Source organism: Ancylobacter sp. GW821-FHT10E12, assembly GCF_058809335.1.
In genome coordinates, this window is the sequence record NZ_JBXASN010000007.1 from 109,801 (window position 1) to 166,020 (window position 56,220).

Consider the following 56,220-nt stretch of genomic DNA (forward strand, 5'->3'; position numbering starts at 1 on the left):
CTCGCCGCCGTCGCCTGCGCCCTGGTGTTCCGCATCGGGCGCCCGGCGGAGCCGGTGCGGGTGCACGTTCTCGCTTTGCTGGGTGCGCTTGCGCTGCTGCTGATCGCCGTCGGCACCGAACTCGTCGTGCTGCCGGGGGACCGGCTGGCGGCAAGCCTCATGGGTGGCCATGCGGCCTTCTGCCTTTTCTTCCTCCCGGTTCTGTCGCTCGCGCCGCTGGCGGGGCTGATCTATGTGCTGACCGATTCCGCGCCGGAGAATCCAGGTCGCGCGGGCGCGGCCGCCGGGCTCGCAGCCGGCGCCATCGCCGCCGGCCTCTATGCCTGGCACTGTTCGGACGACAGCCCGCTCTTCGTCGCGGCGTGGTACACGCCGGCGATGCTGATCGTGACGCTGGCCGGCTATCTGGCGGGACGGCGCTGGCTCGCCTGGTGAATCCGGTGGCCGCCTGCGGCCCGAGCGCCTCGCTCTGGGGATGGCATAGGTCCAGCGTCAGCCGGACCCGCTCCAGCACCCATTGCGCGAGGTATCGGCGATGCCGATCTCGCCGACCGCAATGGACGTTCCGACAGCGTCAGAACTCGCCGCGCCGCACCCGGAATTGCTCGGCGGCGAGCTTTTCCATCAGCCGCGGCAGGTCCGACGGATCGCGCAGTTCGACATCGAGCGTCACCGAGCTCTCCTTGGCCCGGCTTGCAGCCGCCAGCCGCTCGTGGCGCAACTCGTAGATGTTGCCGCCTTCGGCGGCCACCACGGCGGTCAGCCGTGCCAAGGCGCCCGGATTGTCCGGCAGCTCGGCGCGGATGCGCACCATGCGCCCGACGCGGGTGAGGTGGCGCTGCAGCACCGCCACCAGCACGCGCGTGTCGATATTGCCGCCGGAGAGGATGACCCCGACCTTGCGCCCGGCGAACAGGTCCGGCCGCGCCAGCAGGGCGGCGATGCCGGCGGCGCCGGCGCCCTCGCACAGCGTCTTCTCGATGCCGAGCACCAGCGCGATCGCCTCTTCGATGGCATCCTCGCTCACCACCGCGATGGCATCGACGCCGGTGCGCACGATAGCCCGGGTGATCTGCCCCGGATCGGTGACGGCGATGCCCTCGGCGACCGAGGAACCCGGCACCGGCTCGCCCTCGAAAAACCCGACCGCCCGCGCCATGCCGGGGAAGATCTCCGACTGCACGCCCACCACCCGCAGCTCCGGCTTCAGCGCCCGGGCGACCACGGCCGACCCGGCGATCAGCCCGCCGCCGCCGATCGGCACGGCGAGCGTATCGAGACCGGGCTGGGCGCGCAGCATTTCCAGCGCCGCCGTGCCCTGCCCGGCGATGATGGCGGGATCGTCGAAGGGATGGACGATGGTCCGCCCCTCCTCGCGGGCGAGCCGCTGCATCTCGGCGGCGGCGGCGCTGAAATCAGCGCCATGCAGCACCACGCGGGCGCCGTGCTCGCGCACGCGCTCCACCTTCAGCACCGGGGTGGTGGTCGGCATGACGATGGTGGCGCCGATGCCGGTGCGGCGGGCGTGATAGGCGACACCCTGGGCGTGGTTGCCGGCGGAGGCGGCGATCACGCCGCGCGCGCGTTCCTCGTCCGATAGCGACAACAGCTTGTTCAGCGCGCCGCGCTCCTTGAAGGAGGCGGTGAATTGCAGGTTCTCGAATTTCAGCCAGACCTCGGCACCGAGCTTCTGCGACAGGGTTTCGGAATGCACGAAGGGCGTCGCCGCCACCGCACCGGCAATGCGTGCCGCCGCCGCCTCGACATCGCCGAGACTCACATTCGGGAAATGCACCGGAAATTTCTCACTCTACGTCGCCGACCACCTGCACCCTAACCCGCCTAGCATGGCCGGGAATATAGGCAAGTGGGAGGCTCTCGGCGTCGAGCCGCGCCGGCATGGCGATCCGTGGCGCGGATCAGGAGGTCGAGAACACCCGGCTCGGTCCAGGCATGGCCGGCGCCTTCGACGATGTGCAACTCGGAGTTCGGCCATGCCCGGTGCAGGGCGAAGGCGCTGCGCGCCGGGCACGGCATGTCGTAGCGGCCATGCACGATAGTGCCGGGAATGCCCGCGAGCCTGTGCGCGTCGCGCAGCAACTGCCCGTCCTCCATCCAGCAATCATGCGTGAAATAGTGGTTCTCCAGCCGCGCGAAGGCGAGCGCGAAATGCCCATCGGAATAGGCGGTCGAGACGGCCGGGTTCGGCAGCAGCGTGATGGTCTCGCCCTCCCAGGCCGTCCACGCTTTCGCCGTCTCCAGCCGCACCGCCTCGTTCTCGCTGGTGAGACGGCGGCGATAAGCGGCGATCAGGTCGCCGCGCTCCTCTTCGGGGATCGGCGCAAGAAAGTCCTCCCATTTGTCAGGGAACATCTCCGAGACGCCGAAGCGGTAATACCAGTCGAGCTCGGCGCGGGTCAGCGTGTAGACGCCGCGCAGGATCAGCTCGCTCACCCGCTTGGGATGCTTTTCGGCATAGGCCAGCGCCAGCGTCGAACCCCAGGAACCGCCGAGGATGAGCCAGCGTTCGACGCCGATCCTCTCGCGCAGACGCTCCATGTCGGCGACCAGATGTCATGTGGTGTTGGCCTCCAGCCCGGCATGCGGCGTCGAGCGACCGCAGCCGCGCTGGTCGAACAGCAACAGGTCGTAGCGGGAAGGGTCGAACAAGCGGCGATGATCAGGCGAGATCCCGCCGCCCGGCCCGCCATGCAGGAACACAGCCGGCTTGCCGCCCGGCGTGCCGACCCGTTCGTAATGGATGCGATGACCGTCACCGACATCCAGCATGCCGGTCTCAAAGGGCTCGATCGTCGGGTAGAGCGTGCGCAAGTCGGTCATGGGAAGCTTCACGAGTTCAGGATACTCGTATACGAGATTCCTGACAGCGGCAACGCGCGCCGGTGTGCTTGCAGCGCGGAGGGGGAGCCATGGCGCAACCGCCTATCCATCTCGACAAGCCGCAGACCGTGGCGGACCAGATCGCCCAGGTGCTGCGCGAGGCCATTGCCGGCGGCGCGATCAGACCGGGCGTGATTCTGCGCCAGGACGAGCTGGCGTCCCGCTTCGGCTTCAGCCGCATGCCGATCCGCGACGCCCTGCGCCAATTGGAAGCCGAAGGGCTGGTGGTCATCCATCCTACCCGCGGCGCGTCGGTGGCGCGGATGGACGAGCGCGAAATCGTCGAGATCTACGCCCTGCGCGAGCTCCTGGAAGTCGAGGCGCTGCGCTTGTCCGCACCGCATCTCGATGCACGGGCCCTTGCCGGCGCCGGCGCATGGCTCGACCGCATCGACAGCGAGCCGGATGTGGCGAAATGGGGGGAGTTGAACCGCGCCTTCCACCTCGCGCTCTACCAGGATTGCGGCAATGCCCGGCTGCTGGCGGCTATTGAGGCGCAGCACCGGGCGGCCGACCGTTACGTGCGCATCCTGCTGTCGGGTCTCGATTACCGTGCCCGCTCGCAGCAGGAGCACCGCGAGGTGCTGGCGGCCGTGGCGCGCCGGGACACGGCCGCCGCCCTCGATGCGTTGCGCCGCCATCTGCGCGACGGCAGCGCCGACCTCGTCGAAGCGGTGCGCGCGCAGGCGTGAGCGGGCCGAAGCCTGGCAGAAATTCCACCTTGGCAGCGATCCGTGTAGAAATGGCCATGTCGCGTGCATGGCGGAAGGATTTCGATGGAGCGGCTGGACTGTGACCGCATGTTCGTCGCGGTGCTCGACCTCGGCAGCTTCGCCGCCGCCGCCCGGCGGCTCGGCACCAGCAGCGGGCAGGCCTCGAAGCTGGTGTCGCGGCTGGAGGCCGAACTCGGCGTCCAGCTCATCAACCGTACCACCCGCGCGCTCGCCGCCACCGAGGTCGGCGCGGCCTATTTCCAGCGCGTCAAGGCGCTGCTCGACGAGTTCGACGCGCTCGACGCCTCGGTGCGCACCGCCTCGGGCACGCCGACCGGCACGCTGCGCATCACCGCGCCGATGTCCTTCGGCACCATCCAGCTCGTGCCGGCGCTCACCGATTTCGCCCGCGCCTATCCCGACATCCGCCTCGATGTCGGCTTCACCGACCGGCGTGTCGATCTCGTCGAGGAAGGCTATGATGCGGCCGTGCGCATCGGCACGCCGGGCGACAGCAGCCTCATCGCCCGCAAGCTGTGCGACGCGCGCGTGGTCCTCGTCGCCGCCCCGGCCTATCTCGCGGCCCGCGGCACCCCGGCGCGCCCGCAGGACCTCGCCGGCCATGACTGCATCCTCGACACCAATTTCCGCGATCCGCTGAACTGGCGGTTCCGCGATGGCGATGGCGGGTCGTTCGACGTCGCCATCGCCGGCCGACTGCGATTTTCCAGCGGCGAGGCTTGCCTCGCCGCCGCGCAGGCCGGGCTCGGCATTGCCAACGTGCCGAGCTTCATCGCCGGCCCATCGATCCGCGCCGGCCTCGTGCGCCGGCTGTTGCCGGAAGCGGAAGCTCTGCCGCACGGGCTCTACGCGCTCTATCCGCCGGGGCGGCATCTGGCGCTGAAAGTGCGGGTGCTGGTCGACTTCCTCGTCGAGCGCTATCGCGGCGAGCCGGCATGGGATCACGGCTGGAACTAGGATGGTAGGTGGATCCGCGCCAGACTGCTTCCATTTTGGAAGAAACCTCCCCCCTTTCGAGTGGATACTCATCCGGGCGCGCCCGGTGCAGGGTGCGTGCAGCTTGCGTTCCCGCGAAAGGACCCCGCCATGATCGATACGCGCACGGCTCCCATTGCCGTCCTCGTCCTGCGCCTTGCCCTCGGCATCCTGTTCCTCGCCCATGCCGGGCTGAAGATCTTCGTGTTCACCCCGGCCGGCACCGCCGGCTTCTTCGGCTCGCTCGGCCTGCCGGGCTGGCTCGCCTATGTCACCATCCTGTGGGAGCTGGTGGGCGCCGTGGCGCTGATCCTCGGCCTGTGGCCGCGCATCGCCGCGCTCGCGCTGATCCCGATCCTGCTCGGCGCCATCGCCACCGTGCACGGCCCGGCCGGCTTCTTCTTCACCAACCCGAATGGCGGCTGGGAATTCCTGGCGCTGTGGATCGTCGGCCTCCTCGCCGTGGCGCTCGCCGGCGACGGCGCCTTCGCGCTCAAGCCGACCACCTCCGCCACCCGCTGACCTGCAGCGGGCCGCCGACAGGCCGGCCGCCGGCGTCCTCCGCCGGCGGCCGGTCCTCGTTTGCGGCCCTGCGCTTTAACGTCCCTCGTCTGCCGCAGGCCGCCCAAGGAACCGAACCATGCTCGTCGATGGAAAATGGATGTCCGATTGGCATCCGGTTCAGGCCAAGGACGAAAAGGGCGGCTTCGTGCGGCAGGTCTCCGGTTTCCGCCACTGGGTGACGCCGGACGGCGCGCCCGGCCCGACCGGCGAGGGCGGCTTTCCGGCCGAACCCGGCCGCTACCACCTCTATGTCGCCCTCATCTGCCCCTGGGCCTCGCGCACCCTCATCGCCCGCAGGCTCAAGCGGCTGGAGGACGTGGTTTCGCTCTCGATCGTCGAGCCGGCGCTTACCGATCAGGGCTGGCGCTTCGGCACCTATCCCGGCGCGACGCCCGACACGGTGAACGGCGCCACCTACATGCACGAGCTCTATACGCGCGCCGACCCGCATTATACCGGCCGCGCCACCGTCCCAGTGCTGTGGGACAAGCAGCGCGGCACCCTCGTCAACAATGAATCCGCCGACATCCTGCGCATGTTCGATTCCGGCTTCGGCGCGCTGGCCTATGACGGCGTGGCGCTGCGCCCGGCCGATCTCGCTGAAGCCATCGACGCGCTGAACGAGCGCATCTACCCGCACCTCAACAACGGGGTCTACCGCGCCGGCTTTGCCACCACGCAGGTCGCCTATGAGGAGGCCTTCGCCGAGGTGTTCGCCATGTTGGCCGAACTGGAGGAACGTCTCGCCGTCGGCGGTCCCTTCCTGTTCGGCGAGCGCTTCACCGAGACCGACATAAGGCTGTTCGTGACGCTGGTGCGCTTCGACGCCGCCTATCACGGCCTGTTCAAATGCAACCTCAGGCGCATCGCCGACCATCCGGCGTTGCAGGCCTATATGATGCGGGTGCTGGACGTGCCGGGCGTGCGCGGGACGGTGAGCATCGACCACATCAAGCGCGGCTACTACTCGGTGAAGGCGCTGAACCCGACCGGCATCGTGCCGGTCGGCCCCGATCTGCCCGGCCTTGCTCCGGTCTCGGTGCCGAAGCTGGCGTAAGCGACGCGACAGCTCCCCTCACGCGGCCGGCCGCACCGGCATCCCGGTGCGCTGGCGGGTCTGCCAGCCTTCCGCCAGCCCGACCGCGGCATTCGATGCCGGCAGCAGGTCGCGCCCGCGGATCATGTCGGCGGCGCGCTCGGCCAACATGATGGTCGGCGCGTTGAGATTGGCGTTGGGCTCGGTCGGGAACACCGAGGAGTCCACGACCCTCAGGCCATCGAGCCCGTGCACCCGCAACTGGCTGTCCACCGCCGCCCGCACGTCCTCGCCCATTCGGCAACTGCCGCAGGGATGGTAGGTGCTCTCCATGGTGCGGCGGACGAAGGCGTCGATCTCGTCGTCGCTGCGCACATCCGAGCCGGGCGCGAGTTCCCCGGCGCGAAACGGATCCATGGCCGGCTGGGCGATGATCTCGCGGGTGAGCCGCACGCAGCGGCGGAAGCCTTCGCGGTCTTCCTCGCGGTCGAGATAGTTGAACAGGATCGCCGGATGCACGCGCGGATCGGCCGAGCGCGCCCGCACATGGCCGCGGCTCTTCGGCTTGTTGGGGCCGGTCAGCACCATGAAGCCGTGCCCCTTCAGCGGCTGCTTGCCGTCATAGCGCATGGCGGCCGGCAGGAAGTGGAACTGGATGTCCGGCCAGGCGACATGGGCGTCGGAGCGGATGAAGCCGCCGGCCTCGAAATGATTGGAGACGCCGAGCCCGCGCTTCAGCAGCAGCCATTCGACGCCGATGCGCAGGCGGCTCATCAGTCCCATCCGCCCGTTCAGGGTGATCGGCTGCTTGCAGGCGTACTGGATATAGATCTCCGAATGGTCCTGAAGGTTTTCGCCGACGCCGGGCAGATCGTGCCGCACCTCGATGCCGGCATCGTTCAGCACCGCCCCCGGCCCGATGCCGGAGCGTTGCAGCAGATGCGGCGAGCCGATCGGGCCGGCACAGACGATCACCTCGCGCCGCGCGCGAGCCACCCGCACCGCACCGCCGACCTCGTAGTCGACCCCCACCGCCCGCTTGCCGTCGAGCAGCAGCCGGCGGGTCATGGCTTGGGTCACGACCTTGAGGTTCGGCCGTCCCATGGCGGGGCGCAGATAGGCATTGGCCGCCGACCAGCGCACCCCGTCCTTCACGGTCATATGCATCGGGCCGAAGCCCTCCTGCATATGGCCGTTGGGATCGTCGGTAGCGACGTAGCCGGCCTCGCGACCCGCCGCGACGAAGGCGCGATAGAGCGGATTGGCCATGCCGTTGCCGTTGTTGACATGCAGCGGCCCATCGGCCCCGCGATAGGCGTCGCCCCCAAAGGCGAAGCTCTCGGCCTTGCGGAAATAGGGCAGGCAATTGCGGTAGCCCCAGCCATCGGCGCCGAGCGCCTCCCACTCGTCGAAATCGTGGGCGTGGCCGCGCATGTAGACCAGCCCGTTGATCGAGGAGGAGCCGCCCAGCACCTTGCCGCGCGGGCAATGGATGCGCCGTCCGTCGAGGCCCGGCTCGGGCTCGGTCTCGTAGCGCCAGTTATATTTGCTGCCGTTCATCGGGATCGAGAAGGCCGAGGGCATCTGGATCAGGACGCTGCGATCGCTGCCGCCGAACTCCAGCACCAGCACCTGCGTGCCGGGATCCTCGGTGAGTCGCGCGGCGAGCACGCAGCCGGCCGAGCCGGCACCGACGATGATGTAGTCGAATTCCTCGCTCATGACGCCTCCCGAGCCTCTCCGCAGACCCGAGGCAAGCTAGCTGCGCCATACGCATCGAAAAATGGACTTGATGGAACATTCACATTGAGCATTCTCAATGTATGGAACGTCGCCCTTCCCTCCTCGACATCGATCTCCGCCTGCTGCGCATCTTCCAGATGGTGGTCCGCCATAACGGCTTTTCCGCCGCGCAGGAGGCGCTCGGCATGAGCCAGGCGACCATCTCATCGCATATGAAGCTGCTGGAACAGCGCCTCGGCCTGCGCCTGTGCGAGCGCGGGCGATCCGGCTTCCTCCTCACCGAGGCCGGCAAGCAGGTGCATGCGGCGATGCTGGATCTGTTCGGCTCCATCGAGGGTTTCCAGGGCGCGGTGGCGGCGCAGCGCGGCGAACTGGCCGGCGTGCTGCATTTCGGCACCGTCGACGCGCTTGAGACCAATCCGTCGCTCGACCTTGCCGGCGCGCTCGCCGCCTTCGCCCGCGCGGCGCCGCGGGTGCGGCTGGAGATCGACATCGCCTCGCCGCAGGAACTCGCGCGCGGCTTGCTCGGCGGGCGCTATCACGTCGTGCTCGGCCCGGCGCAGGTCTTCCCCGGCCACATCGTCACCGCCGACCTCATCGATGAGGCGCAGGGGCTCTATTGCGGCCGCGACCACCCGCTATTCGGCGTGCCGGACGCGGAGATCACGCCGCAACGCCTCGCCGCCCACCCGTTTGCGGGGCGCTCCTATATGCGCGAGGAGCCGATCTGCGGCGTATCCTTCAGCTGGGCGGCAGTGACGGCGCATATGGAGGGCACGGCGCTGCTGGTCTGCGGCGGCGCCCATCTCGCCTTCCTGCCCACCCACTACGCCGCCGGATGGGTGCGCGAAGGACGGATGCGCCGTCTGGCAGCCGAGCGCTATCGCTTCGACGACCGCTTCCAGCTTGCCCATCGCCGCAAAGAATTGCTGCCGGCGGCAGAGCTGCTGGTGAAGCAGCTCACCGCCTGCGTCCGCGGTGCGGGAGAAAGCTGAGCCCACGACGTCGCCGGCTTTGCTCGACACGCCGGCGCCCAAATATGCGACAGCTCCATGACATCCGGGGCGGATATGGTACGTTCCGCCTCGACTGCACGGCCCATACGGGGCGCTGCCGTCGACGCTTGGCGTGAGGTGCGCAATGCCGGTTCGGTTTCCGATCCTCCAGGGCTTTGCGGGCTACAAGGCGCAGTGGCTAGGTCGAGATGCCATGGCCGGCCTCGCCATTGCCGCCGTCGCCATTCCAAGCGCCGTCGCCTATCCGGCGATCGCCGGCCTGCCAGCCGAGGTCGGCGTCTATGCCAGCATCTTCCCGCTGATCGGGTATGCGCTTTTCGGCCCGTCGCACCGGCTGGTCGTCGGCCCCGATGCCGCGACCATGACGGTGCTCGCCGCGGTGCTGGCTGGAATCGTGGCGCAGAATCCGACCGCGGATCGCGTGGCGATGGCCGCCCTGCTGGCATTGGGGGTCGGCCTGCTCTGCCTCGTCGCCAGCATGCTGCGGCTCGGGGCGATCGCCGCCTTCCTCTCCCGCCCAATCCTCATCGGCTTCATCAGCGGCATCTCGATCTCCATCATGGTCGGCCAGATCGGCCGGCTGACCGGGCTCAAGATCGAGGCGGACGGCCTGATGGCACCGCTCATCGAGCTCGCGCGCAATTCGGGCGCGATCCATTGGCCGTCGCTGGCACTGGGGCTGGCGCTGCTGGCCCTTGCACTGGTTCTCCAGCGCCTGCGCTCCCCCATCCCCGGACCGCTGGTGGTGGTCGTGGCCGGCATCGTCGGCTCCGTCCTGTTCGACTTCGAGGGAATGGGCATCAAGGTCGTCGGCCGACTGCCAGACGAGCTGCCCTCGCTGTCGCTGCCTCTGACCGGCGATCTACCGCTGCAGAGCCTGCTGCTCGGCGCCGGCGCCCTGTGGCTGGTGAGCTTCAGCTCCGGCATCGTGGCGGCGCGCAGCTTCGGCACCCGCGGCGGCTTTCCGGTGGATGCCAATGCCGAGCTGCTCGGCTTCGGCGCCGCCAACGTCGCCTCCGGCCTGTTCAGCGGCTTTCCGGTGACGGTGTCGGACTCGCGCACGGCCATCAACATGTCGGTCGGCGGCCGCAGCCAGATGGCCGGCCTCGCCGCCGCGCTGACGCTGACCGGGATGCTGCTGTTCCTCAACGACGCACTACGGCTGCTGCCAGCACCGGCGCTCGGCGCCATCCTCATCGCCGCCTCGCTCGACCTCATCGATCCGGCGAGCCTGCGCGAGCTGTGGCGGATCAGCCGCATGGAATTCGCCTTCGCGCTGATCGGCATGTGGGGCGCCGTCAGCCTCGGGGTGCTGAACGGCGTCATGGTTGCGGTGGCGGCGACCCTGCTCTATGTCCTCATGAAGGAGATGCGGCCGCGCGACGCGATGCTCGGCCGGATTCCCCACCACGCCGGCTTCTACAAGCTGCATCGCTCCAAGGCGGCACGGCCGGTGCCCGGGCTGACGCTCTGCCTGATCCAGGGCAGCCTGCTGTTCTTCAATGTCGACTATGTCCGCGAGCGGCTGCAGGAGATGATGGACGCCCTGCCGGACGGCGCGCGCTGGTTCGTGCTCGACGCCAGCGCCGTGGTGCAGATCGATTCCACCGCCGCGGCGATGCTGGACGAGGTGCGTGCCGCCCTTGAGGCGAAGGGCATTGCGTTCGGCATCGCCGAACTGAACACGGAACCGATGGAGTTGCTGGAGCGAGCGGGCGTGCTCGCGCGCATCGGCAAGACCATGGTCTTCGACGACCTGGAGGAAGCGGCGACCGCCTTTGCGGCAACCGATGCCGGCCGTTCCGTCACGTAATGTAATAACGTATTTCATGTATCTTCGACAATCGACTTTCGAATTATTCGAGATACGGCGAAGACCGAATGGTGCCTTTGGAATCGTTTAGCTATGGTGTCCGGCATTGTGCGCGAGTAATTGCGTAGGGGCGATCCGGTCATGTCGATAAAATCGTCAGTAATACTGCCATATTTTTTCCGATTTATTTTGGGAATCGCTCTCGGCATAGCCATGGCGGTGGGCCTGCCGCAAGGGTCGGCATGGGCCGCCGATCCGGCGGCGGTGCGTGTCGGCACCGTCGCCGTCCAGCGGGTGCCGGTGGACCGGCAGATCGATTTCGTCGGCCGGCTGGAGGCGCGCGAGCGGGTCGACATCCGCGCCCGCGTCAAGGGATTCCTCGACGCCGTGCTGTTCAAGGAGGGCGAGGTCGTCGCCGAGGGCGCGCCGCTCTACCGCATCGAGAAGGACCAGTTCGCCGCCGAGCTTCAGCAGGCGCAAGGCGCGCTTGCCCGCGCCAATGCAGCGCTCGATCTCAGCAAGATTCAGCTGGAGCGCGCCACGGAGCTGCTCGCCAAGAATGTCGGCTCCGTCGTCGCCCGCGACCAGGCCGCCGCAGCCGAAGCGGAAGCCCGGGGCGGGGTGCTGTCGGCCGAGGCCAATCTGAAGACCGCGCAGATCAATCTCGGCTATACCGACATCACCGCCCCCATAGCCGGCCGCATCGGCCGCACGACGGTGACCAAGGGCAACATCGTCGGGCCCGACAGCGGGGTGCTGACCGTCATCGTCAGCCAGGACCCGATATACGTCACCTTCCCGATCAGCCAGCGGGACTATCTCGCGGCGCAGAAGGCGGGGCGCTCGGACGACCTGTCGAACGTCAAGGTTCAAGTGCGCTTCTCCGACGGCAGCGTCTATGGCGCGGTGGGCCGGATCGATTTCGTCGACGTCAGCGTCAACCGCGCCACCGATACCGTCGTCGTGCGGGCGGTGATGCCGAATCCGAAAGGCGAGCTCACCGACGGCCAGCTGGTGCGCGTCCTGCTCCAGCTCGGCGAGCCGCAGACCCGGATCGTGGTGCCGCAGGCGGCGCTGATCGCCGACCAGAAGGGCCTCTACGTCTTCGTGGTCGAAGACGGCAAGGCGGCGGTCCGGCGCCTCACCACAGGCGGCGATCACGGCACCGACGTCACGGTCGAGAGCGGGCTCAACGAGGGCGATCTCGTGGTGGTCGATGGGTTGCAGGCGCTGCGCCCCGGCACGCCGGTGGTAGCCCAGCCCTCGACCGACCTGCGCGCGGAGTAGCGGCGATGTTCTCCGCCATCTTCGTCGACCGCCCCCGCCTCGCCATCGTCATCGCGCTGGTTACGGTCATTGCCGGCGCGCTGTCGCTGCTGGCGATCCCGATCTCGCAATATCCCGACATCGTGCCGCCGCAGGTCTCGGTGACGACCAACTATCCCGGCGCCTCCGCCGAGGTGGTGGATTCGACCGTCGCCCAGCCGATCGAGGCGCAGGTCGTCGGCGTCGACAAGCTGATGTACATGAAGAGCGTCAGCGGCAATGACGGCTCCTATTCGCTGGTCGGCTCCTTCGAGCTCGGCACCGATCCCGACATCAACACCGTCAACATGAACAACCGCGTCCAGGTGGCGCTGTCCAAGCTGCCGGAGGACGTGAAGCGCCAGGGCGTCACCGTCAAGAAGAAGTCCTCCGCCCTGCTCGGCGTGTTGTCGGTCTATTCCCCGAAGGGCGCGCACGACCCGCTGTTCATCTCCAACTACGTCACCATCAACCTGCTCGACGATCTCAAGGCGACGCCGGGGGTCGGCGACGTCTCGCTCTGGGGTCCGCAGGACTACGCGATGCGCGCCTGGGTGCGCACCGACCGCCTCACCGGGCTCGGGCTCACCACCGGTGACGTCATCAAGGCGATCCAGGCGCAGAACGTGCAGGCGGCGGTCGGGCGCATCGGCGCGCGGCCGGTATCGAACGACCAGCAGCTCCAGCTCAATCTCCAGACCAAGGGCCGGCTAAGCTCGGTCGCCGACTTCGAGAAGATCGTGCTGCGCACCAATTCCGACGGCTCGGTGCTGCGGCTCGGCGACGTGGCGCGGCTCGAACTCGGCGCTGCCAATCTCGATCGCGAGACCCGCTTCAACGGCGGGGCCGCCTCGGTGCTGGCGCTCTACCAGTCGCCCGGTGCCAATGCCATCTCCACCCTCGCGGAGGTGCGCGCCCGCATGGCTGAGTTCGCCAAGAGCTTTCCCGAAGACCTCGAATGGAAGGTCACCTACGACCCGACCACCTTCGTGTCGGAGACCATCCACGAGGTGCAGAAGACGCTGGTCGAGGCGTTCATCCTCGTCGTCATCGTCGTCTACCTGTTCCTCGGCAGCGCGCGGGCGACGCTGATCCCGCTGCTCGCCGTGCCGGTCAGCCTCATCGGCACCTTCATCGTGCTGAACGCCATCGGCTATTCCGCCAATACCGTCTCGCTGCTCGCCCTGGTGCTGTCGATCGGCATCGTGGTCGACGACGCCATCGTCGTGGTCGAGAATGTCGAGCGGGTGATGGAGGAGCATCCCGACCTCACCCCGGCCGAGGCGACCAAGAAGGCGATGGCGGAGATCACCGCGCCGATCATCGCCATCACGCTGGTGCTGCTCTCGGTGTTCGTGCCGGTCGCGTTCATTCCCGGCATTTCCGGCGAATTGTTCCGGCAATTCGCGGTGACGGTGGCGGTCGGCATGTTCCTGTCCGCCATCAATGCGCTCACGCTGTCGCCGGCCCTGTGCGGCGTGCTGCTCAAGCACCGCGCCCCCGGCCCGCGCGGCGGCCCGATCGGCTATGTGATGCGCGGCATCGACCGCGTGCGCGACGCCTATGGCGCGGCGGTCGCCCGGCTGGTGCGGTTCTCGATCATCGGCCTCGCCATGGTGGCGGTGGCCGGCGCCGGCATCTTCGCGCTCGGCAAGGCGACGCCGACCGGCTTCCTGCCGGAGGACGACCAGGGCGCCTTCTTCGTGGTGGTGCAGCTCCCCGGCGGCGCCTCGGTCGGCCGCACCTCGGAGGTGATCCGCCAGGCCGAGGCGGTGCTGCGCGAGGAAGAGGCGGTCGCGGACTTCACCTCGGTCATCGGCCTCAACTTCATCGACAATTACTCCCAGCCCGACGCCGCCTTCATCGTCGTCACCATGAAGCCGTTCGAGGAGCGCAAGGACGCCGCGCTCGGCGCCCCGGCGGTGCTGGCGCGGGTGGGTGCCAAATTCCGCGACATACGCGGCGGCTCGGTGGTGCCGCTGGCGCCGCCGCCCATCGTCGGGCTCGGCACCGGCGGCGGCTTCGCCTATGTGCTGCAGGACCTGCGCGCCGGCGACCCGAAGGTGCTGGCGCAGGTGCTGCGCGGCCTAGTGATCGCCGCCAACCAGGATCCGCGCCTGTCGCGCGTGTTCAGCACCTATTCGGCCACCAACCCGTCGATCTACCTCGATATCGACCGCGACAAGGTGCAGGTGCTCGGGGTGGCGCTCAACGACGTGTTCCAGGCACTCCAGGCCTCGCTCGGCAGCTTCTATGTCAACGACATGAACCTGTTCGGCCGCACCTGGCAGGTGCAGGTGCAGGCGGAGGCCGACGACCGCCGCAGCATCGACGACATCTACCGCATCCATGTGCGCAGCGCTCAGGGCGACATGATTCCGCTGCGTTCGATCGTCGAGGCGCGGGTCGTCGTCGGTCCGCCGGCGCTGATCCGCTACAACAACAAGCGCGCGGTCACGGTGCAGGGCGCGCCGGCGGCCGGCGTCTCCTCCGGCCAGTCGCTGGCGGCGATGGAAGAGGTGGCGGCTAAGACGCTGCCCGCCGGCTTCAGCGGCGCCTGGACCGATACCTCCTTCCAGGAGAAGCGGGCCGAGGGCAAGACCTCGATCATCCTCGCCTTCGCGGTGCTGTTCGCCTTCCTGTTCCTGGTCGGGCTCTACGAGAGCTGGACCATCCCGGTGCCGGTGCTGCTGTCGGTCAGCGTCGGCATGCTCGGCGCCTTCGCCGCCATCGTGATCGCCGGCCTCACGCTCGATCTCTACGCCCAGATCGGCATGATCGTGCTTATCGGCCTCGCGGCGAAGAACGGCATCCTCATCGTCGAGTTCGCCAAGGAGCAGCGCGAGCGCGGCGTGCCTCTCCAGGAAGCGGCGGCCGAAGGCGCGCGGCTGCGTTTCCGGCCGGTGATGATGACCTCGCTGGCCTTCATCCTCGGCCTCTATCCGCTCGTGGTCGCGCAGGGCGCCTCGCAGATCGCCCGGCAGAATGTCGGCACGCCGGTTTTCGGCGGGATGATCCTCGCCTCCTTCCTCGGCATTTTCGCGATACCTCCGCTCTACGTGCTGTTCCAGGCGCTGCGCGAGCGACTGCGGCCCAGTACCCGGCCGACGAAAGGCGCCGCGCTAACCCACAGGGAGTGACGTGACATGGACGCCGTCATCGACAAGGACACCGAAAAACAGATCAAGGAAGCCGGGAGCGACAGGCTCTCCCGCAAAACCTACGAGCGCGAGCTCCGGCATGTGCATGTCGAGCTGGTGAAGCTGCAGGAATGGGTGCGGGAGAGCCGTGCCAAGGTCTGCGTCGTCTTCGAGGGACGCGACGGCGCCGGCAAGGGCGGCGTCATCAAGGCGATCACCGAGCGGGTGAGCCCGCGCGTGTTCCGCGTCGTCGCCCTGCCCCCGCCCGGCGAGCGCGAGAAATCGCAGATGTACGCCCAGCGCTACGTGCCGCACTTTCCGGCGGGGGGCGAGATCGTGATCTTCGACCGCAGCTGGTACAATCGTGCCGGCGTCGAGCGGGTCATGGGCTATTGCAGCGAGAAGCAGGCCCGCAAGTTCCTCGAAACCGTCGGCATGATCGAGAAGGCGATGGTCGATTCAGGCATCATCCTGATCAAATACTGGCTGGAAGTCAGCGAGGAGGAACAGACACGACGGATCACGCAGCGCATCACCGACGAGCGCAAGATATGGAAGCTCTCGCCGATGGACCTGAAATCCTACAGCCGCTGGTATGACTACTCCCGTGCGCGCGACGAGATGTTCGCCGCCTCCGACACCGAATGGGCGCCCTGGCACGTAGTCCAGTCCGACGACAAGAAGCGCACAAGGCTCAACATCATCACCCATCTTCTGTCGCAGGTGCCCTACGAACCGGTGAAGCGGGAGTCCGTGAAACTGCCGAAACGCCAGAAGCCGAAAGGCTATACCGAGCCGGCCTATGCCCGTCACCGGGTACCCGAGACCTTCTGACACGGCGCGGCCCCGACGCCGGCCCACAGCTGGAGCACATGATGAGCGATACCAACAAGGCACCTGTCGAAGCGCACGACAAGCTGGGCGACGAGAGCTTCATGTCGGCCGCCGACCTGCGCAACTATATGGACAAGATCGCCCTCGCACGGGCGAATGAGGAAGTCGAGGCGATGGATCGCGCCCGGCACGCCAAGGAAGAACTCGCCAAGACGCTGATGGCGCCGATCGAGCTGACGCCGCAGAAGCTGGAGGAGATCGCGCAAAGCCTCCGGCTCAAGCTCACCGCGGCGGCCGAGCGCGGCGAGACCGAGATCATGGTGATGCGTTTTCCCAACACGCTGTGTACCGACCACGGCCGCGCGATCAACAACACCGAGGAAGGCTGGCCCGACAGCCTCACCGGCCGCCCGCACCAGGCCTACGAGCTGTGGCGCGAGAAGCTCCGGCCGGCCGGATTCAAGCTCAAGGCGATGATCGTCGATTGGCCGAATGGCATGCCCGGCGATGTCGGGCTGTTCCTCGCCTGGGGTGGCAAATAGGCAGAGGCGCCCTCCGCCGCCAAGGCGGTGCGGTTTCAAGGTGATGGCCGTACCGCCGCAATTCCGGCAGCAGAAGGGTCCCGGATCGGATCCGCGGCCATTCGGGATGACGCCGCTGTTACGTCCGTCCGCCCCCCTTGGCTCGGCAACGTCTCAGCCGAGCATCCGGGCCATGGACGGATCGTAAGGCGCTTCGATCTGCAGCGTGCAGGGTACCCGCACGGTCGCGACCTCCAGCTCGTATTGGCCGGCGACGACCCACGCCTCGTCGAGCCCGGCCTGCTTCTGCCTGACATAGCCGAGGCCGACCGGCTTGCCGATCGTATGGCCGAAGCCGCCGCTGCTCAGCCAGCCGACCCGCTCGCCGTCGCGATAGATGGTCTCGCGGCCGAGCAGGATCACCTCCGGGTCGTCGACGGTGAAGGTGCACAGCATCTTCTTCAGCCGCTCGCCGCGCTGCGCCTCCAGCGCCGCCTGGCCGAGGAAGTCGGCAGCGCCGGCCGGCCGTACCGCCCAGCCGAGCCCGGCCTCGAACGGCGTATGGTCCGGCCCGATATCCGAACCCCAGGCGCGGAACGCCTTTTCCAGCCGCAGGCTTTCGATGGCCCGGTAGCCGGCATTGACCATGCCGAGCTCGGCACCGGCCGCGCTCAGCGCATCATGGACGGGAATCGCGAACTCGGTCGGGATGTGCAGCTCCCAACCCAGTTCGCCGACATAGCTGACGCGCAGCGCCATCACCGGCGCCCCGGCAATGGTGATCGAGCGCATCTGCCCGAACGGGAAACCGGCGTTCGAGACATCTTCCCGCGCGACCTTCTCGATCACCGCCCGTGCTTTCGGCCCCTGCAGGCTCAGCACCGCATAGCCGGAGGTGAGGTCGACCAGATGGGCATCGAGCCCGGCGGGAATGTTGCGGCTGATCCAGTCGAAATCATGGGTGGCAAGCGCGGTGCCGGAGACGATGTAGTAGCGGTCCGCCGCCAGCCGCGCCGCCATCACCTCGGCTTCCATGCCGCCACGCGCGTTCAGCATCGGCGCATAGATCAGGCTGCCGACCGTTTTTGTTACCTCGGCGGCGGATAGCCAGCCCATCGCCGCCTCGGCGTCGCGGCCGACGAGCAAGAACTTGGCGAACGAGCTCTGGTCGAACAGCGCCACGCCTTCGCGCACCGCCTTGTGCTCGCGCCCCACCGCGGCAAACCAGTTCGGCCGGCCGAACGTGTGGATGTCCTGCGCGGTCTCGCCCTGTGCTGCGAACCAGTTCGGCCGTTCCCAGCCGAGCTTCTCGCCGAACACCGCTCCCTGGGCCTTCAGCCGGTCATAGAGCGGCGAACGGCGCAGCGGACGGCCGCTCGCGTGCTCCTCATGCGGCCAGGCGATGGTGTAGTGCTTGCCATAGGCCTCCAGCGTGCGGGTGCGCACCCAGTCGACGTCCTGGTGGTTGCGGCCGAAGCGGCGGATGTCGACCGGCCACAGGTCGTAGGGCGGCTCGCCGCCGATCACCCATTCCGCCAGCACTTTGCCGGCACCGCCGCCCGAGGCGATGCCGAAGGCGTTGAAGCCGGCGCCGACGAAGAAGCCGGGCAGCTCCGGCGCCTCGCCGAGGATGAAATTGCCGTCCGGCGTGAAGCTCTCCGGCCCGTTGATCAGCTGGCGCACGCCGGCCGTCTCCAGCGCCGGCACCCGGCCGAGCGCCAGTTCCATGATCGGCTCGAAATGATCGAAATTGGAGGGCAGCAGCTGGAAGTCGAACGGCTTGGGGAAGCCGTCGACCGCCCAGGGAATAGGGTTCGCTTCATAACCACCCATCACCAGCCCGCCGACCTCCTCCTTGTAGTAGGTGAGCCGGTCGGGATCGCGCAGCGTCGGCAGGTCAGGCGTCACGCCGGGGATCGGCTCGGTGACCATGTACTGGTGCTCCACCGAGACCAGCGGCACGTTGACACCGGCGAGCCTGCCGACCTCGCGCGCCCATTGCCCGGCGCAGTTCACCACGTACTCGCAGGCGATGCGCCCCTGCGTGGTCTCCACCGCCGCAACGCGCCCGTGGGCCACCGCGATGCCAGTGACCTCGACATTCTCGATCAGCCGGGCGCCGTGGTTGCGCGCGCCCTTGGCGAGCGACTGGGTGATGTCGGTCGGGTTGGCCTGCCCATCGGTGGGCAGGAAGGCGGCGCCGACGACGTCGGACACGTCCATCAGCGGCCAAAGGTCCTGTGCCTCCCTCGCGGTGAGTAGGTGCATCTCCAGCCCGAAGGAACGGGCGGTGGTCGCCTGCCGCTTCACCTCGGTCCAGCGCTCTTCATTGCAGGCGAGCCGCAGGCCGCCATTCATCTTCCAGCCGGTGGCGAGGCCGGTCTCGGCCTCCAGCGTGCGGTAGAGCTTCACCGATTCGCCGAGCAGCTGGGTGATGTTGGCGGAGGAGCGCAATTGCCCGACCAGGCCGGCCGCATGCCAGGTGCTGCCGGAGGTGAGCTTGCTGCGCTCCAGAAGCACCACGTCGCGCCAACCCATCTTGGCGAGATGATACGCCGTCGACGCGCCGATGATGCCGCCGCCGATGATCACCACGCGCGCCTGCGTCGGAAAGCCTGCCATGCCTCGTCCCCTCTTCCGGCCGCGCATGCCCGAGGCGCTGCAACGCCCCGGCATCCCGATCATTTCTGGCGGGCACCACATTGCAAGTCAACACGACTCCACATTTTTGGAGGGAATGATGAGTCTTTCGGTGGTTTTGCGTTGATTGGCGAGGCGACGAGCCGCGCAGGCGCGTTGCACATCCGCCCGCTCCAACGCGTCGGCCATCGCCATGCGGAGCGAAAAGACGCCGCCGCCCGCCGCGCCGACACTGGCGCCCGTTGCGCAGATTCCGCATTCTTCAGGAGGAAGCGATGGAAGATCTGTCCCGCCGCAGCCTGCTCGCCATCGGCGCCGGCAGCGCCGTGCTGGCCGCCGGTGCCGCCCATGCCGCGAGCTTCGGCAATCCCGATCAGCCGCCGCAGGGGGCGATCAATTCGACCCTCGGCGCGCTGTCCAGTCCCGGGCCGCAGAACCCGGCTCTCGAGAGCCAGATGCCCTCGTTCCAGAACCCACCGGCAACCGATATCGGCAACATGCCGATGAACTGGTCGTCCTTCAACATCATGCCCAAGCGCGTGCAGGGCGGCGGCTGGGCGCGACAGATCACCGCCACGGAATTCCCCGCCTCCAAGGACGTGTCGGGCGTGAACATGCGCCTCGGACCGGGCGACATCCGCGAGATGCACTGGCATTTGGCCGGGGAATGGGCGCTGATGACCAATGGTCGCTGTCGCATCACCGTTCTGGACAAGGAAGGTCATGCCTATGTGCAGGACGTCGGCGCGGGCGACCTCTGGTTCTTCCCGGCGGGTTACCCGCATTCGCTGCAGGGCCTCGGCCCGAACGGCTGCGAATTCCTGATCGTCTTCGACGACGCCTACCAGTCCGAGTACAACACGCTGCTGCTGACCGACTGGATCGCCCACACGCCGCCGGACGTTCTGGCGCAGAATTTCGGTGTGCCGCCGGACGTGTTCAGGAACATCCCGCTGCACGACCTGTGGATCTTCCAGGGCACGGAGCCCGGCCCGCTCGCCGCCGACCAGGCCGCCGTCGCCTCCGGCGGCACCCCGCCCCAGCCCTTCACCTTCTCACTGACCGGCACCAAGCCGGTGAAGGAAAACGCCTCCGGCCGCGTCCAGCTTGCCGATAGCCGCACCTTCAAGGCGTCCACCACCATCGCCGCCGCCATCGAGACCATCAAGCCCGGCGCAATGCGCCGCATGCACTGGCACCCCAATGCCGACGAATGGCAGTACTGGATCAAGGGCCAGGGCCGCATGACGGTGTTCAACGCCGGCCCGCGCGCCCAGACCATCGACTTCAAGCCCGGCGATGTCGGCGTGGTGCCGAAGAGCCAGGGCCACTACATCCAGAACACCGGCGACGAGGAGATCCAGATGCTGATCATCTTCAAGGCGCCGGAATATCAGGAGGTCGACCTCGCGGACTGGCTGACCCATGCCCCGCCCGAACTGGTCGCACAGCACCTCAATATCGATCCGGCGGTCATCGCGCGCTTCCCCAAGGACCAGCTCGGGTTGCAGCCGGGCTGAACGCCTGCTCGACACGGCTTTCTCGCCTCGCCGGACGGCGCTACAAGGTCGGCATCGTCATCGGCCTGTGCCGCCGCTCCGGGAGAAACGTCGTGCTTGAACTGAAGGATGCCAGCCTGCTGCGCAGCGAATGCCTCGTGGGTGGAAGCTGGATCGGCGCCGACGACGTGATCGAGGTGCGCAACCCCGCCACCGGCGAGCTCGTCGGCACGGTGCCGAACTTCGGTGCTGGCGAGGCCCGCGCCGCCATCGCCGCCGCCGATGCCGCCTGGCCGGAATGGCGGGCCCGCACCGCCAAGGAGCGCGCTGCCGTGCTGCGCCGCTGGTTCGAGCTCATCATGGCCAACCAGGACGACCTCGGCGCCATCATGACCGCCGAGCAGGGCAAGCCGCTTCCCGAGGCGCGTGGCGAAATCGCCTATGCCGCCTCCTTCATCGAGTGGTTCGGCGAGGAGGGCAAGCGCGTCTATGGCGACACCATTCCCGCCCCGGTGAAGGGCCAGCGAATCGTCGTCACCAAGGAGCCGATCGGTGTCTGCGCGGCGATCACGCCGTGGAACTTCCCGGCGGCGATGATCACCCGCAAGGCCGGCCCGGCGCTGGCCGCCGGCTGCACCATGGTGGTGAAGCCGGCCTCGCAGACCCCGCTCACCGCGCTGGCGCTGGCCGTGCTCGCCGAGCGGGCCGGGGTGCCGGCCGGCGTGCTCTCGGTGATCACCGGCTCCTCCCGCGCCATCGGCGGCGAGCTCAGCACCAACCCGACCGTGCGCAAGCTCACCTTCACCGGCTCCACCGAGGTCGGCCGGGTGCTGATGCAACAGACCGCCGCCACCATCAAGAAAGTGTCGATGGAACTCGGCGGCAATGCCCCCTTCATCGTGTTCGACGACGCCGATCTCGACGCGGCGGTGGAAGGCGCCATCCTCTCCAAATACCGCAATGCCGGCCAGACCTGCGTCTGCGCCAACCGCCTCTATGTCCATGCCAAGGTCTATGACGCCTTCGCCGAGAAGCTGGTGACGGCGGTCGCGGCGCTGAAGGTCGGCGACGGCACGGGGGAAGGCGTGCGCATCGGGCCGCTGATCGACGGCAAGGCGGTCGCCAAGGTCGAGGAGCATATCGCCGATGCCGTCTCGAAGGGCGCCAGGGTCGTGCTCGGCGGCCAGCGCCACGCCCTCGGCCATTCCTTCTTCGAGCCCACCGTGCTCGTCGACGTGACCCCCGACATGGCGGTGTCGCGCGAGGAGACCTTCGGCCCGCTCGCCCCGCTCTATCGCTTCGAGACCGAGGACGAGGTCGTGGCGCTGGCCAACGACACCGAATTCGGCCTTGCCAGCTATTTCTACGCCCGCGATCTCGGCCGGGTGTGGCGGGTGGCCGATCGGCTCGAATATGGCATGGTCGGCGTCAATACCGGGCTGATCTCCAACGAGGTGGCGCCGTTCGGCGGCGTCAAGCAGTCCGGCATCGGCCGCGAGGGCTCGCATTACGGCATCGAGGACTACCTGGTGGTGAAATACATCTGCATGGGCGGCATCTGATCCGCCTCGCACTGGCGGCCGGGCGCATCGCGCCCGGCAAGCCCCCTCGCCGCCGCTCAGTCCTTCGACGCCGCGGGCGCCGGCTTTACCAACACATGCTTCTCGATGGCATCGAGCGCGTGGCCGATCTCTTCGAACCAGCCCTGCCCGATGAGGTAGGTCCGCCCGCATTCATTGATCCCGCCCTTGGTCTCGTGATGCACCGGGTCGACCATCTCGCCGTGGCGATGGGCGTCGAGGCCGATTTCGGCGAGGCCGGCGAAGAACGAGCGCACATAGAGCGAGGCGGCCGCCGGGGCGAGGCCGCGCGATTCCAGCCAGCCGATCACCCTGTTCTGCAATTCGTAGTGCGAGGACATCATCGCGCTGGCGTGGGCGATAGAGACGAGGTCGCTCTCGCGCTCGGCGACGATCAGATCGCCGAGACCGCCGAACAGTTCCTCGGCAATTGCATTGGCGGGATAGAGCACGATCGGCCCCTTGCGGAAGCGGATCGGCGGCAGCGGGATCGCCCGCACCACCGTCTGCGCCGGCGCCACGCTCGACCGGACGACGTCGGTGCCGACGCCGGCGGCAAGGCTCACGATCGTCTGCTCGGCACGGAACGGCAGCCCGGCCGTCACTTCGGCGAACTGGCTCGGCAGCATGGCGAGCACCACCACGTCGCTGCCGGCCACCACCTCCTCGTTGCTCTCGCAACGCGCGACCTCGGCATGGGTCGCGGCCAGACGGCGCGACACCGCCTCCGAGCGCGGCGACAGGAGAATGCGGCAACGCCCGGCATGGGTCTGCACAAGGCCGGTGACCACGGCCTCGGTGAGCGTGCCGGTGCCGACGAATCCGATGGTGAGCATGATGCGTTCCGAATGATGCGGGTCCGCTGATATAGGCCGGCCCGGCGCGGCTGGAAACGCCGTCGCGCGTGGGGCCTCGCCTCAGCGACGACGTGCCGCCATGACGTTGCGGATCGAGAAGCTGGAATGGATGCGCAGCACGCCGGGCAGCGTGGAGAGGATCTCGGTATGCACGCGCTCGAATTCGGCGGCGTTCTCCACTTCGACCCGCAGCAGATAGTCCGAGCCGCCAGTCATCAGGTAGCACTCGCGGATCTCGGGGTGCCGGCGCACCGCGGTCTCGAAACGGGTGAGATAATCCTCGGTCTGCCGTTCCAGCGTGATGTTGATGATCACCGCCATGCCGGCCTCGCGCGCGGAATGGTCGACGATCGCCGTGTAGCCGCGGATCACTCCGCTATGCTCCATCAGCTTGATGCGCCTGAGGCAGGTCGAGGGCGACAGGCCAACCTCCTCGGCCAGGCTGGCCGTGCTCGTGCGGGCATTGAGGCGCAGCAGGCGCAGGATGTTGCGGTCGATGGCATCGAGGGCGGACATGGCGGATTCGTCGAATTCCTGATGGTTTCGCGCATTGAATATCATTCGGTCGAATTTCCAAGCACGAATTGACCGGCAATTGCGCGATTGCCGCGCTACGCTTTGCCATTCTCCCGCAAGAGGTGGTGCATGTTCGCAGATATTGCCGAGCGGCCGGTCGTCGATGCCGCCTCGGGGATCCTCACCATCGATCTCGCCGCGCTGATGGCGAACTACCAAGGCTTGCAGGCGCGGGTCGCGCCGGCCCGCGCCGCCGGCGTGGTGAAGGCCGACGCCTATGGCCTCGGCGCCGCGCGCGTCACCCCGGCGCTGTACAAGGCCGGCTGCCGCGACTTCTTCGTCGCTCATCTCGGCGAGGCGCTGGCGCTGCGCCCGCTGCTCGCCGCCGACGCCCGGCTCGTCGTGCTCAACGGTCTGCTGCCCGGCGCCGAGGCCACCTGCGCCGAGGCCGGCATCGTCCCGGTGCTGAACTCGCTCGACCAGCTCGACAACTGGACCGCCGAGGCGCGCCGGCGCGGCACCACGCTTCCCGCCCTCCTCCAGCTCGACAGCGGCATGTCGCGGCTCGGCCTGGAGCCGGAGGAGGCCGAAGCGCTCGCCGCCGATCCGGCGCGGCTCGCCGGGGTGAATCTCCTCTATGTGATGAGCCACCTTGCCTGCGCCGACGAGCCGGAGAACGTCCAGAACGCCGACCAGCTGGCCGCCTTCCGTCGCCTCGCCGCCGCCTTCCCCGACGCGGCGCGCTGCTTCGCCAATTCCGGCGGCGTGTTCCTCGGCGCCGACTATCAGGGCGCCGACCGCCAAGACGTCGATCGTGAAGACGCACTTGTCCGCCCCGGCATCGCGCTCTATGGCGGCGCGCCCACACCCGGCCGGCCCAATCCGATGGCGCCTGTGGTGCGGCTCGACGTGCCGGTGATCCAGACCCGAATTGTGCCGGCCGGCGCCCGCATCGGCTATGGCGGGCGCGCTGTCGCCCAGCGCGACATGCGCCTCGCCACCCTCGCCGCCGGCTATGCCGACGGCCTGCCCCGGCATCTGAGCGACTGCGGTGCGGCGTATGTCGGCGACATTCGCCTGCCCATCGTCGGGCGGGTGTCGATGGACAGCATCATCCTCGACATCAGCGCCCTGCCGCCCGGCACGCTGGGCCTCGGCAGCCTGGTCGAAATCCTCGGGCCGCACCAGACGCTCGAGGATGTCGCCGAGGCCGCCGGCACCATCGCCTACGAGATTCTCACCCGGCTCGGCGCGCGCTACCATCGCACCTATCTCCGATGATCCCGCGCTGACCGATCCGGCAAAAACAAGAGGCCTTCCATGAAGATCGTGGTTCTCGGCGCCGGCGTCATCGGCGTAACTTCCGCCTGGTACCTGGCCAAATCCGGCCATCAGGTGACGGTGATCGACCGCCAGCCCGGCCCAGCGCTAGAAACCAGCTATGCCAATGCCGGCGAAGTCTCGCCCGGCTATGCCTCGCCCTGGGCGGCGCCCGGCATCCCGATGAAGGCGCTGAAATGGCTGTTCATGAAGCACGCGCCGCTGATCGTCCGCCCGATGGCGGATGCGGCGACCCTGCGCTGGATCGTCGCCATGCTGGCCAACTGCACCAGCGCGCGCTACGCGGTGAACAAGGGCCGCATGGTGCGCCTCGCGGAATATAGCCGCGACTGCCTCGCCGAGCTGCGTACGGAAACCGGCATCGCCTATGACGAGCGCATGCAGGGCACGCTGCAGGTGTTCCGCACCCAGAAGCAGTTCGACGGCATCGGCAAGGACATCGAGGTGCTGAAGGCCGACGGCGTGCCGTTCAACGTGCTCGACCCCGCCGGCTGCGTCGCCGCCGAGCCCGGCCTCGGGCCGGTGCGGGAGAAGATCGTCGGCGGCCTGCAACTGCCGCATGACGAGACCGGCGACTGCTTCAAGTTCACCAACGCCCTCGCCACGCTGTGCGAAGGGCTCGGCGTCGCGTTCCGCTTCGGAGTCGACATCCGTCGCCTGAAATATGAGGGCAACCGCATCGTCGCGGTGGAAACCGACCTCGGCGACATCGAGGCCGATCTCTACGTGCTGGCGCTCGGCAGCTACGCCCCGGCGCTGGCAAAGCCGCTCGGCCTCGACCTGCCGGTCTATCCGGTGAAGGGTTATTCGATCACCGTGCCGATCGTGAACGAGGCGCGCGCGCCGATCTCCACGGTGATGGACGAAACCTACAAGGTCGCGATCACCCGCCTCGGCGACCGCATCCGCGTCGGCGGCATGGCGGAGATCGCCGGCTTCAATCTCGACCTGCCGCCGGCCCGCCGCGCCACGCTGGAGCATTCGGTCGAGGACCTGTTCGGCGGCGCCGGCGACCAGAAGCAGGCGAGCTTCTGGACCGGCCTGCGCCCGATGACGCCGGACGGCACCCCGGTGATCGGACCGACCCGCTACGGCAACCTTTACCTGAATGGCGGCCACGGCACGCTGGGATGGACCATGTCCTGCGGCTCCGGCCGGGTGCTGGCCGACCTCGTCAACCGCACCAGGCCCGCCATCGAGAGCGCCGACCTCGCGTTGTCGCGGTACCAGTAGGCCTCGCTTGCGCCTTCCTCCTCCCCTCATCGTCAACCCTGCATGGCAGGGTCAACCATGCCGGGGGTTGCGACCGGAGCGAAATTCCGCGATGCCGAGTGAAGGAGGCGGTTCACCGCCCCACGGCCTTGTGCAAGAGCATCCATGTCGACCTCCACCATGGCGCCGCCCTCTATGCCCGGATGCCGGGCATTCGGGCGGACCCGCTTTCCCCGCGCTCTCGCGGGGCGCGCCTCATGAACGCCCCCGCCCTCGCGACGGTCGAGCGCCCGGCACCCGACATCGATGAGCCGGCCGCAGCCGGTGCCGACCCGACCGCCAGCCCCGACAGGCCCCGCCCGCGGGTCAACCTGATGCTGATGGCCGTCACCACTGCGGTGGCGACCTTCAGCATGCACGTCTTCGTGCCGGCCCTGCCGGCCGCCGCGGCGGCACTGTCGGTGAGCCCGTCGCAGATCCAGCTCACGTTAACGCTCTATCTCGTCGGCCTCGCGCTCGGGCAGATCGTGCACGGGCCGATTTCCGACCGCTTCGGCCGCCGGCCGGTGATCCTCGGTGGCCTCGCGATCTATCTAGTCGGTACGGTGGGGGCCCTGCTGGCACCCGGCCTGTGGACGCTGCTGGTGGCACGGGGGCTGCAATCGGTCGGCAGTTGCGCCGGGCTGGTGATCGGCCGCGCCACCATCCGCGAGACCTCGACCAGACAGGGCGCGGTGGCGGCGCTCGCCGTGCTCGCCTCCGCCATCACGCTGTCCTCGGCGGTGGCGCCGCTGGTCGGGTCCTATCTCGCCCTCCTGCTTGGCTGGCGCATGTTGTTCGCGGTGCTGCTGGCGGCGGCGAGCGTGATCCTGCTGCTGCTCTATCGCCACTTCCCGGAGACCAATAGCGACCGTAGCGCCCCGCTCAGCGTCGCCGGCATGGCGCGCGGCTACGGCCGGCTCCTCGCCATGCCGACCTTCGTCGGCTATTCGCTGTGCGGCGCCGCCTGCACCGTCACCGCCTATGCGTTCTACGCCGCGCTGCCGTTCCTCGTCGGCGAGGAACTGCCGCATGCGACGCTCGGCATCGGCTTCATCTATCTGGCGGTGGTCGCCGGCTCGATCCTGGGCGCGCTCACCGCCCGGCATGCCGCCCGCTCGATGACGCTGGACGCCATTGCCCTCATCGGCACGGCCGGCGCCGTGGCAGCGGCAGTGGCCTTCCTCGTCGGGCGCGCACTGGTGCCGGACAGCGTCGCCACGGTGATCGTGCCGCTGTTCCTGATGACCTATGCCGGCGGCTTCGCCAATCCGGGTGCGGCGACGCTGGCGATGAGCGCCGACCGTCACGCCGTCGGCACCGCCTCCAGCCTTTACGGCTTCATCCAGATGGCGATCGGCGCGCTGGTGACGCTGCTGGTCGGCCTTCTCGGCCACGACTCCTTCTCGGTGGGGTGGATCGTGGTCGGCTCGATGTCCATGGGCCTTGCCGGCCTGTGCATGGCGCGCCGAGCCTCCCGCCGCGCCGTGGTCTAGGACGCGCGCTCGGCGAGCCGTCTTGCCGCCCACATGCCGGCGAGCATGGCGGGCACGAAGACGAGCGTACCCGCCGCACCAAGCCCGAGCGCGGTGAAGGCCGGACCGGGGCAGAACCCGCCGAGCCCCCAGCCGATGCCGAACAGCGCCGGCCCGACGATCAGCCGCCTGTCGATGTCTCGACGGGTCGGCAGCGAAAAGCGCGGCGCCAGCAGCGGCGCCTGCATCCCGCCGGCAAGGCGGAAGCCGACGAAGGCGACCAGCACCGCCCCACCCATGACGAAGGCGAGCGACGGGTCGAAGCTGCCGAACAGATCGAGGAAGTTCAGCACCTTGGCCGGATCGCTCATGCCGGAGACGACGAGGCCGAGGCCGAACAGCAGGCCGAGGCCGAAATTCACCAGGACCGGCATCGTTCAGCCTCCGATCACATGACGGATGACGAAGACGGTGACGAAACCCGCCGCCATGAACACGCCGGTGGCCACCAGCGAGCGCGGCGACAGCCGGGCGATGCCGCACACGCCGTGGCCGGAGGTGCAACCACCTCCCCAGACCGAGCCGAAGCCGACCAACAGGCCGGCGGCAACCATCAGCGCGAGTTCCGGCGGCACGCTCTGGCGCACCGGCTGCCCGGTGACCGCCATGACGAGGAACGGTGCGGCCACCAATCCGGCGACGAAGGCCGCGCGCGACGCGGTTCCTCCGTCGCGCCAGGGCGGCAGCAGCCGGCTCGCAATGCCGCTGATGCCGGCGATGCGGCCCTCCAGCAGCACCAGCAGCGCCGCCGACAGCCCGATCAGCATGCCGCCGGCAAGGGAGGCGAACGGCGTGAAGTCGGTGGTCACGACGTGGCTCATGGTTCCCGATCCGTCTCGACCGCCGCAGCCGCCGGCGCGCAGAACAGCGCGTGCATGGTGGAGATGAAGCTCTGCACGCGCGGGTCGGCGAGGCGATAGAACACCTGCTTGCCCTCCTTGCGCCCGGCGACCAGCCCGGCCTGCCGCAGGCCGGCGATTTGCTGCGACAGGCCGGGCTGGCGAATGCCGAGCAGGCGTTCAAGCTCGCGCACGGAGCGCTCCCCGTCGACCAGGGCGCAGGCGACCAGCAACCGGTCGGGGTTCGACAGCGTCTTGAGAAAGGTGGACGCCTCGCCCACGCGCTGCTTCATGCGCGTGGCGTCGGCAGAGAGGGTTCCGGTCATCGGTCAGTCCCAGGACGCGCCGGCCAGAAGGTCGAGCGGGATCTTCAGATAGCGCGTCCCGTTCGATTCCGGTTCCGGCAGCCGCCCGCCATTGGTGTTGATCTGCAACGCCTGCAGGATCAACTTCGGCATGGCGAGAGTGCGGTCGCGCGCCTCGCGCAGGGCGACGAACGCCGCTTCGCTTTGGCAGCGCGCCAGGTGGATGTTGCATGCCTTCTGCTCGGCGACGGTGGATTCCCAGGCCGGCGGCCGCCCACCCGGCTGGTAGTCGTGGCCGACGAAGAGGCGGGTATCGTCGGGCAACGCCAGGATCGCCTGGATCGAGCGCCACAGCGCCTCGGCGCTGGCGCCGGGAAAGTCGGCCCGCGCCGTGCCGCCATCGGGCATGAACAGAGTGTCATGGATGAAGGCGGCGTCGCCGATCACATAGGTGACGGAAGCGAGCGTGTGGCCCGGCGAGAACATCACCCGTCCCTCGATGCCGCCGACCTTGAAAGTATCGCCATCGGCGAACAGCCGGTTCCATTGCGAGCCGTCGGTAGGGAAATCGGACCAGTTATAATAGCCCTTCCACAGGCTCTGCACGTCCTTCACCCGCTCGCCGATCGCCGTCGGGGCGCCGGTCTGCTGCTGGAGATAGTGCGCCGCCGAGAAATGGTCGGCATGCGGATGGGTGTCGAGGATCCAGTCGACCGCATAGCCCTTCTCGCGCACGAAGGCGAGCAGCCGGTCGGCGCTGACGGTAGCGGTCTGGGCGGATTTCTCGTCGAAATCCTGGACCGGATCGATAATCGCGCAGCGCCCGGCCTGCGGGTCGGCAACCACATACTGGATCGACCAGCTGCGCGGATCGAAGAAACCGGTCACCTCCGGCCGGGGCATGGCGGGGTCGGCGGCGGATGGCGTGACTTCGTGCATGTGGGCGTGGGTCATTGGCGACATCCCCCCGATACAGGCGCCGTGGCGCCAGAAGCAGCAAGCCATTCAGCGCCCGACCGATGGTGAATTTCAATCAATATATTTCGATTGCAAAAATTTGCAATCAATAGAGCGCAATGGACACGCGCCGGAAATCATCCGCTCCGATACGATCCCTGCCGGGGAGAAGGGCGTCAGATGTCGCGGTGCCGGCGCGCCTCGGGGCGTACGGTCACGCGGACGGGGGCCGGCCGCAAGCGATGACCGCCGCTCATGCCGGACTCCTCGCCGAGCAGCATCACGGCAAAGCCCATCTGCAGGCTGGCAAAGGTGAAGCCGAGCGCGGCGGTCAGCACCGCCACCGCCATGACGCCGGAGCTCGAGCCGCGCACCAGCGAACCGAACCCGGCAATATCGAGCGCCAACAAGGCCGCGACAAACGGCACGGCGAGACCGAAGCCGATCAGGGCATGCCGCATGAGGAACCGAACGAGTTCAGGCATGGCACATGTCCTTATCGTCGACCGCCGCCCCGCACACGGGAACGACTACCTGCCACGTTAATGAATTCTAAACCCGAATGCCTTGGATGCGAAGGTCGATTCGACGCCGCCCGACAGGCGTCAGACAGGATTGATCGGCCGCGGCCGGCGATCCTTGTCGATCGCCACGAAGGTGAAGGTCGCCTCGGTGACCTTGATCACCGCCTCCTCCTCGCGCTTGCGGCGCCAGGCTTCGATGCGGATCTTCAGCGAGGTGCGGCCGGTGGCGATCACGGTGCCGTAGAAGCTCACCTCGTCGCCGACCAGCACCGGGCTGAGAAAGGCCATGGCTTCCACCGCCACCGTGGCGGCGCGGCCCTGGACCCGGCGGGTGGCGACGTTGCCCGCCGCGAGGTCCATATGCGCCATCAGCCAACCGCCGAAAATGTCGCCGGCGGGGTTGGTGTCGGCTGGCATCGCGATGGTGCGGATGACCGGGCTGTCGGTCGGCGGCTGCGACGTGTCGTCCGTCATGGTCGGAGGCTTTCTTCAGGCGAACATGTTCCGGGAATGCCGGCGCTGCGAGCGCTTACCCGGCGACGCGCACGGAACGGCGAAGCCGCCAATCTGGAAATAGTATAATAGTATGAGAGCGCCCACGCGCCGGACATATCCCGCCTCGGCGACACCCTGCATGGGAAGCATCGGCTGCCGAATCCGGCGGCATGCCAAGCGCGACGCTTGATGCTCAATTCCTATAGCTTTAGCCGAAAGCTGCCCCTATAGTATCCACATAATTCCGCTGCTATTCGTCGATCGGTCGCATCTCCTATGCATAAGCCATTGATATGTAGCATTTATTTCGACGGCGCCTCGCAGAGCGTCCGTGTCGGGGTCGACCCGTGAGCGCCCCGACCTCATCGCCGTCGGGTCGCGCCGTGGTCGTCGGCGGCGGTGCCAACGGCACCTTCATGAGCGTGCATCTCGCCCGCCTCCCGCATATCGACGAGATCGTGCTGATCGACCGCGAGGGTGCCTTCGGGCGCGGTCTCGCCTATTCGGCGACCGCCGACTGGCACCGGCTGAACGTACCGGCCGAACGCATGGGCGGGGACTGCGATGCCGACGCCGGTGGATTCGCGCGCTGGCTCGCCGCCAACGGGCATCCGACCGGGCCGGCCTACGAGACCGCCTTCGTCGCCCGCCGGCTCTATGGCGACTATCTCTGCCATCTGCTCGACGGGATCGCGGCTGGCGGCCGCCTCACTCCGCGCCGCGACAGCGCCGTCGCGGTGGAGAAGACCCAGGATGGTTTCCGCGTACGCACCGCGTCGGGCGCTGTCATCGAGGCGGCGACGGTGGCGCTCTGCCTTGGCAACCCGCCACCGGCCGTGCTGCCGGGGCTCCAGCCCGGCACGGGCTTCATCGCCGATATCTGGCAGCCGGGCGCACTGGATGCCATCGGCGCGGGAGCCGACGTGCTCGTCATCGGCACCGGTGCCACCGCGGTCGACGCGGTGGTCGAGCTCGCCCGACGCGGGGTGAAGCGGCTGCGCATGGTGTCGCGCAACGGCCTGCTGCCGCTCGTCGATGTGCCGCCGACCTCGCCCTGCCCGCCGGTCGAGGGCCTCGCGCTCGACACCGCGCGCGGACTCGTCGGCGGCCTGCGCGCGGCGGTACGGCACCGTGCCGAGGCCGGCATCCTCTGGCAGGCGGTGATCGACAGCTTCCGCACCCGCGTCAGCGCCATCTGGCTCGGTCTGCCGGATGACGAGAAGCGGCGCTTCCAGCGGCATTGCCGCTCGGTCTGGTTCATCCATCGCCATCGCCTGGCGCCGGACGTCGCCGCCTTGCTCGAAGCGCTGCAGGCAGAGGGGCGGCTTGAAGTGGTGAAGGCGCGGGTGCTCGGCGGCGCGCCGACACCGCAGGGCTACCGGCTGGACGTGCATCGCCGCGGCGCTCCTCCCGACGACGTCGAAGAACTTGCCGCCGAGTGGGTTTTGAACTGCACGGGGCCGGACGAGAACTATGCCCGCAGCCGCGACCCGCTGGTGCGTCAATTGCTGGAATCGGGCCTCGCCCGCCCCGGCCCCTACCGGCTCGGACTCGATTGCGATCTCGCGCACCGGCTCGTCGATCGCGACGGCCGGTCGCAGCCGGGCCTGTTCGTGGTCGGCCCACCGACACGCGGGCGCTTCTGGGAAGTTACCTCCGCCAGCAGCGGACGAGACCAGTGCGTCGCGGTGGCGCGGCATCTTGCCGAGGCGGACTCGCCGGTGCTCACCTTCTGAGGCCGGAAACGCGCCGGGATTTCCGCCTAAAAAATAATCATATCGCCCGGATCGCGGGCACATAACGAAAGAGAGCCGGAACGCTAGCGTGCCGGCTCTCTCTGGGGCGTCGATCGTACCGCATACGGACAGCTATCGGGCATCCATCCCACTCGCGTCACGAGCGCTTATTGGTCGGATCGTCCTGCTTGATCGCCTCTTCATGGTACCAACTGCCACCGAAAGCCACGGGAGCGGCGCGAAAAGCGGCGAGATCGGCACTGAGACGGTCGGATTCGCGACGACTGACCTGACCGGCCCGCCCCCCGCGAGGGAACTCGTAAATCTTGGCGGAACCGCCAATGGGAGTGACATTCATTGGTTTCTTCTCCTATTTACGCCGCGCCCGCTGGCAGCGACGGTCAACATCATATAGCACACGTTGCTGCGATATCGAGCATGTTGCGCAAAATAAAATCAGCACTTGCATATAATTTAATCATACATCGGGATGCTCCCGCCTTCGGCATACCCGCGCCCGGTCGCCGGCAACCTGCGACTTTCAACGCATGTCGCTGCGATAGGTTCGGCGGCACCTCTCCCCGCCTGCGCGCCCGCCCGGCAGGTCCCGCCGGCCGCCCGGCACCGCTGACCCACGAAGGCTTTGCCTCGCCCCGCGCGGTGCTGCGAAACACCCGCATGGTCCTGACGATATGGTGCCGCCACGCCGCCGCCGCCACACCCCGCGGCCATGTTCGACACGCACTGCGCGCGAATTGGCACGGAAGATGCTTCAAATTTCGCTGGCCGTTGGCGGCAGGACCTGAATGGTCGACTGGCCGCAACTTCGTTCGCGACGCCAGCTTACGAGAGACCCGATATGACAAAGTTCAAGCTCGAATATATTTGGCTGGACGGCTACAAGCCGGTCCCCAATCTGCGTGGCAAGACGCAGATCAAGGAATACGACACCTTCCCGTCGCTCGAAGAGCTTCCGCTGTGGGGTTTTGACGGCAGTTCCACCATGCAGGCCGAAGGCCGCAGCTCTGACTGCGTGCTCAAGCCCGTCGCGGTCTATCCCGATCCGGCCCGCACCAACGGCGCCCTGGTGATGTGCGAAGTGATGATGCCGGACGGCGTCACCCCGCACTCCACCAACGCCCGCGCCACCATCCTGGACGACGAAGGCACCTGGTTCGGCTTCGAGCAGGAATACTTCTTCTACAAGGACGGCCGCCCGCTCGGCTTCCCCTCGGCCGGCTACCCGGCTCCGCAGGGCCCGTACTATACCGGCGTCGGCTACAGCAATGTCGGCGACGTCGCTCGCGAGATCGTCGAGGAGCATCTCGACCTCTGCCTCGCGGCCGGCATCAACCACGAAGGCATCAATGCCGAAGTGGCGAAGGGCCAGTGGGAATTCCAGATTTTCGGCAAGGGCTCCAAGAAGGCCGCTGACGAGATCTGGATGGCCCGTTACCTGCTCCAGCGCCTGACCGAGCAGTACGGCATTGATATCGAGTATCACTGCAAGCCGCTCGGCGACACCGACTGGAACGGCTCGGGCATGCACTGCAACTTCTCCACGAAGTACATGCGTGAAGTCGGCGGCAAGGACTATTTCGAGGCCCTGATGGCGGCCTTCGAGAAGAACCTGATGGACCACATCGCCGTCTACGGGCCGGACAACGACAAGCGTCTGACCGGCAAGCACGAAACCGCGCCGTGGAACAAGTTCAGCTACGGCGTTGCCGATCGCGGCGCCTCGATCCGCGTGCCGCACTCGTTCATCAAGAACGACTACAAGGGCTATCTCGAGGACCGTCGCCCGAATTCCCAGGGCGACCCCTACCAGATCGCTTCCCAGGTCCTGAAGACGATCTCGGAAGTCCCCCTCAAGGCGTCCGCTGCGGCGTGATGTTCGTCGGCGGCGCGGCATGGCCCGCGCTGCCGGCCTTTATCGAGAACCCGGCCCGCCGAAAGGCGCGGCCGGGTTTTTGCTGTCCGCCGCTTACGCCTCCGGCGGTGCCCAGCGCGTGGTCAGCGCCTCGACATCCGGGCGCGGGCGTTCGGGGGGCAGGCTCGTCGCGCTGCCGAGATGGATGATGCCGGCGATCCGCTCGCCGGCGCCGGCGCCGATCAGCGCGGCAGCCTCGGGATGGGTCGCCGCCCAGCCGGTCACCCACATCGCCCCATAGCCGAGCGCATGGGCACCGTGCAGCAGGTTCATGCATACCGCCCCGGCCGAGAGTTCCTGCTCGAATACCGGGATCGCGCAGGCGCGGTCGGGCCGGCTGATCACCACCACCACCGTCGGGGCGGCGAGCAGCAGACGCTCCATGATGCCGGCGAATTTCTCGCGCTTCGCCTCTTCCATCTGCGAATTCGCGGCGCGGTAGATCGGGGCGAGCCGGCGGCCGATCTCGGCCCGCGCCGGTCCCTCGATCACCACGAATCGCCAGGGCTCGCGTATCCCGTGATCCGGCACGCGCAGCGCCAGGGTAAGCAGTTCGTGCAGTTGCTGGGGCGACGGGCCGGGCGCGGCGAGCGCGGCCGGCGGCACCGAGCGACGGCGCGTCATCGCCTCCAGCAGGGCGGGAGCGGACGGGAGAATGGCGGCGGCGACGGATTCCGGCATGGCGGACCTCCTTGAGGCAGTGGATACCGCGGGAACCCCGGCCGTCCGCGCAGGTTGACGGGATAGCCCCATAGCCGAGCCCCGACGCCCGGTCAAAGCCGGGCCTCCTGACGCGACCGGCAAAGATTTTCCCGGCCTCGCCCGGCAAGGGGGGCGACGCGGCGACGGTTTTGGTCGACAATATCCCATCCCTGCACCGTCGCCGGCGCGGGGCAAATCCCGAAAACGGGCGAAGCCTCCAAGGAGCATCCGATGAGCATGAACGGCGAAATCCCGGTCCGCGACAACCGCGCCAAGGACCGTTTCGAGATCGAGGTCGACGGGCATCTCGCCATTGCCCAATATCTCCTGGCGCCCGATCACATCATCTTCATGCACACCGAAGTACCGCCGGAACTCGGCGGTCGCGGCCTTGCCACCAAGCTGGTCGAGGCCGGCCTCGCCAGCGCACGCGAGCGGCATCTGTCGGTCATCCCGCGCTGCTCGGTCTTCGGCCGCTACATGATGAAGCACCCGGAAACCCACGACCTGATGGCGCCTGAAATCCGCGCGACGCTCGGCCTGCCGGCCTGATCCCGCCCGGCCGCGAGCCGCGATGCGCCAGCGTTGCACCGATGCATCACCCTTGTGGAAAGCCCAGCCGCCAAACGCTTCATTAACGCTGATCTTCTAGCGTGGAGACCGTTCACAGACGGGTCGCGGCAGGCGGCCCGTAGCGGTTTCAGCGGCACAGGTTTGGCGGCTCATGCGTTTCCCGGCTCGTCCTTCCGATCAGAGTGATTCCCCGTCGGCCAGCGCGTCGGACGACGCCGCACGCGCCACGCGCCTGGTCTCGCGTGCCAATCACAAGCCGGTCGCTCCGCCGGCGCCCCCGCCCGCCCCGATCAAGGGACCCATGCGGGCCCCCGCCTCCAAGCTGCCGCCGCCCTCGCTTTATGCCGGTGCGCCGCTCGCGGAGCCGCCGGGCCGACCGGTCGTGCCCGCCAGGCCGGCCGCCGCCGGCATTTCGGCCATGGGCCAGCCCGTGCCTGCCGGCAAGCCGGCTGCCGCGGTGGCGCCCGGGCCGCGCGTGGTGATCCCCAGCTGGCTGCAGCCCTTCACCATGCCCCCCAATACCCGCTTCACCCGCACCCCGGACTATCTGCTGCGCCAGCCGCCGGTGGCGGTGCCGGATCCGATCCCGGCGCCGGCGATGATGACCGCCCCGGCGCCGGCAAGCGACATCGCCATGCCGGCCACCGCCCGCGTGGCTCCCCCGGCGCTGCTGGTGCCGCCGCGCAAGCCGCCGCGCGAGCCGGCGACGCCGCTGATCATCCAGCCGGCGACGCCGAACAGCGCCATCCCGGCCGCTGCCGTCACGCCCGCCAGCCTCGCCACCGCGGCGCCTGAACCGGCCTCCTCCCCGGCGGTCTCCCCGGAGCCTGTCGTCGCTACGCCGGCACCTGCCATGAGCGCTCCGGCGCCGCGGGCGGACGACGTGCCGCCAAGCTCCATCCAGCGGATCGCCGGGCTGATCCAGCTCGGCTGGGCCGAACCACCGGTAGTGCCCGCGCATCAGGACACCGCCATCGACACCTCGGCCTGGCAGGCCGCGGGGGCCGAGCCTGTCGCAGCGGCGCCGGCGACCGACAGGAACCCCGACAAGGCATTCTATTCCCCGTATGATTCCGACGCCGATGACGATGGCGCCGCCTACGACCTTGCCGAGGATGAAGACGACGACGAGAGGCTCGACGAGACCGATCTCGCCGAATCAGCCGTCTTGGAAGCCGTGGTCGTGGAGAGCGAACCGGTCGAGGAACTGCTCGTCGCCGTCGCCCCGGCAGTGGAAGCCGAAGCACCAGGCATCGTCGCCGGCTTCGACGCGCCCTATTCGGTGGGCGGCGCGGCCCTCACCTTCTCCTGGCCGGTCTTTGCCGTCCCTGTCGCCTCCGCGCCCGCACCGATGCCGGTCGCCGCGCCGGCGCCGGCGCCCGTGGCAGCGGCTCCCGCGCCCGTGCCGGCTGCCGCTCCGCGTCCGGCCCCGGTGCCGGCACCGCAGCGCATGGGCTACGAATTGCCGCCACTCGACCTGCTCACCGAGCCGCCATCGGTGGAGCCGGATTACGAACTGTCGGAGGAATTCCTCGAGCGCAATTCGGTGAAGCTGCAGCAGGTGCTGCATGATTTCGGCGTGCGCGGCGAGATCATCGACGCCAATCCCGGCCCGGTCGTCACCCTCTACGAACTGGAGCCGGCGCCCGGCATCAAGTCGAGCCGCGTCATCGGCCTCTCCGCCGACATCGCCCGCTCGATGAGCGCGATCTCCGCCCGCGTGGCGGTGGTCGAGGGGCGCAACGTCATCGGCATCGAATTGCCGAACCAGCGCCGCGAGACGGTATGGCTGCGCGAGATGCTCTCCAGCCACGAATTCGATTCCGCCAAGGCCAAGCTCGGCATCGGGCTCGGCAAGACCATCGGCGGCGAGCCGGTGATCGTCGACCTCGCCCGCATGCCGCATCTGCTGGTCGCCGGCACCACCGGCTCCGGCAAGTCGGTCGCCATCAACACCATGATCCTCAGCCTGCTCTACCGGCATCGGCCGGACCAGTGCCGGCTGATCATGATCGACCCCAAGATGCTGGAGCTTTCGGTCTATGAGGGCATCCCGCATTTGCTCACACCGGTCGTCACCGATCCGAAGAAGGCGATCGTCGCCCTCAAATGGGCGGTGCGCGAGATGGAGGAGCGCTACAAGAAGATGAGCCGCCTCGGCGTGCGCAACATTGACGGCTTCAATGCCCGAGTGGCGGAAGCCCGCGCCAAGGGCGAGATCATCACCCGCACCATCCAGACCGGCTTCGACCGCGAGACCGGGCAGATGAACGAGGAGGAGGAGATCATGGATCTCTCCGCCCTCCCCTACATCGTCATCGTGGTGGACGAGATGGCCGATCTGATGATGGTGGCCGGCAAGGACATCGAGGGCGCCATCCAGCGCCTGGCGCAGATGGCCCGCGCCGCCGGCATCCACCTGATCATGGCGACGCAGCGGCCGTCGGTGGACGTGATCACCGGCACCATCAAGGCGAATTTCCCCACCCGCATCTCGTTCCAGGTGACCTCGAAGATCGATTCGCGCACCATTCTCGGCGAGATGGGCGCCGAGCAGCTGCTGGGCCAGGGCGACATGCTCTACATGGCCGGTGGCGGGCGGATTTCCCGCGTGCACGGCCCGTTCGTCTCCGACCAGGAAGTCGAACGGGTGGTCGAGCACCTGAAGACGCAGGGCCGGCCGGACTATCTCGACGAGGTGACCGCGGAGGACGACGAGGACGCCCCGCCGCCGGCCGACGATTCCGCCGTGTTCGACCGCAGCGCGATGGGCGCCGACGCCGGCGATCTCTACGATCAGGCGGTGGCGGTGGTGATGCGCGACCGCAAGGCGTCGACCAGCTACATCCAGCGCCGGCTGCAGATCGGCTACAACCGCGCCGCCTCGATCATGGAGCGGATGGAGCATGAAGGACTGGTCGGTCCGGCCAACCATGCCGGCAAGCGCGAGATCCTGTCGGATTCACGCGCCGGCCACTAAAAATCCCGGTCGATCCGGCCGCAACGCCGGATCGACCGGAAGCGCCCTCGATTCGACAGGCTAGAGCCCGCCGCTCTCGCCCCACACGGTCAGCGCCGCCCCCATCAGCAGGGCGGCGGCGGCCAGCATCAGCACCGCGCCCCAGAAGCGCTGCCACCACGGGCGCGCGTCGGCAGGGCCGGAAGGTGCTGGCCGGCGGTCGTGCTGCATGTCCTCGCTGCTCATCTGCTCGCGATCCATCGTCTCGTTCGACTGCCGGTTGAAGGTTTCGCCGGGCGGAGCCCGATACCCGCTAACGCCAGCCGACCGCGAGGGTTCCCGCACCGCTGAACATCCGTGCCGCGCAAATCCCGGATCCAATTGCACGATCGGCCCTTCCAACCGGGCGTTCCCGCGATTAGGTGTGGGGCACCCCGACGCCTCCTCGACGGCGCTTCCTTCCCACGAGGTTTCCCATGTCCACCGTGTCCTATCCCGACGTCCTCCTGTTCATCGACGGTGTCTGGCGCGAAGGCTCGCGCCATGGCGGCGCCGCCGCCAGCCAGTCGGTCGTCGATCCGGCAACCGGGGAGGCCATCGGCACCCTCGCCCATGCCAGCATCGCCGATCTCGACGATGCTCTTGCCGCGGCGCAGAAGGGTTTCGCGGTGTGGAAGCGCGTGCCGGCGCATGAGCGCTACAAGACCATGCGCAAGGCCGCCGAGATCCTGCGCGAGCGCGCCGAGGACATCTCGCGCATCCTCACCCTGGAGCAGGGCAAGCCGCTGGTCGAAGCCCGCATCGAGACGCTGGCCGCCGCCGACACCATCGACTGGTTCGCCGAGGAGGGCCGCCGCCAATACGGTCGCGTGATCGCCGCGCGCGCCGAGAACGTGCATCAGGTCGTGCATCGCGAGCCGGTCGGGCCGGTCGCCGCCTTCACGCCGTGGAACTTCCCGATCAACCAGGCGGTGCGCAAGGTCTCCGCCGCGCTCGCCGCCGGCTGCTCGATCATCCTCAAGGGACCGGAAGAGACCCCGGCGGCCTGCGCCGCCCTCGTCAAGGCCTATGAGGATGCCGGCGTGCCGGCGGGCGTGGTCAACCTCGTCTTCGGCGTGCCGTCGGAGATTTCCAGCTACCTGATCCCGCATCCGGTGATCCGCAAGATCACCTTCACCGGCTCCACCGTGGTCGGCAAGCAGCTCGCCGCGCTGGCCGGCGCGCATATGAAGCGCGTGACCATGGAGCTCGGCGGCCACGCGCCGGCGGTGGTGTTCGAGGATGCCGATCTCGATCACGCGGTGAAGCTGCTCTCGGGCGCCAAGTTCCGCAATGCCGGCCAGGTCTGCGTGTCGCCGACCCGCTTCCTGGTGCATGAGAACCTCTACGAGCGCTTCGTCGACGGCTTCACCGAGGCGGTGAAGGGCATCAAGGTCGGCAACGGCCTGGAGGACGGCGTGCGCATGGGCCCGCTCGCCAATTCCCGCCGGGTCGAGGCGATGGAAGCCTTCACCGCCGACGCGGTGCAGAAGGGCGCCACCATCCGCACCGGCGGGGCGCGCATCGGCAACAAGGGCTATTTCTTCGAGCCGACCGTGCTCACCGATCTCGCGGCGGATTCGCGCATCCTCAACGAGGAGCCCTTCGGCCCGCTGGTGCCGATCCAGTCCTTCACCAGCCCCGAAGCGGCGATCATCGAGGCGAACCGCCTGCCCTACGGGCTCGCGGCCTATGCCTACACCACCTCCTCGCGCCTTGCGGACGAGTTCTCCCGCCGCGTCGAGAGCGGCATGGTGTCGATCAACCATCACGGCCTCGCCTTCCCGGAGACGCCGTTCGGCGGCGTGAAGGATTCCGGCTTCGGCTCGGAAGGCGGCACCGAGGCGATGGAAGCCTATGTCAACACCAAGTTCGTCACCCGCCTCGCGGTGTGATGAACCTGTCATAAAGCTCGGCAGCGGGCGCGGAATCATCTATCACCGCGCCCGCCGGCCATAGGGACCGGCCATCGCACAGGCCGTCCGGTCGTTTCATGGAACCCAGCGTCTTCCTGGCGGTCATCGCCGCCGCCGCGATGCATGCGTGCTGGAACGTCCTCCTGAAGATAAGGCTGGACCCGTTCGTCGCGGTAGCGCTCATCACCGGCGCCTGCAGCGTCATCGCGCTGCCGATCGCGTTGTGGATGGGCCCGCCGCCGGCGCATGTCTGGCCGTGGATCGCCGCCTCGATCACCGTCCACATGGCCTATTATTTCACGCTGACCGGCGCCTATCGGCTGGCCGATATGGGGCTGGTCTATCCGGTGGCGCGCGGCGGCTCGCCGCTCATCACCACGCTGTTCTCGCTGGTTCTGCTCGGAGAGCCGATCGACGCGCAGGGCGTCGCCGGCGTCGCCATCCTTGCCGGCGGCGTGCTGGTCATCGCCTGGCGTCCACGCGGCGGCAGTCTCGACCCGCGGGCGCTCATCCTCGCGGGCACCTGCGCGCTCTCCATCGCCATCTATTCGATCATCGACGGCATGGGCGCCCGCACCACCGGCAGCCCGCATCTCTATTCCGCCTGGCTGTTCCTTCTTGAAGGCCCCTGCGTGTTGACGGTGGCGCTGCTGCGCCACGGGCCGGCGGCGCTGCGGCCCGCGCTCGGCTTTATCGGTCCCGCCTTCGCCGGCGGGACGATGTCGCTTTCGGCCTATTGGATCACCATCTGGGCGATGACCAAGGCACCCATCGGCCTCGTCTCGGCCGTGCGCGAGTCCAGCGTCCTGTTCGCCGCGGTCATCGCCGTAGCGGTGCTCAAGGAGCCGCCGCGCGCCAGCCGCCTCGCCGGGGCGGTCCTTATCGTGGCCGGGCTGGTGCTGATCAAGCTGCACTGATTTGGGCGCATGCCGCGCCTGTGCTCAAGTGGCGGCCATGAACGCACCGACCGAAACGGCGATTCGCCCCATCGACACCGACGCGGCCTTTGCCGGCCCGCTCGCCCTCGTGCGCGAGCGGGCGCCGGTCATCATGGTGCTGGGCGGCGCCGGCACCGGCAAGACCACGTTCCTGCACGCGCTGCGCAAGCATGGCGGCTCGCGCCAGGCCTTCCTCGCCCCCACCGGCGTCGCCGCGCTGCAGCTTGGCGGCCAGACCATCCACTCGTTTTTCGGCCTGCCGCCGCGCCTCGTCGACCCGGAGCAGGTCAAGCCGCGCTCGCAGCGCCGGGCGCTGATGAAGAAGCTGGAGCGCCTCGTCATCGACGAGGTGTCGATGGTGCGCGCCGACGTGCTCGACGCCGTCGACCGCTGCCTGCGCCTCGCCCGCGGCAGCGCCGAGCCGTTCGGCGGCGTGCAGATGGTGCTGGTCGGCGACTTCCTGCAATTGCCACCGGTAGTGCCGATGGCCGAGCGCGAGATCCTCGGCCATCTCGGCTATGAGGGTCCCTTCGCGTTCGACGCGCGGGTGCTGCGCGAGGTCGAGGTCGCCCGCCTGCCCTTCACCCAGGTCTACCGCCAGTCCGACGCCGAGTTCATCGCCCATCTCGCCGGCTTGCGGGCCGGGCGTTTCGTCGCCGATGCGGTGGCGGCGATCAACGAGGCCAGCTTCGGGCCGCATCGCAAGGGCCGCGTCCCGGTGGTGCTCGCTCCCACCAATGCGCGCGTCGACGCCTATAACCGACGTGGCCTGGAGAGCCTCGCCGATGGCGGCCGGCTCTACGAGGGCAAGAGCCAGGGCGAATTCGACCTCGCCAACGACCGGCTGCCGGTGCCGGAGGCGCTGCTGCTCAAGACCGGCGCCCGCGTCATGGCGGTGCGCAACGATCCGGAGAAGCAATGGGTCAACGGCTCGGTCGGCACCGTCATCGGCCTTGCGCCCGACCGCGCCTTCGTGCGTCTCGATACGGGCGGCGTGGTGGAGATCGAGCGGGTGAGCTGGGAGCGCATCCGCTACGATTGGGACGAGGCCACGGCCAAGGTCGAAGCGAAGATCGTCGGCACCTATACCCAGCTGCCGCTGGTGCCGGCCTGGGCGATCACCGTCCACAAAGCCCAGGGACTGACGCTGGAGGACGTACGCATCGACTTCGATTCCGGCGCCTTCGCCGCCGGCCAGGCCTATGTGGCCCTGTCGCGCGCCCGCTCGCTGGAGGGTCTGTCGCTGGTGCGGCCGCTGCGCACGAGCGATATCCGCATCGACCGGCGCGTCGCCGCCTTCGCCGCCGATTTCGAAGCCGGCGCACTCGAATCCTGAATACCTCTTTACATAGTCCATAGTATCGATAGACTATGGAGCAGAAGAGGATTCCATGAGCCGTTCCCGTTTCGCCCGCCACCGCCACGCCGTGCTGTTCGCGCTCGCCTATGGCGCCATCGCGGCAGCCGTCTTCTTCGTGCACCCGGTGTCGAGCGAGGCGGAAGCCACGGCGAATGCAGCCGGACCGAGCCTCGCGGCCACCTTGACGGCGCGTTGAAACCACGCGAGCCGCACGCGCATCGACATACCCCCCTTGCGCACCCTTCAAAAAGCCGCTTGATCTATCATTTATGAGGGATAGCCGGGGCAGGATTCGCTGCGCGCCGGTTTTCGGGATTCGTAGAGGCGATGCTCACCAATAAAGGCAAGTACGGACTGAAGGCGATGCTGTTCCTGGCCTCGCTGCCGCCGGGTGAGAGCGCGATGGGCGCCGAGATCGCCTCCTCCAACAACATCCCCAAGAAATTCCTCGACGCGATCCTGCTGGAACTGCGCAATGCCGGCATGCTGCGCTCCAAGAAGGGGCCCGGCGGCGGCTATGCGCTGGCAAAGCTGCCGCAGGAAATTCGCATCGGCCACATCATCCGCACCCTCGACGGGCCGCTGGCGCCGATCAACTGCGCCAGCAAGAGCGCCTACATGCCTTGCCAGGATTGCGAGGACCTCAAGATCTGCGCGGTACGCATCACCATGAGCAAGGTGCGCGACGCCATGTCCACCATTCTCGACGGCATGACGCTGCAGGACATGGTCGTCTATGCCGACAACCCCGACGCCGACCTGATGTACCACATATGAGCACCCCGCCCTTGACCGATGCTCGCTTCAGCGGCCTGCTCGGCCTCGTCGCCCATGACAGCAAGAAGGACGAGATGGTCGCATGGGTCGCGGCGCATCGCAGGATTCTGGAGCGCTTCGACATCGTCGCCACCGGTACCACCGGCGGGCGCATCCTCGATGTCTGCCCGGACTTGCGGCTGACCCGGCTGAAGAGCGGCCCGCTCGGCGGCGACCAGCAGATCGGCGCGCTGATCGCCGAAGGGCGCGTGCGGGCGCTGGTGTTCCTGGTCGATCCGCTGACGGCGCAGCCGCACGATGTCGACGTGAAGGCGCTGATGCGCGTCGCCCTCGTCTACGACATTCCGCTGGCGCTCAACATCTCGACGGCGGAAATGCTCATCGCCGCGCTGAAACGCCAAGCGGCCTGACCGCCGGCGGCCGACCTCAGAAGAACGCCTGGTGCCCGGTGATCGCCCGGCCGAGGATCAGCGCATGGATGTCATGCGTGCCCTCGTAGGTGTTCACCGTCTCCAGGTTCACCATGTGGCGCATCACCGGATATTCCGCCGAGATGCCGTTGCCGCCATGCATGTCGCGGGCGTTGCGGGCGATGTCGAGCGCCTTGCCGCAATTGTTGCGCTTCAGCATCGAGATCGCCTCCGGCGCCAGCCTTCCCTCCTCGAACAGCCGGCCGGCCCGCAGGGCCAGCTGCAGCCCGAGCGCGATCTCGGTCGCCATGTCGGCGAGCTTCTTCTGGATCAGCTGGTTGGCGGCGAGCGGCCGGCCGAACTGCTCGCGCGCCATGGTGTAGCCGCGCGCCGCGGCATAGCAGGCTTCTGCCGCGCCCATCGTGCCCCAGCCGATGCCGTAGCGCGCGCGGTTGAGGCAGCCGAACGGCCCCTTCAGCCCGGAGACCTCCGGCAGCAGCGCCTCTTCCGGCACCTCGACATCGTCCATCACGATCTCGCCGGTGATCGAGGCACGCAGCGACAGCTTGTTCTCGATCTTCGGGAAGGACAGGCCCTTCGTGCCGCGCTCCAGCACGAAGCCGCGGATCGCGCTGTCATGCGCGCTCGACTTCGCCCATACCACCGTGATATCGGCGATGGGGGCGTTGGTGATCCACATCTTGGCGCCCTTGAGCCGGTAGCCGCCGTCGATCTTCTCGGCGCGGGTGCGCATGCCGGAGGGATCGGAGCCGGCATCCGGCTCGGTGAGGCCGAAGCAGCCGATCATCTCGCCGGTGGCGAGCCTGGGCAGGTATTTCCGCTTCTGCGCCTCGCTGCCATAGGCGTGAATCGGGTGCATCACCAGCGAAGACTGCACGCTCATCGCCGAGCGGTAGCCGCTATCGACGCGCTCGACTTCCCGCGCCACCAGCCCATAGGCAACATAGCCGAGCCCGGCGCCGCCATATTCTTCCGGAATGGTCGGGCCCAGCAGGCCGAGGGCGCCCATCTCGGTCATGATCTCGCGGTCGAAACGCTCCTCGCGATAGGCGGAAGCTACCCGCGGCATCAGATTTTCCTGGGCATAATCGCGCGCCGTGTCGCGTACGAGGCGCTCCTCCTCGGTGAGCTGGCCGTCGAGGTCGAACGGGTCCTCCCAGTCGAAGACGGCTTTCAGGGCGGCGTGCGGCGCGGCGTTCATCTTTCTTGATCTCCCTGGCGGGGCCGGCGTCCCGGCCGGCGCGACGGCATCGTCTTACACCGACCCGACGGCCGCGCCCATAGCCGTGGCAAAATGTCTAGACATACGACTTTTGTAGAGGGAGGGGGGACGATTGCGCAACGCCGCGCGGCGTGTTTCAGTTCTCGCCAAGGATGCGGTCAACATCAACAATGCGGCCTGCGTGTAACAGGCTACCGCCGCGTCACCACATAAGGGGAACTCGATATGTCGGTCTTCAAAGCCAAGCTGGCCGCCGCGGCGGCCGTACTGGTGGCGCTTTCTGCGCCGGCCTATGCAGCCAAGACACTCGTCTACTGCTCGGAGGGTAGCCCCGAGAACTTCACGCCGGCGCTGAATACCACCGGCACCAGCTTCGATGCCGCACGCCCGGTCTACAACCAGCTTGTCGAGTTCGAGCGCGGCTCCACCAAGGTGGTGCCTGCCCTCGCCGAGAGCTGGACGGTCAGCCCCGACGGGCTCGAAATCGTCTTCAAGCTGCGCAAGGGCGTGAAGGTCCATTCCGGCGTCAACGGCTTCACGCCGACCCGCGACCTGAATGCCGACGACGTGCTGTTCTCGTTCGAGCGCCAGTGGAAGCCGGAGAACCCGTATCACAAGGTCACCGGCGGCGCTTACGACTACTTCAACGACATGAGCATGCCCGACCTGCTCAAGACGATCGAGAAGGTGGACGACTATACGGTGAAGTTCACGCTCACCGAGCCGAATGCGCCGATGCTGGCGAACCTCGCCATGGATTTCGGCACCATCCAGTCGAAGGAATATGCCGACTTCCTGCTGAAGAAGGGCACGCCCGAGCAGTTCGACCAGATCCCGGTCGGCACCGGCCCGTTCTCCTTCGTCGCCTATCAGAAGGATGCGGTGATCCGCTACAAGGCCTTCCCGGCCTATTGGGGCGGCCCGGCCAAGGTCGACAACCTCGTCTACGCCATCACCCCGGACCCCACCGCCCGCTACGCCAAGCTGAAGAAGGGCGAGTGTCATGTGATGATCGCGCCGAACCCGGCCGATATCGCGGCGCTGAAGACCGATCCGGTGGTCAACCTGCTCTCGCAGCCGGGTCTGAACATCGCCTATCTGAGCTTCAACACCCAGAAGCCGCCCTTCGACAAGAAGGAGGTCCGCCAGGCCTTCAACATGGCGATCGACAAGGCGGCGATCATCAAGGACGTCTATCAGGGCGCCGGCCAGGCAGCGATCAACCCGATCCCGCCGACCATCTGGTCCTACAACACGGCGGTGAAGGACTATCCGTTCGACCCGGCCAAGGCCAAGTCGATGCTGGACGCGGCCGGCGTGAAGACCCCGCTCGACATCGACCTGTGGTGGATGCCGGTGCAGCGCCCCTACAACCCGAATGCCAAGCGCATCGCCGAGATGATGCAGTCGGACCTCGCCAAGGTCGGCGTCAATGCCAAGCTGGTGTCCTATGAATGGGGCGAGTACCGCAAGCGCCTGCAGCAGGGCGAGCACATGACCGGCCAGCTCGGCTGGACCGGCGACAATGGCGACCCGGACAACTTCTTCTTCCTGCTCGGCTGCGCCGCGGCGCGTCCCGGCGGCCAGAACCTCGCCAAGTGGTGCAACAAGGACTTCGACGCGCTGATCAACAAGGCGAAGACCATCTCGGATGTCGCCGAGCGCACCAAGCTCTACGAGCAGGCGCAGGTCATCGTGAAGGAAGATGCGCCCTGGTTCACCATCGCCCACTCGGTGGTCTATGAGCCGACCCGCAAGGAAGTCGTGGACTACAAGGTCAGCCCCTTCGGCCGCCACGAATTCTACGGCGTCGACCTGAAGTGACGTCATCCGGCGCCGGCGGAGGGGAGCGCTCCGCCGGCGCCGTGCTTTCTCGAAACGCCGCGATCCCCAGGCTGGGTTAGAGCGGTTCCGGTTCGCACGGACGCATCCGCGCGGCCGGAACGTGCTTTGGATCCGTGAGATCGCGTGCGCTGCGCGTGTGCGCCCCGTCGTTGACGACGACCCCTCGATCCGCTGCCGACGGCGCCCGAGATTCCCTAGCGGAATCCGGCGTCGCAGGACATGGCGCATCACAAGCCCGGGATATCGATGTTCCGCTTTTTCATCCGCCGCGTCGCGCTGACGCTGCCGACCTTCGTGGCGCTGATGTTCGTCACCTTCGTCGCGGTGCGCCTGGTACCGGGCGACCCGATCGAGGCGCGCACCGGCGAGCGCGGCATCGCGCCCGAGCGCCTCGCCATGCTGCGCCACGAGCTTGGGCTCGACCAGCCGGTGTGGGAGCAGTTCCTCCACTACGCCAACGGCATCGTGCATGGCGATTTCGGCGTTTCCATCGTCACCAAGACACCGGTGCTGCAGGAATTCGCCACCCTGTTCCCGGCGACGCTCGAACTCACCCTGTGCGGCCTGATCTTCGCCATCGTGCTCGGCATTCCCGCCGGCGTCATCGCGGCGGTGAAGCGCGGCAGCTTCTTCGACCATTCGGTGATGACGGTGGCGCTCACCGGCTATTCGATGCCGATCTTCTGGTGGGGCCTGCTGCTCATCATGCTCATGTCCGAATATCTGGGGCTCACCCCGGTTTCCGGCCGCATGGACCTGATCAACTACTATTTCGAACCGGTCACCGGCTTCATGCTGATCGACAGCCTGCTGTCGGACCAGGAAGGCGCCTTCAGCTCGGCAGTGGCGCATCTCATCCTGCCGTCCATCGTGCTCGGCACCATCCCACTGGCGGTGATCGCCCGCATGACCCGCTCCTCCATGCTGGAGGTGCTGAGCGAGGACTATGTGCGCACCGCCCGCGCCAAGGGCCTCTCGCCGCTGCGCGTCGTCGGCCTGCACGCATTGCGCAACGCGCTGATCCCGGTGGTCACCGTCATCGGCCTGCAGACCGGCACGCTGCTCGCCGGCGCGGTGCTCACCGAGACCATCTTTGCCTGGCCCGGCGTCGGCAAATGGCTGATCGAATCGATCTCCCGGCGCGATTACCCGGCGCTGCAGGGCGGCATCATGCTGATCTCCGGCATCGTCATCCTCGTCAATCTCATCGTCGACCTCACCTATGTCGCGATCAACCCGAGGATCCGGCATGGCTGACGAACAGGTGATCCTGCCGGATGGCGCCATCATCGAGACGATCCCGCCGGCTCCCTCCTCGTTCGCCTCCTTCTGGTCGGCGTTCAGCGAGAATCGCGGTGCGGTGCTCGGCCTCGCCGTGGTGGCGTTCATCGCCTTCCTTGCACTGTTCGCGCCGCTGGTGGCGCCGCACTCGCCGATCGAGCAGTTCCGCGAGCATGTGCAGCAGCCGCCGGTCTGGGCGGGCGGCAACTGGGCGTTTCCGTTCGGCACCGACGCGGTCGGCCGCGACATCCTCTCGCGGCTGATCTACGGCGCGCGCATCTCGCTCGGCATCGGCCTGTCGGTGATGCTGGTCTCGGTGGCGGTCGGCATCGTGCTCGGCCTCGCCAGCGCCTTCCTGCGCGGCATCGTCGAAGTCGTGGTGATGCGCATCATGGACCTGGTGGTGGCGATCCCGAGCCTGGTGCTCGCCATCCTTGTCGTGGCGATCCTCGGCCCCAGCCTCGTCAACACCATCGTCGCGGTCACGGTGGTGTACCTACCGCGCTATGTGCGCCTGGTGCGGGCGGCCGCCATCGCCGAGCTGTCGAAGGAATATGTGGTGGCGGCGCGGGTCGCCGGCGTCGGCCGGCTGCGGCTGATGTTCGTCACCGTGCTGCCGAACTGCCTCGCTCCGCTGATCGTGCAGGCGGCGCTCGGCATTTCCGACGCCATCCTGGAGGCCGCGGCGCTGGGCTTCCTCGGCCTCGGCGCCCAGCCCCCCATCCCGGAATGGGGCGCGATGCTGGCCGACAGCCGCGAGTTCATCCGCGCCGCGCCGTGGATCGTCACCCTGCCCGGCCTCGCCATCCTGGTCACCGTGGTCGCGATCAACCTGATGGGCGACGGCCTGCGTGACGCGCTCGACCCGAAGCTCAGGAGGAGCTGAGCGATGCCCCTGCTCTCCATCCGCAACCTCTCCGTCACCTTCGCCACCGGCCGCGGGCCGTTCCGTGCGGTGGACAAGGTGGACCTCGACGTCGACGCTGGCGAGCTGGTGGCCATTGTCGGCGAGTCCGGCTCCGGTAAGTCGGTGGCGATGCTGGCGGTGATGGGCCTGCTGCCCTGGACCGCCACGGTCACCGCCGACCGCCTGGTCTTCGACGGCCACGACATGCTCGCCATGTCGCCGCGCGAGCGGCGCAAGATCATCGGGCGCGACCTCGCCATGATCTTCCAGGAGCCGATGTCGAGCCTCAATCCGTGCTTCACCGTCGGCTTCCAGCTGAGGGAGGCGATGGCCGCGCATCTCGACCTCGACCGCGCCGGTCGCCAGGCTCGCGCCATCGATCTCCTGGAGCAGGTTGGCATCCCGGAGCCGGAACGACGGCTGAAGGCGTTTCCGCACCAGCTTTCCGGCGGCATGAGCCAGCGGGTGATGATCGCCATGGCGCTCGCCTGCCGGCCCAAGCTGATCATCGCCGACGAGCCGACCACCGCGCTCGACGTGACCATCCAGGCGCAGATCCTCGACCTGTTGCTGCGCCTCCAGAAGGATAGCGGCGTCGGCCTGGTACTGATCACCCACGACATGGGCGTGGTGGCGGAGACCTCCCAGCGCGTCTGCGTGCACTATGCCGGCCAGCAGGTGGAGATGCAGACCACGCGCGGCCTGTTCCGCGACCCGCACCATCCCTACACCTACGCGCTGCTGGCGGCGCTGCCGGAACGCGCGCACGGGCGCATGCTGCCCTCGATCCCCGGCGTGGTGCCGGGCCTTGCCGACCGGCCGGCCGGCTGCCTGTTCTCGCCGCGCTGCCGCTTCGCCACCGATCGCTGCCGCACGGTGCCGCCACCGCGCGCGGGCGCCGATCTCGGCTATGCGCTCTGCCACACGCCGCTGGTCGGCGGCCAGCCGCGGGCACTGAAGCTGGAGGTGCCGGCATGAAGCAGGCGGTGATGGAGGCGATCGACCTCGCCCAGTCTTACGACGTCTCACGCGGGCTGATGGCCAAGCCGGCGACGGTCAAGGCGGTGGCCGGCATCAGCTTCGCGCTGGCGCCGCGCTCGACGCTGGCGGTGGTCGGCGAATCCGGCTCCGGCAAGTCGACGCTGGCGCGCATGCTCACCATGATCGAGAAGCCCGGCACCGGCTCGCTGCTGATCGACGATGTCGATGTCGCCGATGCCGACGCAAGCACCCGCCGCCGCTACCGCGGCGAGGTGCAGATGGTGTTCCAGAACCCCTACGGCTCGCTCAACCCGCGCCAGACCATCGGCGACGCCATCGAGGAGCCGCTGCTGGTCAACACGAAGCTCACCGCCGCCGAGCGGCGCGAGCGGGCGACCGACATGATGAAGCGGGTCGGCCTCAGGCCCGAGCATCACGGCCGCTACCCGCACATGTTCTCCGGCGGCCAGCGCCAGCGCATCGCCATCGCCCGCGCGCTGGTGCTGCGGCCGAAGATCCTGGTGCTGGACGAGCCGGTCTCCGCGCTCGACGTCTCGGTGCGGGCGCAGGTGCTGAACCTCCTGGTCGAGCTGCAGGAAAGCCTTGGCGTCGCCTATGTGTTCGTGTCGCACGATCTCGGCGTGGTGCGGCACATGGCCGACGACGTCATGGTCATGTATCTCGGCCGCGCGGTGGAGCACGGCCCGCGCGACGCCATTTTCGACGATCCCAAGCACCCCTATACGCGGGCGCTGATGTCGGCGACGCCGATGGCCGACCCCGAGGCGAAGAAGGAGCGCATCGTGCTGGAGGGCGAACTGCCCTCGCCGTTCGATCCGCCGACCGGCTGCGCCTTCAACCCGCGCTGCCCGCTGGCCTTCGACCGCTGTCGCCGCGAGGCGCCGCCGCTGGAGATGAAGTCCGGCCGGCTGGTCGCCTGCTGGGCGGTGGACTAGGCGCGCTCCCTCATCCTGCCGGCCGCGCGGGCCGGCCCCGACAGGACATCCCACATGCTCATCCGCGACGAAGCGCCCGGCGAGGAAGCCGCCATCCACGCCGTCATCCGCGATGCCTTCGGCCAGCCCGACGAAGGCGATCTGGTGAACCAGCTGCGTGCGGCGGGCGATGCCGTCCTCTCCCTCGTCGCGGTGGAGGATGGCGAGATCGTCGGCCATGCGCTGCTGTCGCCGATCGCGGCGGCGTTTCCGGCGCTCGCCCTCGCCCCGCTCGCCGTGGCGCCGGAATATCAGGGGCACGGCACCGGCGGCACGCTGGTGCGGGCCGCCATCGAGCGCGCGCAGGCAATGGGATGGCGGGCGATCTTCGTGGTCGGCGACCCCGCCTATTACCAGCGCTTCGGCTTCTCGGCCGAACCTGCCGCCGGCTTCTCCTCGCCCTATGCGGGGCCCTACTTCGCGGTCCTGCCGCTGGGCGGCGACCTGCCGGCGACCAACGGCCCCCTGCGCCACGCCCCCGCCTTCGACTATCTCGAGGGATAGCTGGCCTCGATCGCCAATCCCGTGAACTGCGAGACCTGCAGCTCCTCCGGCGGTGCAGCGGGAAACCGCGCTTCGTACCCCGCCTGACGACCTTTTGGGACGCTGCGCCATCGGCATGCTGGGGCACATCGCCTCCGCCCGTCAGCGCAGCGTGAAATCCACCGGCACGGTGAAGGCGATGGTGCCGCCCGGCACGTCCGGCGGCGGAACCGGCACCGGCGAGGCGCGGCGCACCATCGCCACCGCCTCGTCGTCGAAGCGCGCATTGCCCGACGAGCCCACCAGCCGCGCGCTCAGCACCTGTCCGGCGCGGTTGATCGAGAACGCCACCCGCGCCTTGCCGGCGCCGCTCTCCCCGGTCGGATAGCGCTTGTGCCGGTTGAGATGCGCCATCAGCCGCGAGCGCCAGTTGGCCGGCGTCATGCTGCGCGAGGTCGCCGCGCCCGCCGTCGGCGCGGCGATGCGCTCGGAATTCTGCGCCTCCAGCGCCGGGGCAGAGGAGGTCTGCGGCGCCGGCGGCTTGTCGCTCTTCTCGCGCGGCTTGGGCTTCTTCTTCGGGCGTTCCTTGGGCGGCTCGATCTTCTTTTCCGGCGGCGCCAGTTCGGCCGCGAGCGGCGGAGGCGGCGGCAGCGGCACCTCGATGTCGGGGGCCGGCGACTCCGTCACCTCCGGCAGCGGCTCGTCCGGCTTCATCGGCTCGGGCGGCGGCGGTTCCGCTTCCTCGGCCAAGGGATCGGGCTCGACCTGATCCTCGACCTCCTCGGGCGCCTCCATCATCTGCGGGCCGGGCGCGACATCGACCGGCTCAGCGGGCGGCGCCACCGGCAGCTCGGCAAGCTCGATCATCACCGCCGCCGGCTCCTCCATCGCCCGGATCGGCGGCGAGGAGAGCAGATAGGCCAGCGCTCCGCCATGGATGGCGAGCACCACCGCGCCGCAGCCGAGCCAGCAGGAGGCCCGCGCCGCGCGCTCGCGGGCGCCGCCGCGCAGCAGCATCAGGCTCATGGTTGCCCGCCCGGCCGGGCGGCGGCCGCCGCCGGTTGCGTCGCCCCAGCCGCCGGCACGGCGGCCGAGGGCGGCGCCTCCAGCCCCACCAGCGCGATCTTGAGATAGCCGGCGGCGCGCAGGAGGTTCATCACCTCCATCAGGTCGCCATAGGCCACGGTCTTGTCGGCGCGCAGGAAGATGCGGGTGTCCTTCTTGCCCTCGGTAGCGCGCTCCAGCGCACCGCCCAGCGCCGGGCGCGCCACGTCCTCATTGGCGAGCGCGAGGCCGAGATCGCTCTTCACGCTGAGATAGACCGGCTTGTCGGGGCGCGGCTGCACCACTGCCGTCGAGGCTGGCAGGTCGACCTTCACGTCGACGGTGGAGAGCGGCGCCGCCACCATGAAGATGATCAGCAGCACCAGGATCACGTCGATGAACGGCGTGACGTTGATCTCGTGGTTCTCGCCGAGATCGTCGCTATCGCTGCTCTGGAGCTTGGCACCCATCGGCCGGCCTCACTCGGCCGCGGCGCGGACGCGGGCCGGCGCGTGCAGGCGCGGCGCGGCGGCACCTGGGTCGAGGGTTCTGCCCGCGTCGCGGCGGTCGAGGTCGCGCGAGAGCAGCCGCAGCACCTCGGCGGAGGCGTCGCCCATCAGGATGCGATATCCCGACACCTGCCGCGCGAAATGGTTGTAGATCACCACCGCCGGAATGGCGGCCACCAGCCCGATGGCGGTGGCGAGCAGCGCCTCGGCGATGCCCGGCGCCACAACCGCGAGATTGGTGGTCTGCGCCTTCGAGATACCGATGAAGGAATTCATGATGCCCCACACGGTGCCGAACAGGCCGACGAAGGGGGCGGTGGCGCCGATGGTGGCGAGCACGCCGGTGCCGCGGTTGATGGCGCGGCCGGTCGCCACCTCGATGCGCCCGAGCGAGATCGCCACGCGCTCCTTGATGCCCTCGGCCGGCAGATCGCCGGAGCGCTTCAGTTCGAGATCGGTGGCACGCAGCATAGCGGCGGCGGGGCCGGCGGCACCGACGCGGCGCGCCTCCTCCAGCGAGGCGCTGCCAAGCAGGCCGCGCAGCGCCCGGCGCACCCGCGCCTGCGCCGCCAACAGCTCGACGCTCTTGGCAAGCCACACCGTCCAGGTGACGACGGAGGCGAAGGCGAGGCCGATCATTACCGCCTTCACCACGATGTCCGCCGCCATGAACATGCCCCAGGGCGACAGATCGTGCGGCAGCTGGGCGGCGACGGTCGAATCCTCGCCGGCGGGGGCCGCATCGACGGGAGCGGCGGTCGCAGACGCCTCGGCGGAAGGCGCGCCTGCCGGCACCGGCGCCGCGGCCGGGGCCTCGGGCGCCACCTGTGCCGGCGCGATGGGAGGCGCAGCATCGGGAGACGCGGTGAGCGGAGGTACGCCCACAGCCGGAGCGGCGGCAGCCGGAGCCTGCGGCGCCACGGGAGCCGGAGCCGCGGCAGGAATCGACGTCGCGCCTTGCGCGAAGGCCGCCGGAGGGCCGGCAAGCAGGCTCAGCGCGGCAAGCGCCGTCAGGCAGCGACGGAACGAGGCAGCGAGGCAAGGCGTCGAGAGACGAAGGGTCGGCATGGGGCTACCCGTCATTGGCGACCCTCCCACGGCTTCCCGCGTTCCTCGGGGGCCGGCGGGTGGGCAACTGGTCAATTAACGGTTTCCTTAAACCCCTCTATACGCTCCCGACAACCTTAAAATGCCAGATAGAACAAGTGTAGAATGGCTCAAAAGAAGATGAGTACTTTCATTTTTCACCTTATCATCATTCTAGACTGGTGATCTGCTTACCCCTCGCACCCACACCAGGAAACACCGTACCGGAGCGCCTCGAAGCGCAGCGGGCATGCGGATGCAGGCGAGGACGGCGCCCTCCCCGCAACGCATTGAGCCGTGAGGATACGGAGCGCGCCGCCGGCATGCCGGAAGGGGCGGGAATGCCGGAAGCGGCGGGAAGCCTAGACCTGCAGCACCTTGCCCGGATTGAGCAGCCCCTGCGGGTCAAGCGCGTCCTTCAGCCGGTGCATCAATTCCAGCGCCAGCGGGTCGGCGTAATGCGCCAATTCATGTGCCTTCAGCCGGCCGATGCCGTGCTCGGCGGCGATCGAGCCGTCCATCTCCACGACGATGTCGTGGACGATGCGGTTGAAGTCCTCCCACATGTCGATGAAGGCGGCCTTGTCCATGCCCACCGGCTGGCTGAGGTTGAAATGGATGTTGCCGTCGCCGACATGGCCGAACGGGCAAGGCCGCAGCCCCGGCAGCGCCGCCATCACCGCCGGCAGCGCGCGGGCGAGGAACTCCGGCACGCGCGAGACCGGCACCGAGACGTCGTGCTTGATCGAGCCGCCCTCGTGCTTCTGCGCCTCCGACATGTCCTCGCGCAGCCGCCACAGCGCGTTGGCCTGCGCCTCGCTGGTCGCGATGACCGCATCGACGACCTCGCCGGCCTCCATGGCGGCCTCGAGCCCGGTCTCCATCAGCGCGCCGAGGTCGAAGGCCCGCGTCGGGGCGGAGAATTCGGCGAGCACATACCACTCGTAGCGATCCGCGAACGGCCGCACCGTGCCGTTCATGTGCTTCAGCACCGTCTCGATGCCGAAATCGGCCATCAGCTCGAAGGTGGTCAGCCCGTCGCCCGCCAACCCGCGCAGCCGGTGCAGCAGCGTCAGCGCCGCCTCCGGGCCGGGAACGGCGAGAAAGGCGGTGGTGCGCTGCGCCGGCGCGGGGAACAGCTTCAGCACGGCGGCCGTGATGAGCCCGAGCGTACCCTCGGTGCCGAGGAACAGCTGCTTCAGGTCGTAGCCGGCATTGTTCTTGCGTAGCCGTTTCAGCCCGTTCCACACCCGCCCGTCGGCAAGCACCACTTCGAGACCCAGCACGAGGTCCTTGGCGTTGCCGTAGCGCAGCACCGCGGTGCCGCCGGCATTGGTGGCGAGGTTGCCGCCGATGCGGCAGGAGCCCTGCGAGGCGATATGCAGCGGGAACAGGCAACCCACCGCTTCCGCCGCCTTGTGCACGGTGTCGAGGATGCAGCCGGCCTCCACGGTCATCGTCATGTCGATCGGGTCGACGGCGCGGATGCGGTCGAGCCGGGCCAGCGAGACCAGCAGCTCGCCGAACGGCATCTGCCCGCCCACGAGCCCGGTATTGCCGCCCTGCGGCACGATCTTCACGC

Annotated in this window: 51 protein-coding genes and 1 pseudogene (2 of these 52 cut by a window edge); 32 read left to right on the forward strand and 20 right to left on the reverse strand. The window is 68.3% G+C overall.

The features are described from left to right. Nucleotides 1-435, forward strand: partial view of an NrsF family protein gene (locus AC1RU4_RS11230; RefSeq protein WP_492891174.1) — the 3' portion only. Its footprint begins 201 nt before the window's first position; the window shows 435 of its 636 coding nt (coding positions 202-636); its start codon lies off the left edge, out of view; its stop codon occupies nt 433-435. Between the two features lie 139 nt (nt 436-574). Here AC1RU4_RS11230 and AC1RU4_RS11235 read toward each other — a convergent pair whose 3' ends face one another. Both AC1RU4_RS11235 and pip read right to left on the reverse strand, forming a co-directional pair. Continuing rightward, complete coding sequence (locus AC1RU4_RS11235) at nt 575-1,795, reverse strand: threonine ammonia-lyase (protein WP_492891175.1); 1,221 nt, start codon at nt 1,793-1,795, stop codon at nt 575-577. A gap of 47 nt (nt 1,796-1,842) precedes the next feature. Continuing rightward, nucleotides 1,843-2,841: pseudogene (gene pip / locus AC1RU4_RS11240) on the reverse strand (prolyl aminopeptidase). Between the two features lie 89 nt (nt 2,842-2,930). Between pip and AC1RU4_RS11245 the strand changes: the two are divergent. The 4 genes from AC1RU4_RS11245 to AC1RU4_RS11260 all read left to right on the forward strand — a co-directional run bounded on the left by AC1RU4_RS11245 (nt 2,931) and on the right by AC1RU4_RS11260 (nt 6,231). Beyond that, nucleotides 2,931-3,593, forward strand: a complete 663-nt coding sequence (locus tag AC1RU4_RS11245) for a GntR family transcriptional regulator (protein WP_492891176.1) — start codon at nt 2,931-2,933, stop codon at nt 3,591-3,593. 84 nt (nt 3,594-3,677) lie between these two features. Continuing rightward, nucleotides 3,678-4,592 (forward strand): LysR family transcriptional regulator, encoded by a 915-nt coding sequence (locus AC1RU4_RS11250; protein WP_492891177.1) that lies wholly within the window; start codon nt 3,678-3,680, stop codon nt 4,590-4,592. A 129-nt stretch (nt 4,593-4,721) separates the two neighbouring features. Further along, nucleotides 4,722-5,132 carry a DoxX family protein gene (locus AC1RU4_RS11255; RefSeq protein ID WP_492891178.1) on the forward strand — a complete coding sequence of 137 codons (411 nt, stop codon included), beginning with the start codon at nt 4,722-4,724 and terminating at the stop codon, nt 5,130-5,132. 118 nt (nt 5,133-5,250) lie between these two features. Further along, complete coding sequence (locus AC1RU4_RS11260; RefSeq protein ID WP_492891179.1) at nt 5,251-6,231, forward strand: glutathione S-transferase family protein; 981 nt, start codon at nt 5,251-5,253, stop codon at nt 6,229-6,231. Nucleotides 6,232-6,249: 18 nt separating this feature from the next. Here AC1RU4_RS11260 and betA read toward each other — a convergent pair whose 3' ends face one another. After that, nucleotides 6,250-7,932 (reverse strand): choline dehydrogenase, encoded by a 1,683-nt coding sequence (gene betA, locus AC1RU4_RS11265; protein ID WP_492891180.1) that lies wholly within the window; start codon nt 7,930-7,932, stop codon nt 6,250-6,252. A gap of 101 nt (nt 7,933-8,033) precedes the next feature. Between betA and AC1RU4_RS11270 the strand changes: the two genes are divergently transcribed. From AC1RU4_RS11270 to AC1RU4_RS11295, 6 genes are all read left to right on the forward strand, one after another. After that, nucleotides 8,034-8,948 (forward strand): LysR family transcriptional regulator, encoded by a 915-nt coding sequence (locus AC1RU4_RS11270; RefSeq protein WP_492891181.1) that lies wholly within the window; start codon nt 8,034-8,036, stop codon nt 8,946-8,948. A 145-nt stretch (nt 8,949-9,093) separates the two neighbouring features. Next, complete coding sequence (locus AC1RU4_RS11275; protein WP_492891182.1) at nt 9,094-10,782, forward strand: SulP family inorganic anion transporter; 1,689 nt, start codon at nt 9,094-9,096, stop codon at nt 10,780-10,782. Between the two features lie 213 nt (nt 10,783-10,995). Further along, nucleotides 10,996-12,069 (forward strand): efflux RND transporter periplasmic adaptor subunit, encoded by a 1,074-nt coding sequence (locus tag AC1RU4_RS11280; protein ID WP_492891350.1) that lies wholly within the window; start codon nt 10,996-10,998, stop codon nt 12,067-12,069. A gap of 5 nt (nt 12,070-12,074) precedes the next feature. Further along, a complete protein-coding gene (locus AC1RU4_RS11285; protein ID WP_492891183.1) occupies nt 12,075-15,227 on the forward strand; it encodes an efflux RND transporter permease subunit in 3,153 nt (1,050 codons plus the stop codon). Nucleotides 15,228-15,233: 6 nt separating this feature from the next. Further along, the gene (gene ppk2 / locus AC1RU4_RS11290; RefSeq protein ID WP_492891184.1) at nt 15,234-16,061 is read left to right on the forward strand and encodes a polyphosphate kinase 2; all 828 of its coding nucleotides are present in this window, start codon (nt 15,234-15,236) and stop codon (nt 16,059-16,061) included. Nucleotides 16,062-16,102: 41 nt separating this feature from the next. Further along, the gene (locus tag AC1RU4_RS11295; protein WP_492891185.1) at nt 16,103-16,603 is read left to right on the forward strand and encodes a hypothetical protein; all 501 of its coding nucleotides are present in this window, start codon (nt 16,103-16,105) and stop codon (nt 16,601-16,603) included. Between the two features lie 153 nt (nt 16,604-16,756). Here AC1RU4_RS11295 and AC1RU4_RS11300 read toward each other — a convergent pair whose 3' ends face one another. After that, the gene (locus tag AC1RU4_RS11300; RefSeq protein WP_492891186.1) at nt 16,757-19,204 is read right to left on the reverse strand and encodes a GcvT family protein; all 2,448 of its coding nucleotides are present in this window, start codon (nt 19,202-19,204) and stop codon (nt 16,757-16,759) included. 293 nt (nt 19,205-19,497) lie between these two features. On the opposite strand from AC1RU4_RS11300, the gene AC1RU4_RS11305 reads away from it, so the two are divergent. Together AC1RU4_RS11305 and gabD are read left to right on the forward strand one after the other, a co-directional pair. Beyond that, the gene (locus tag AC1RU4_RS11305) at nt 19,498-20,742 is read left to right on the forward strand and encodes a cupin domain-containing protein (protein WP_492891187.1); all 1,245 of its coding nucleotides are present in this window, start codon (nt 19,498-19,500) and stop codon (nt 20,740-20,742) included. Nucleotides 20,743-20,834: 92 nt separating this feature from the next. After that, nucleotides 20,835-22,283 (forward strand): NADP-dependent succinate-semialdehyde dehydrogenase, encoded by a 1,449-nt coding sequence (gene gabD / locus AC1RU4_RS11310; RefSeq protein ID WP_492891188.1) that lies wholly within the window; start codon nt 20,835-20,837, stop codon nt 22,281-22,283. Nucleotides 22,284-22,339: 56 nt separating this feature from the next. Here the strand turns inward: gabD and AC1RU4_RS11315 are convergent, their stop codons facing one another. Then, nucleotides 22,340-23,137: an NAD(P)-binding domain-containing protein gene (locus AC1RU4_RS11315; protein ID WP_492891189.1), complete on the reverse strand. Its 798-nt coding sequence runs from the start codon at nt 23,135-23,137 to the stop codon at nt 22,340-22,342. A gap of 81 nt (nt 23,138-23,218) precedes the next feature. Further along, the gene (locus AC1RU4_RS11320; protein ID WP_492891190.1) at nt 23,219-23,674 is read right to left on the reverse strand and encodes an Lrp/AsnC family transcriptional regulator; all 456 of its coding nucleotides are present in this window, start codon (nt 23,672-23,674) and stop codon (nt 23,219-23,221) included. 129 nt (nt 23,675-23,803) lie between these two features. On the opposite strand from AC1RU4_RS11320, the gene alr reads away from it, so the two are divergent. From alr to AC1RU4_RS11335, 3 genes are all read left to right on the forward strand, one after another. Beyond that, complete coding sequence (gene alr, locus AC1RU4_RS11325; protein WP_492891191.1) at nt 23,804-24,955, forward strand: alanine racemase; 1,152 nt, start codon at nt 23,804-23,806, stop codon at nt 24,953-24,955. Between the two features lie 39 nt (nt 24,956-24,994). Continuing rightward, nucleotides 24,995-26,248 carry a D-amino acid dehydrogenase gene (locus tag AC1RU4_RS11330; RefSeq protein ID WP_492891192.1) on the forward strand — a complete coding sequence of 418 codons (1,254 nt, stop codon included), beginning with the start codon at nt 24,995-24,997 and terminating at the stop codon, nt 26,246-26,248. 236 nt (nt 26,249-26,484) lie between these two features. Continuing rightward, nucleotides 26,485-27,762, forward strand: coding sequence for a Bcr/CflA family efflux MFS transporter (locus AC1RU4_RS11335; protein WP_492891193.1), 1,278 nt, complete (start codon nt 26,485-26,487; stop codon nt 27,760-27,762). Here AC1RU4_RS11335 and AC1RU4_RS11340 read toward each other — a convergent pair. The 6 genes from AC1RU4_RS11340 to AC1RU4_RS11365 all read right to left on the reverse strand — a co-directional run bounded on the left by AC1RU4_RS11340 (nt 27,759) and on the right by AC1RU4_RS11365 (nt 30,900). Then, the gene (locus tag AC1RU4_RS11340) at nt 27,759-28,175 is read right to left on the reverse strand and encodes a DUF6691 family protein (protein ID WP_492891194.1); all 417 of its coding nucleotides are present in this window, start codon (nt 28,173-28,175) and stop codon (nt 27,759-27,761) included. The genes AC1RU4_RS11335 and AC1RU4_RS11340 overlap by 4 nt on opposite strands. Before the next feature lie 3 nt (nt 28,176-28,178). Next, a complete protein-coding gene (locus AC1RU4_RS11345; RefSeq protein ID WP_492891195.1) occupies nt 28,179-28,622 on the reverse strand; it encodes a YeeE/YedE family protein in 444 nt (147 codons plus the stop codon). Continuing rightward, nucleotides 28,619-28,966: an ArsR/SmtB family transcription factor gene (locus tag AC1RU4_RS11350; RefSeq protein WP_492891196.1), complete on the reverse strand. Its 348-nt coding sequence runs from the start codon at nt 28,964-28,966 to the stop codon at nt 28,619-28,621. Before AC1RU4_RS11350 ends, AC1RU4_RS11345 begins: the two co-directional genes overlap by 4 nt. A 3-nt stretch (nt 28,967-28,969) precedes the next feature. Next, nucleotides 28,970-29,899: an MBL fold metallo-hydrolase gene (locus AC1RU4_RS11355; RefSeq protein WP_492891197.1), complete on the reverse strand. Its 930-nt coding sequence runs from the start codon at nt 29,897-29,899 to the stop codon at nt 28,970-28,972. Nucleotides 29,900-30,078: 179 nt separating this feature from the next. Then, a complete protein-coding gene (locus tag AC1RU4_RS11360) occupies nt 30,079-30,387 on the reverse strand; it encodes a hypothetical protein (protein ID WP_492891198.1) in 309 nt (102 codons plus the stop codon). Nucleotides 30,388-30,507: 120 nt separating this feature from the next. Next, nucleotides 30,508-30,900 carry an acyl-CoA thioesterase gene (locus AC1RU4_RS11365; RefSeq protein WP_492891199.1) on the reverse strand — a complete coding sequence of 131 codons (393 nt, stop codon included), beginning with the start codon at nt 30,898-30,900 and terminating at the stop codon, nt 30,508-30,510. Nucleotides 30,901-31,268: 368 nt separating this feature from the next. On the opposite strand from AC1RU4_RS11365, the gene AC1RU4_RS11370 reads away from it, so the two are divergent. After that, a complete protein-coding gene (locus AC1RU4_RS11370) occupies nt 31,269-32,657 on the forward strand; it encodes an FAD/NAD(P)-binding protein (protein WP_492891200.1) in 1,389 nt (462 codons plus the stop codon). A 157-nt stretch (nt 32,658-32,814) separates the two neighbouring features. Here the strand turns inward: AC1RU4_RS11370 and AC1RU4_RS11375 are convergent, their stop codons facing one another. Continuing rightward, the gene (locus AC1RU4_RS11375) at nt 32,815-33,015 is read right to left on the reverse strand and encodes a DUF2735 domain-containing protein (protein ID WP_492891201.1); all 201 of its coding nucleotides are present in this window, start codon (nt 33,013-33,015) and stop codon (nt 32,815-32,817) included. Nucleotides 33,016-33,516: 501 nt separating this feature from the next. Here AC1RU4_RS11375 and AC1RU4_RS11380 point away from each other — a divergent pair. Then, nucleotides 33,517-34,551 carry a glutamine synthetase beta-grasp domain-containing protein gene (locus AC1RU4_RS11380; protein WP_492891202.1) on the forward strand — a complete coding sequence of 345 codons (1,035 nt, stop codon included), beginning with the start codon at nt 33,517-33,519 and terminating at the stop codon, nt 34,549-34,551. Between the two features lie 93 nt (nt 34,552-34,644). On the opposite strand, the gene AC1RU4_RS11385 is transcribed toward AC1RU4_RS11380, so the two are convergent. Beyond that, nucleotides 34,645-35,271: a nitroreductase family protein gene (locus AC1RU4_RS11385; protein WP_492891203.1), complete on the reverse strand. Its 627-nt coding sequence runs from the start codon at nt 35,269-35,271 to the stop codon at nt 34,645-34,647. A 252-nt stretch (nt 35,272-35,523) separates the two neighbouring features. On the opposite strand from AC1RU4_RS11385, the gene AC1RU4_RS11390 reads away from it, so the two are divergent. Beyond that, a complete protein-coding gene (locus AC1RU4_RS11390; protein WP_492891204.1) occupies nt 35,524-35,844 on the forward strand; it encodes a GNAT family N-acetyltransferase in 321 nt (106 codons plus the stop codon). 322 nt (nt 35,845-36,166) lie between these two features. After that, nucleotides 36,167-38,845 carry a DNA translocase FtsK gene (locus AC1RU4_RS11395; RefSeq protein ID WP_492891205.1) on the forward strand — a complete coding sequence of 893 codons (2,679 nt, stop codon included), beginning with the start codon at nt 36,167-36,169 and terminating at the stop codon, nt 38,843-38,845. Nucleotides 38,846-38,905: 60 nt separating this feature from the next. On the opposite strand, the gene AC1RU4_RS11400 is transcribed toward AC1RU4_RS11395, so the two are convergent. Next, a complete protein-coding gene (locus AC1RU4_RS11400) occupies nt 38,906-39,070 on the reverse strand; it encodes a hypothetical protein (protein WP_492891206.1) in 165 nt (54 codons plus the stop codon). A gap of 230 nt (nt 39,071-39,300) precedes the next feature. Between AC1RU4_RS11400 and AC1RU4_RS11405 the strand changes: the two genes are divergently transcribed. From AC1RU4_RS11405 to AC1RU4_RS11430, 6 genes are all read left to right on the forward strand, one after another. After that, nucleotides 39,301-40,758, forward strand: coding sequence for an NAD-dependent succinate-semialdehyde dehydrogenase (locus AC1RU4_RS11405; protein ID WP_492891207.1), 1,458 nt, complete (start codon nt 39,301-39,303; stop codon nt 40,756-40,758). 98 nt (nt 40,759-40,856) lie between these two features. Continuing rightward, nucleotides 40,857-41,696: an EamA family transporter gene (locus AC1RU4_RS11410; protein WP_492891208.1), complete on the forward strand. Its 840-nt coding sequence runs from the start codon at nt 40,857-40,859 to the stop codon at nt 41,694-41,696. Between the two features lie 37 nt (nt 41,697-41,733). Then, entirely contained in the window at nt 41,734-43,053 is a 1,320-nt protein-coding gene (locus tag AC1RU4_RS11415; RefSeq protein ID WP_492891209.1) for an ATP-dependent DNA helicase, read from the forward strand. Between the two features lie 55 nt (nt 43,054-43,108). Further along, a complete protein-coding gene (locus tag AC1RU4_RS11420; protein WP_492891210.1) occupies nt 43,109-43,273 on the forward strand; it encodes a hypothetical protein in 165 nt (54 codons plus the stop codon). Nucleotides 43,274-43,404: 131 nt separating this feature from the next. Beyond that, on the forward strand, nt 43,405-43,854 hold the full coding sequence (locus AC1RU4_RS11425; RefSeq protein WP_492891211.1) for an RrF2 family transcriptional regulator: 450 nt from the start codon (nt 43,405-43,407) through the stop codon (nt 43,852-43,854). Then, entirely contained in the window at nt 43,851-44,264 is a 414-nt protein-coding gene (locus AC1RU4_RS11430; RefSeq protein WP_492891212.1) for a methylglyoxal synthase, read from the forward strand. Before AC1RU4_RS11425 ends, AC1RU4_RS11430 begins: the two co-directional genes overlap by 4 nt. Before the next feature lie 16 nt (nt 44,265-44,280). Here the strand turns inward: AC1RU4_RS11430 and AC1RU4_RS11435 are convergent, their stop codons facing one another. Beyond that, nucleotides 44,281-45,486 carry an acyl-CoA dehydrogenase gene (locus AC1RU4_RS11435; protein WP_492891213.1) on the reverse strand — a complete coding sequence of 402 codons (1,206 nt, stop codon included), beginning with the start codon at nt 45,484-45,486 and terminating at the stop codon, nt 44,281-44,283. 246 nt (nt 45,487-45,732) lie between these two features. On the opposite strand from AC1RU4_RS11435, the gene AC1RU4_RS11440 reads away from it, so the two are divergent. The 6 genes from AC1RU4_RS11440 to AC1RU4_RS11465 all read left to right on the forward strand — a co-directional run bounded on the left by AC1RU4_RS11440 (nt 45,733) and on the right by AC1RU4_RS11465 (nt 52,020). Then, nucleotides 45,733-47,331: an ABC transporter substrate-binding protein gene (locus AC1RU4_RS11440; protein WP_492891214.1), complete on the forward strand. Its 1,599-nt coding sequence runs from the start codon at nt 45,733-45,735 to the stop codon at nt 47,329-47,331. 267 nt (nt 47,332-47,598) lie between these two features. After that, nucleotides 47,599-48,609: an ABC transporter permease subunit gene (locus AC1RU4_RS11445; protein ID WP_492891215.1), complete on the forward strand. Its 1,011-nt coding sequence runs from the start codon at nt 47,599-47,601 to the stop codon at nt 48,607-48,609. After that, the gene (locus AC1RU4_RS11450) at nt 48,602-49,519 is read left to right on the forward strand and encodes an ABC transporter permease subunit (RefSeq protein ID WP_492891216.1); all 918 of its coding nucleotides are present in this window, start codon (nt 48,602-48,604) and stop codon (nt 49,517-49,519) included. Before AC1RU4_RS11445 ends, AC1RU4_RS11450 begins: the two co-directional genes overlap by 8 nt. A gap of 3 nt (nt 49,520-49,522) precedes the next feature. Then, the gene (locus AC1RU4_RS11455) at nt 49,523-50,518 is read left to right on the forward strand and encodes an ABC transporter ATP-binding protein (RefSeq protein WP_492891217.1); all 996 of its coding nucleotides are present in this window, start codon (nt 49,523-49,525) and stop codon (nt 50,516-50,518) included. Next, the gene (locus tag AC1RU4_RS11460; protein WP_492891218.1) at nt 50,515-51,477 is read left to right on the forward strand and encodes a dipeptide ABC transporter ATP-binding protein; all 963 of its coding nucleotides are present in this window, start codon (nt 50,515-50,517) and stop codon (nt 51,475-51,477) included. Before AC1RU4_RS11455 ends, AC1RU4_RS11460 begins: the two co-directional genes overlap by 4 nt. A gap of 54 nt (nt 51,478-51,531) precedes the next feature. Beyond that, nucleotides 51,532-52,020, forward strand: a complete 489-nt coding sequence (locus AC1RU4_RS11465; protein WP_492891219.1) for a GNAT family N-acetyltransferase — start codon at nt 51,532-51,534, stop codon at nt 52,018-52,020. Between the two features lie 141 nt (nt 52,021-52,161). Here the strand turns inward: AC1RU4_RS11465 and AC1RU4_RS11470 are convergent, their stop codons facing one another. The 4 genes from AC1RU4_RS11470 to AC1RU4_RS11485 form a co-directional block, all read right to left on the reverse strand. After that, nucleotides 52,162-53,025 (reverse strand): energy transducer TonB family protein, encoded by an 864-nt coding sequence (locus AC1RU4_RS11470; RefSeq protein ID WP_492891220.1) that lies wholly within the window; start codon nt 53,023-53,025, stop codon nt 52,162-52,164. Then, nucleotides 53,022-53,513 (reverse strand): TonB system transport protein ExbD, encoded by a 492-nt coding sequence (exbD, locus tag AC1RU4_RS11475; RefSeq protein ID WP_492891221.1) that lies wholly within the window; start codon nt 53,511-53,513, stop codon nt 53,022-53,024. The genes AC1RU4_RS11470 and exbD overlap by 4 nt, the downstream gene beginning before the upstream one ends. 9 nt (nt 53,514-53,522) lie before the next feature. Then, a complete protein-coding gene (gene exbB / locus AC1RU4_RS11480) occupies nt 53,523-54,635 on the reverse strand; it encodes a tonB-system energizer ExbB (RefSeq protein WP_492891222.1) in 1,113 nt (370 codons plus the stop codon). Between the two features lie 365 nt (nt 54,636-55,000). Continuing rightward, nucleotides 55,001-56,220, reverse strand: partial view of an FAD-binding oxidoreductase gene (locus AC1RU4_RS11485; RefSeq protein WP_492891223.1) — the 3' portion only. Its footprint extends 214 nt past the window's final position; the window shows 1,220 of its 1,434 coding nt (coding positions 215-1,434); its start codon lies beyond the right edge, outside the window — the gene reads right to left on this strand; its stop codon occupies nt 55,001-55,003.

Coding starts and splice junctions, on each gene's coding strand:
- ppk2 (WP_492891184.1), top strand. CDS start 15,234: ATGGACGCCGTCATCGACAAGGACACCGAAAAACAGATCAAGGAAGCC.
- AC1RU4_RS11285 (WP_492891183.1), top strand. CDS start 12,075: ATGTTCTCCGCCATCTTCGTCGACCGCCCCCGCCTCGCCATCGTCATC.
- AC1RU4_RS11455 (WP_492891217.1), top strand. CDS start 49,523: ATGCCCCTGCTCTCCATCCGCAACCTCTCCGTCACCTTCGCCACCGGC.
- AC1RU4_RS11435 (WP_492891213.1), bottom strand. CDS start 45,486: ATGAACGCCGCGCCGCACGCCGCCCTGAAAGCCGTCTTCGACTGGGAG.
- AC1RU4_RS11425 (WP_492891211.1), top strand. CDS start 43,405: ATGCTCACCAATAAAGGCAAGTACGGACTGAAGGCGATGCTGTTCCTG.
- AC1RU4_RS11315 (WP_492891189.1), bottom strand. CDS start 23,137: ATGCTCACCATCGGATTCGTCGGCACCGGCACGCTCACCGAGGCCGTG.
- AC1RU4_RS11400 (WP_492891206.1), bottom strand. CDS start 39,070: ATGAGCAGCGAGGACATGCAGCACGACCGCCGGCCAGCACCTTCCGGC.
- AC1RU4_RS11395 (WP_492891205.1), top strand. CDS start 36,167: ATGCGGGCCCCCGCCTCCAAGCTGCCGCCGCCCTCGCTTTATGCCGGT.
- AC1RU4_RS11320 (WP_492891190.1), bottom strand. CDS start 23,674: ATGTCCGCCCTCGATGCCATCGACCGCAACATCCTGCGCCTGCTGCGC.
- AC1RU4_RS11295 (WP_492891185.1), top strand. CDS start 16,103: ATGAGCGATACCAACAAGGCACCTGTCGAAGCGCACGACAAGCTGGGC.
- exbD (WP_492891221.1), bottom strand. CDS start 53,513: ATGGGTGCCAAGCTCCAGAGCAGCGATAGCGACGATCTCGGCGAGAAC.
- AC1RU4_RS11380 (WP_492891202.1), top strand. CDS start 33,517: ATGACAAAGTTCAAGCTCGAATATATTTGGCTGGACGGCTACAAGCCG.
- AC1RU4_RS11350 (WP_492891196.1), bottom strand. CDS start 28,966: ATGACCGGAACCCTCTCTGCCGACGCCACGCGCATGAAGCAGCGCGTG.
- AC1RU4_RS11440 (WP_492891214.1), top strand. CDS start 45,733: ATGTCGGTCTTCAAAGCCAAGCTGGCCGCCGCGGCGGCCGTACTGGTG.
- AC1RU4_RS11250 (WP_492891177.1), top strand. CDS start 3,678: ATGGAGCGGCTGGACTGTGACCGCATGTTCGTCGCGGTGCTCGACCTC.
- AC1RU4_RS11305 (WP_492891187.1), top strand. CDS start 19,498: ATGGAAGATCTGTCCCGCCGCAGCCTGCTCGCCATCGGCGCCGGCAGC.
- AC1RU4_RS11420 (WP_492891210.1), top strand. CDS start 43,109: ATGAGCCGTTCCCGTTTCGCCCGCCACCGCCACGCCGTGCTGTTCGCG.
- betA (WP_492891180.1), bottom strand. CDS start 7,932: ATGAGCGAGGAATTCGACTACATCATCGTCGGTGCCGGCTCGGCCGGC.
- AC1RU4_RS11365 (WP_492891199.1), bottom strand. CDS start 30,900: ATGACGGACGACACGTCGCAGCCGCCGACCGACAGCCCGGTCATCCGC.
- AC1RU4_RS11375 (WP_492891201.1), bottom strand. CDS start 33,015: ATGAATGTCACTCCCATTGGCGGTTCCGCCAAGATTTACGAGTTCCCT.
- AC1RU4_RS11345 (WP_492891195.1), bottom strand. CDS start 28,622: ATGAGCCACGTCGTGACCACCGACTTCACGCCGTTCGCCTCCCTTGCC.
- AC1RU4_RS11335 (WP_492891193.1), top strand. CDS start 26,485: ATGAACGCCCCCGCCCTCGCGACGGTCGAGCGCCCGGCACCCGACATC.
- AC1RU4_RS11410 (WP_492891208.1), top strand. CDS start 40,857: ATGGAACCCAGCGTCTTCCTGGCGGTCATCGCCGCCGCCGCGATGCAT.
- AC1RU4_RS11340 (WP_492891194.1), bottom strand. CDS start 28,175: ATGCCGGTCCTGGTGAATTTCGGCCTCGGCCTGCTGTTCGGCCTCGGC.
- AC1RU4_RS11405 (WP_492891207.1), top strand. CDS start 39,301: ATGTCCACCGTGTCCTATCCCGACGTCCTCCTGTTCATCGACGGTGTC.
- AC1RU4_RS11330 (WP_492891192.1), top strand. CDS start 24,995: ATGAAGATCGTGGTTCTCGGCGCCGGCGTCATCGGCGTAACTTCCGCC.
- AC1RU4_RS11470 (WP_492891220.1), bottom strand. CDS start 53,025: ATGAGCCTGATGCTGCTGCGCGGCGGCGCCCGCGAGCGCGCGGCGCGG.
- AC1RU4_RS11415 (WP_492891209.1), top strand. CDS start 41,734: ATGAACGCACCGACCGAAACGGCGATTCGCCCCATCGACACCGACGCG.
- AC1RU4_RS11465 (WP_492891219.1), top strand. CDS start 51,532: ATGCTCATCCGCGACGAAGCGCCCGGCGAGGAAGCCGCCATCCACGCC.
- AC1RU4_RS11260 (WP_492891179.1), top strand. CDS start 5,251: ATGCTCGTCGATGGAAAATGGATGTCCGATTGGCATCCGGTTCAGGCC.
- alr (WP_492891191.1), top strand. CDS start 23,804: ATGTTCGCAGATATTGCCGAGCGGCCGGTCGTCGATGCCGCCTCGGGG.
- AC1RU4_RS11460 (WP_492891218.1), top strand. CDS start 50,515: ATGAAGCAGGCGGTGATGGAGGCGATCGACCTCGCCCAGTCTTACGAC.
- AC1RU4_RS11280 (WP_492891350.1), top strand. CDS start 10,996: ATGGCGGTGGGCCTGCCGCAAGGGTCGGCATGGGCCGCCGATCCGGCG.
- AC1RU4_RS11300 (WP_492891186.1), bottom strand. CDS start 19,204: ATGGCAGGCTTTCCGACGCAGGCGCGCGTGGTGATCATCGGCGGCGGC.
- AC1RU4_RS11270 (WP_492891181.1), top strand. CDS start 8,034: ATGGAACGTCGCCCTTCCCTCCTCGACATCGATCTCCGCCTGCTGCGC.
- AC1RU4_RS11430 (WP_492891212.1), top strand. CDS start 43,851: ATGAGCACCCCGCCCTTGACCGATGCTCGCTTCAGCGGCCTGCTCGGC.
- AC1RU4_RS11360 (WP_492891198.1), bottom strand. CDS start 30,387: ATGCCTGAACTCGTTCGGTTCCTCATGCGGCATGCCCTGATCGGCTTC.
- AC1RU4_RS11445 (WP_492891215.1), top strand. CDS start 47,599: ATGTTCCGCTTTTTCATCCGCCGCGTCGCGCTGACGCTGCCGACCTTC.
- AC1RU4_RS11245 (WP_492891176.1), top strand. CDS start 2,931: ATGGCGCAACCGCCTATCCATCTCGACAAGCCGCAGACCGTGGCGGAC.
- AC1RU4_RS11450 (WP_492891216.1), top strand. CDS start 48,602: ATGGCTGACGAACAGGTGATCCTGCCGGATGGCGCCATCATCGAGACG.
- AC1RU4_RS11390 (WP_492891204.1), top strand. CDS start 35,524: ATGAGCATGAACGGCGAAATCCCGGTCCGCGACAACCGCGCCAAGGAC.
- AC1RU4_RS11355 (WP_492891197.1), bottom strand. CDS start 29,899: ATGACCCACGCCCACATGCACGAAGTCACGCCATCCGCCGCCGACCCC.
- AC1RU4_RS11255 (WP_492891178.1), top strand. CDS start 4,722: ATGATCGATACGCGCACGGCTCCCATTGCCGTCCTCGTCCTGCGCCTT.
- AC1RU4_RS11385 (WP_492891203.1), bottom strand. CDS start 35,271: ATGCCGGAATCCGTCGCCGCCGCCATTCTCCCGTCCGCTCCCGCCCTG.
- AC1RU4_RS11275 (WP_492891182.1), top strand. CDS start 9,094: ATGCCGGTTCGGTTTCCGATCCTCCAGGGCTTTGCGGGCTACAAGGCG.
- exbB (WP_492891222.1), bottom strand. CDS start 54,635: ATGACGGGTAGCCCCATGCCGACCCTTCGTCTCTCGACGCCTTGCCTC.